Origin of the sequence: Rubripirellula tenax, assembly GCF_007860125.1 — a bacterium.
Classification (GTDB): Bacteria; Planctomycetota; Planctomycetia; order Pirellulales; family Pirellulaceae; genus Rubripirellula; species Rubripirellula tenax.
This window is the reverse complement of record NZ_SJPW01000009.1, coordinates 1-56,709: the sequence shown is the minus strand read 5'-3', so window position 1 is coordinate 56,709 and position 56,709 is coordinate 1. Positions and strand designations below refer to the sequence as shown.

Sequence of the window (56,709 nt, the reverse complement as noted above, 5' to 3'; positions counted from 1 at the left end):
CTATCGCTCAAGGCAGCAGCCTTGGCGCTGACCCTTGCTCTCGCACCTCTGCCCGCTTTGGTGGCCGCGCAGCCCAATGTCTTGTTCATCGCCGTCGATGACATGAATGATTGGGGAATCGGTGGCCACCGCCAAGCGATCACGCCCAATATCGATGCGCTGGCCGCTCGCGGACTTAAGTTCACCAACACCCATTCCGCCGGCGTCAAATGCGGTCCATCGCGAACCGCTATCTTCACCGGTCAATATCCTGCCACCACCGGTTTCTACGACGATCAGGTTTACTGGCAGTTGGACGAGAGTCTGATTGGCCTGCACACTGCATTCGACAACGCTGGATACAAGACACTCGGCACCGGCAAGCTCTTTCATCACGCGATCGGTTGGATCGACCAACGAGGTTGGGACCAGTACTGGCTTCGCACAGACGGAACAACCAACGCCCAGAGAAAGAATGGTTGGGACGCCGGCAGTTGGAAATATGGCGCCCCGAATCCGGGTGGTCCTGATGGAGCCTTCGTCAGCATCTACAACACGACTTACCCGGACATTCAAGCCGGTGTGATGGAGTGGGCGGCCCTCGACAATGCTGTTGAGAAAGACATGGCCGACACTCAGCGCGCCGACTGGGTCATCTCACAGCTCAAAGCCGATCACGGGGATACACCATTCTTTCTTGGCATGGGACTATTTACACCTCATTCGCCGCAATACGCGCCACAGAAATATTACGACGCGTATCTCAATGGGCCGCTGAAAGGGAACATCGACAACCTCGAACTGCCGAGCTACTGGAAAGACGGCAGCACGAATCCGCTGCCCGATCTTGATGATGTCGCGGACCGAGAACGAAAGAAGGAGATCAATGTCTACAAGCGATGGATGGCAAATCTCCAGGCGATCAGCCCCAACGATCGAACGTTGAAGGAGTGCATTCTTGGATACCTGGCAGCCATCACCTACGCCGATGCTCAGATCGGTCGCGTCCTGACGGCACTGAATAACAGCCCGTACGCCGACAACACGATTGTCGTCCTCTGGAGCGACCATGGTTACCACCTTGGTGAAAAGGGGCATTGGGCGAAACACGTCATGTGGGAACGAGGATCACAGGTCCCATTCGTCTGGGCAGGCCCTGGCATTGCCAAAGGCGCAACCACCGACACAACGGCAAGCCTGATTGACATGTATCCAACCTTTGTTGATTTGTGTGATCTAACCAAGGATGGCGCCAACGCGGATTTGCAACCGCTCGATGGCAAATCACTCGCTTCCACTCTGAAAGATCCTGACCAAGCGGAAGACCGCGAAGTGATCATTTCGTATCTGCAAGCTTATGAATATGCAATCACCAATCGCGACTGGCGGTACATCCGTTACGGCGATGGCCAGGAAGAACTCTATGACCACAACAACGATCCGAACGAGTGGGATAATCTTGCGAATGCCCCGGCGTACGAATCCATTCGTGCAAACATGCGGAGCAAAGCGCCATCGAAAATCGCCGATTTTGCTCTGCTGCACTTCCAGCATGCCAGGCGCGACAAAGGCGACGGGACGTGGTACTTCGACGACCACCAAGTGAAGGTTGACTTAACGCTCTCCAGCAATGCTCCCGATGTGGTGACTGGCGAATTTGACGTCACCGCCCAATTTACGACGGGAGTCACTGGATTTGACGTTGGCGACTTGGAAGCAACTAACGGATCTATTCTGAATTTCAAGCAAGTCTCGCCGGACAAGTACACGTTCACTGTTCATCCCAAGCCAATGGCCGTCGGCGAACTCATCGTCATTGAAGTGCCAAAGAAATCTGCGACTGGCATTCCCAACCCGCGAGCAACGAACTCTTACGACATCTTTGTCGCGCGTCGGTATCACCCGGACGCGAAGAGCTGGATTCCACCATCCGCCGGTCCTGCCGTCACTAGCGTCTCTGGCTTGACTGTGCGATTCAACTCGAACGGTTCATCCGATGACGGCACGGTTGATGCTTGCGTCTGGCAGTTTGGTGACGGTGGTGTTTCGACCGACCGGAGCCCCAGCCACACGTATGCTCAGGCTGGCACGTATGTCGTCACACTGGGCGTGACCGACAACGACGGCGTCGGCAGTGACCTAGTGCCGGTGACAGTGGTCGTCAGCGATGACTCCAAAAACCTCAAGTGAAACTTAGATGAGTGATGTCACGGGGCGCTGAGAAGGGACCAGTGATGGGCGCCTGAAAGTCCTCCACATAGTGAGGGGGGGTGGCCGAATTACTGTTGTTCGTTTTGCAAACGGCGAAACGGAGAACGGGAGACTGTGGCTAATCATTTAAGCGTGACCAAGTCCAATGCGATCAAGAAGTTACATCAGCAAGGCCAGTCCCAACGTCAGACCGCTTCTTTTGCGTCGGTGCAAACATAAACGCATTGAACGTCATCGACGAGAACACGATTGTCGGACGTTTAAACAACCAGAGTGCTGTCGGCGATGCCCACGTGCTCCAGCGTGTGCATCAACCCGCGAACTTGCCAGTCGATCTCTTGCACCACATCGCCATAGGTTCCTTGCTTAGAACTGTCTTTGAAGCGATCCAGCGGAACCCACTTGGTGTGCGGAAGCGACGAGGTTTAGTACAGGAAGAAGGGCTGGTCTTTGTTGGCGGTGATGAATGCGATTCCAGCGGCGAGCAACTTCGGCGAGTGCGTGCCGTCCGTTTTTCGGCCTACGTTTTCGATGGTCGTTTTGTTGCGATAGATCGCGGTCGAACGACTGTCATCGAATTCCATGAAGCCATAAAAGCTATCGAACCCATGATTCAAGGGGTTGAACTTTTCCCATTCGCCCCAGTGCCACTTGACGACGATTCCCGTCGCATAGCCCGCTTGCTTGAGCAACTCGGGAACCATGAACTTGTCTGAATTTAATCCGTTTTCGTCAAATCTTCAGAAGAGGCTGCCTGCACCCACGCGTTGATCATGGAAATGCCACGATGCCAAACCCACGTCGGTATAGGTTGCCAATCCCAGTTCGTCGATGCGGTTAACAACGCTGGCGGTTTCGTCCTCTGCTTTGATGGTGTTGGCATCAACGATTCGTCATCAGATCACTCGTTGCAATACTAAGAAGGATGTCTCTAAATTTGAAATCGTTTTCCCCTGCCTGATCAACAAGCAACTGCACCGTGACATAGTCAGCTGCATCTAACTTTCGACCTTTCGCATATTCCGCCAGTCTGATGATCAAGTTGCGGGTGAATGGGCGGATGTCGCTGGCAAGGATTCGCTTGAGCTCCGCTACGTCGGCAAAGTTTTTGCCCAGATAGTTTCCGTCTGTGCTGATTGTCTGTGTCTCTGAATACTGGGTGCGGAAGCGGCCAATCGGGTCGAAGGCTTCCAGCGCGAACCCGAGTGGATCCATGCGTCGATGACATTCCATACATGCTGGGTCGCTGCGATGTTTTTCCAGCATCTCGCGGACGGTGACAGCACCATTCAGGTCGGGAGTCAATGCGGGAACGGCCTTCGGAGGCGGCGGAAGCGGCGTGCCCAGCAGATCGGCCAGGACCCAAACACCGCGTTCGATCGGAGACGTTTCGACACCATTGGCGGAGAGGGTCAGGATACTGGCGTGACCGAGTAGCCCGCCGCGCTTTACACTGGCGGGGAAAATGACACGTTGAAATTCGCTCGCGTCGTTGCTTTGCATCGGCACGCGGTACAGTTCAGCAAGCCCTTTGTTGACGAACGAGTAGTCAGAATCAATGAAGTCGCGGACGCTTTGATTCTCGTATAGCACGTGCTGAAAAAAGCGACGTGTCTCTTCGATCATCGCTGGCTCAAGATTCTGACGGTAATAGACTCGAAATTCCCCTTTGCTGTCCGGAGGCATGCTTCCAAGTTTTTCGAGTGCAAGCCATTGATCGGCGAAACTGTTGCAGAATTGCTTTGATCGCCTATCGGTCAACATTTTCTCAACTTGTGTTGTCAAGACCGATAGATGTGTTAGTTGGCCCGATTTGGCAAGCGCAAACAATTCCAGATCCGGCATCGTGCTCCAGAAAAAGTACGAAAGTCGATTCGCCAGTGCGTGCGCATCGAGTACACCGGGGGTTTCTCGTAAGTACAGAAAATCGGGTGACGACATCATCGCGGCGAACGTCCTGATCACCGCTTCATGCCAGTCACCATTGGCCGCATGTTTTTTTTCTAGGAAGTCGAAATAAGGAGCCATGTCTTGACGACTGACCGGGCGGCGAAAGGCTCGCGTTGCAAAGCGACCGATCAGCCACTCACGCTCGGTTTTGTCTTCAAGTCTGGGGATCGTCGTGGAATCATAAGTCGTGACATAAGATTCGGGCGGCCACTGATCGTGAAACGGCCCTTCGATCTCAAACTTCGTGATCTTAATACCCGGACCGCGGTACAACTCTTTCATCGCCGACGGTTCAAGCTTTCGTCTTCGGATGTTCGAGCGGATCTGCGTGATCGGTTTGCCTGGTCCGTTAACGAAAGACAGATAGGGAAAGTGACCTTTGTCGATCCAAGTATCAAACTGAAACGTTTGCTCGGTGTCATCCTGCAACTCAAATGTCTTCAGCAGTACGTCTTTGCCTGAAACGCTTTCCGTCGCGTCCTGGGCGACGCCGAATCCCATGACCAGCGGGCCCTTCTCTGGCTGGAGTCGGATTGGATAGAAATTGCGATCCACGCCGGACGCTGTAACCGTAACCGTGTAACGGCCGGGATAGTTCATCGTGCGAGAAGGCTGGCCATCATAAAGCTTGGCTTTCCCGCCTGATCGACCGATGACATGTTCTTTGTGATGATTGATGTACCGTCCGGAAGTGCCTTTGACCTTGTCGAGATTGATCTTGCGACGGTGAGACGCCGGTTTCTGCGAGTCAGCCGAAAAGAGTGCCTGTCGAAGACTCTTTTCAGCCGCACCCATGTATTCGAGCAGCAACTCGTTCGAGATCACAAGAGATTCTGCGTCGGTGTCAAACCCCTCGTCGATTTCATCGGCATAGATGTATTCCCCCGGATCGAACGTGCCCCTTCGCAGGCCAAGCAGATCGCGAACTGTATTTCCGTATTCGCGCTTGTTCAGGCGTCGAAACCCGGTGGATGTTACGGCGGATTCCTGCTGAGCACGATTCAACGCCAACTTCATCAGGTGCGTTCTTTCGGTGCCGGTGGGCTGCGGCTTGTTATCCGGCGGCATCGTCTGACCAGCCAGCTGCTCATAGACGTTCTTCCAGATCGCCGGGGTCATCTTCGACCCATCGTCGAGCCGGACGTCACCTTTCATTTTTTGAATTCCATGGCACTGGACACAGTACTTTTGCAGAAGCTGCTGATGCGAGGGGATGTCGTCCGCGGCCACGGCAACCGTCGGTGTTGCGAGGCAGATGAATAGAGACAATGCCTTCAAACCGAGTCGCCTCGCTCGCGAGCTTGGAATCGTTTTTTTGGGCGGCGTATACTTCATGACTTGATGGGAGCCCGTTGTTTTCGTTCGTTCACGGCTTCGATTCGTCGGCAAGTGCAAGTGCAGTTCATGTTTCAACTTTCGATCTGGGTTTGGGATACGCTTGCACGCTGAACGAAAAAAACGTCAATCGTTCTTCATGGTGCCTACAAGCTCACGGTGCCTGTCGCATTGTTGAAGCGATCGATTTCAACCCCAAAGTTTTGCAGCATCGTCGTGAACAGGTTGTTTAGCGGTGTCTGCGTTCCGGTGTGCTGAATCGCGTTAACGTGCTTTCCGTGCTGGAAGCCACCTCCGGCGAGAACGATCGGCAAGTTGCGATTGGAGTGCCGAGATGCGTCACCGAGGCCGCTGCCGAAGAACACCATCGTCTCGTCCAATAGGTTTCCGCGTTCAGTCTTTGTTTCCTTCAACTTGGCCATGAAGCGTGCCATTTGTTGGATATAGAACGCATCAATGATTCGGAGTTGCTTCAGTCGATCGGGGAGATTGCCGTGGTGGGTCAGGCCGTGATAGCCGGTGTTTACGCCGTCAATTTCGATCACGTGGTTGTGCATCCCGAAGCCCGCCGTAAACACCCTACTGCTATCCGATTGAATGGCCAGGAACAGCAAGTCAAACATCAACGGCGAGAGCGTTGGGTAATCCATGTTGCCGTGCGTATTCACGGATTCATCGAAATCGACGTGCGGCTTGGGCACGTCTTGCCAACGCTGCATGCCTTGAATGCGTTCCTCTGCCTCTCGGATCGCGGTCAGGTATTCTTCTAGCTTTCGCCGATCCGGAGCATTGATATCGTGTGCTAAGCGTTTTGCTTGACTTCGTACCAGGTCCAGCACGCTGCCCTGTTGATCGAGTTCGAGCTTGCGGGCTTCCTTCGCTGCTTTGGGATCGTTCAGGAACAGTTTGCGGAACAGGTCAAGCGGATCGGTTTCTTCCCGCACCTTGATCCCGGATGCCGTCCAAGATGCGCCCTGGCTGCCGCCAAGAGAAACATGCACCGACGGAAAGCGAGTCTGATAACCGACATGTGCCGCGGCCACTTGGTCCATCGAAACATTCTCACCCGCTGTCGCCTTTTTTGCGTCCACTCCGCTTAACAGCGAGTTCATCGAACCATGTTTGGTGTAAATGCTGGGGTGGTCCATATGCGAAAACACGGTGAAGTCGTTTCGCAACGGCTCGAGCGATTTGAGCGTTGGCGAGAGCGAGAAATTCGCATCAAACGAAGTCGGAAAAAAGGCTTCTGGATTCATCCCCAAAGCGCTGGCGATGCAGACCATTCGCATTTCAGGTCGATTTGAATCGCGAGCGGGCTCGGCGAGCGATTCCATCCATGGAAGTGCGACCGACACGCCCGCGGCTTTCAGAAAAACCCTGCGATGTTGTCGCGGTTGACTGTGTTTCGACATGCCTTTTTCTCCGAAGACTTGGTCCAGATCGCCAGTTTAATCAATTTCCGCGATCGGCTGCTCGCTCAGTGTAGCCTGCCGGATCGAAAATTTATCCATTCCGCCAATGAAGATTTGCACTGCGCGCGTTTCGGTCGGTGAGTTTGCGCATCGTATCCAACGTGTCAGCTGTTCCCCTCCTGATTAAGCCACCTCGACCAATGCTGATGCGAAAGTTTCATTTGCTGACGAACGCGGAATAGCGGGACAAAGGAGCTTGCGACATCCGGAAGCACGTCGGTCGGATGGAACGAAACGGAAGGGGTTCGCCGAGTTTGTTGTCTAATTTCTAAGGCAACGGGAGAGACCTGTAAGGCGATTGCTTTCCACTCAATCGCACCCCCGCGCGGCCGGCATCATCGTTCAACACAGGCTTGGATATCTTGATTCCCAGTCTCCCCATCTTTGACGCCAAAGACGCGAGCGGAACGGTGGTCGGATTATTCTGCGCGATTTTGATCGGCGATATCCATGTGGCCGGTTTCCGCATGCATCAACATGGACGCGTCTTTTCGACGAGCATGGAATTGGAAAGTTGCGTGGCGGCGGTCGTCTCGAGTTACGATAGCTTGACTGATACGCCACTGAATACGTACGACCAAAATGAGATTGAAAAGCATGAATATTATGAAGCTAGCACTTCTCTCACTTTCTATGCTGCTGGTTAGCGCCGACACGTCTCTGGCGGTAGAGGAGCGACCGAACGTCATCATCATTATGAGCGACGATCAGGGCGTGGGAGACTACGGCTTCATGGGAAATCAGGTCATTCGGACGCCCGCACTCGATGCGATGCATGCGAGAAGCGGCTTCCTGTCGAAGTTTTATGTCAGTCCTGTTTGCGCACCGACTCGCGCGAGTCTGATGACGGGGCGATACAACTATCGTACGCGCTGCGTCGACACCTACTTGGGACGAGCAATGATGGATCCCGACGAAGTGACGTTGGCCGAATGCCTTCGTGACGCTGGGTACCAAACCGGTATCTATGGGAAGTGGCACATGGGTGACAACTACCCGATGCGAGCAATGGATCAAGGGTTTCAAGACAGTTTGGTCCATCGTGGCGGTGGAATTGGACAACCGTCCGACCCGATCGGTGCCGAAGGGAAGTACACGGATCCAGTCTTGTTTAAGAACGGCCGGGAAGTACCGATGAAGGGATATTGCACCGATATCTACTTTGACGCCGCAATGGAATTCATTTCCAGCAGCACGGAAGCGGGCGATCCGTTTTTCGCCTACATCGCTACCAACGCGCCGCACGGTCCCTTCGACGATGTGCCGCACAAGCTGTACGAAGAATACAGGAACACCGATCTATCATCACTGCTGGTCAGTCCGCTACCCGAAAAGCGTCGTGAGGAAGAGTTCGACAAACTCGCTCGTATCGCGGCGATGATCACGAACATTGACGAGAATGTCGCTCGCCTGTTTTCCAGGCTGGATGAACTCGATATTACCAAGAATACGATCGTCATCTACCTGAACGACAACGGCCCCAACTCGATGCGATACGTCGGTGACATGCGAGGCATGAAGACGCATGTCGACGACGGTGGCATTCGATCCCCGCTACTATTTCACTGGCCGTTGAAGGTAGAGCCGGGCGCAACCTCAAGCAAGCTATGCGCGCACATTGATGTGTTTCCGACAATTCTTGATGCGTGTAACGTCCCCATCCCGACTTCAGGCAAAATCGACGGACGGAGTTTTCTATCGCTACTGACTGATGAAGACGCCAATTGGCCGACACGGCAAGTTGTCTTCCAGGCTCACCGGGGCAACGTGCCGCAACCGCTGAATCACTTCGCCATCCACGAAGATCCTTGGAAGTTGGTTCATCCGAGCGGTTTCGGAAACGAGCGAATCAAGGGCGATGCAAAACTTGAGCTTTACAATCTCGAGAAAGACCCTCGGCAGCTGCACGACGTCGCCGCCGTACATCCCGAGATAACCAATCGACTCACGAAGGCCTACGAAGCTTGGTTCGCTGATGTCAGCTCCACTCGCGAAGACAACTTTGCGCCGCCTCGAATTGTGATTGGCACGGAACACGAGACTGCGACAGTGCTCACGCGGCAAGACTGGCGGCACGCAAGTGGCGAAGCATGGGCAAAAGAGTCCAACGGTGACTGGCTCTTGAACGCTTCCGATTCGGGCAAATACGAGTTCGAGATCATTCTTGATAGCGACCAACATCCAGCCGGAACCGCGACCGTGGCGGCTGGCAACTTGGTTGACCATTTTGAAATCATCGCTGGTCAGCAACGCGGACATCGGACAACGCTTTCACTGCCAAAAGGAGACGTGAATCTGTCGATTGAATTGACTCTTGGAGAGAAATCGATGGGGCCGCATCAAGTTGTTGTGACGCGGCTATGAGTAGGGGAGCCGCCTGACACGCAACTTGTCTCGAAGAGAGTTCAGTCAAACTGCCGTTTCGCTAGTTTGCACTTCCGCTGCCGGACAATCACAGTCAACCAACCAGCGTAGATCGAAGGATAAAAGATGCTAAGACAAATATTCACAACGCAGTTTTTTGGGGCGTTCAGCATGAAACAGACGCTCGCATGGCCAATGGTTGTGATAGCAGTAATGGTGCTGTTCTTAAGCAGTTCCGTATGTTCAGCACAAAAATGCGAGATCGATTGGACTGCTCAGTACGATCCCAGGAATCCCAATCAAGACCGAGACGAAACGAATGGGCCGGTTCCAATCGTCGATGCGGATGACGTGATCGGATACTCCGCCGACGGCAACCGAGTCGATGAAGATGACATCGCGGCAACTCCCTTGGCATTGGCCATCTTTGCCAAACGAGGTTGGAAGAACCAGCTGGTCCACTTCAGCTACAACAATTGCCCCATGATGGGACGTGAGGCGAAACCCACCGAACACAAGGCGAGCGTTGAGGGGGCTGCCACCGAATTCGGGTACGACACCAACGTTACCAAGTTCTTTGATTGTCAAGTTGACAGCCAATGGAACGCCGCGGTGGCCCACGCGGTTGAGGTGATCAAGAGCACCGGGAACGGTAAGAAGTTCTACTGGATCCAGGCGGGACCGCATGAGCTCGCATACCGCGCTCTCGAACAAGTAAAGAAGGAAGTTCCCGAGAAGTTGCAGAACGTCGTTTTGGTATCGCATTCGGGAGTCAACAACGTATCGACTCACACGATTCGCAGTTCGCTCGGCGAAGGATGCGGACATACTCTCCGAGACTGCTTGGCTCTCGACGATAGCATTGGCTACTTCTACACCTCGCTTCAGGGTGGTAGTGAAAACTTCGGATCGAAGAAAGCGAACCAATGGGCCGCCGTCGCATGGATGAAGACCGTCGATTGCGATGCCTGGAATTTCGTTGACAAGCGATTCAGGAAGGCGCAGGAGATGTACGGTCAGCCAGGGCTTGACGCATCCGATGCTGGCATGGCCTACACCTTGGCCACAGGCGACCCGGACGGCAATTTTGTCACACTAACGAAATGGATCGATGGTTGGTGCCCTGACTCCACGCCGGTCCCTGCGAAGTGATGCACAGCATGGCTCGCGTGCGATTCACTCTGGGGCAATTGAAAAAGAAAGTCAACCAGCGACTTTCAAAAGCATGAATCATGCGGCCGGAACAATCCGGATGGAATGTTGAATGAGGAAGAAAAATGTTGGTACGAGGATCAGTACCACTGCTGTTGCAAACATCAGACCGAACGCGAGGCTGGTTGCCATGGGTATCAGGACGAGGGCCTGACGTTGTGTTTCCAACAAAATGGGCAGCACTCCGGCGATCGTTGTGATTGAAGTCAGGATAACGGGACGAAATCGACGTCGACCAGCGTCGAGGACGGCGTTTTGAATTGACAGTCCATCTCTCAATCGCATGTTGATGAAATCGATTAGCACGATGGAATCATTGACGACGATGCCTGAGAGTGCGATCAGGCCGTAGATGCTGAAAAGCGTCAGGGGCAGTTGCATCCAAAGGTGACCGGCGATTGCTCCGATGAATCCAAAAGGGATGATGGACAGTACAAGGATGGGTTGAATGTAGGATTTGAATTCGATCGTTAGCAGTAGATACATCGCTCCAATGACCAAAACGAAGCCGAGGATAATGCTCCACTTCGATTCATCTGCCTGCTCTTGCTGTCCTCGCCAACGCACGTTGACGTTGGGGAACTGCTGGGCCAACTGAGGGACGAATGATTCCTTGAGATCGTTGACGATGTTCATCGCATTGGCTTGTTCTTCGTCGATGTCGGCGGAGACGGTGATGGCACGCATCTGATCGGTGCGATAGATCAGCGAATCAGTTCTGGCGACTTCGATGTCGGCGAGTTCCGTGATCGGAAAAACGTGGCCGTCGACAGTTCGATGTCGAATCTGGCGAAAGTCCGCCAATGAGTCTCGCTGGTCGCTGGGATAGCGGACGCGAAGTTCAACTTCGTGTCGATCACGCTGCAATCGCATGACTTCGTCGCCGTAGTAAGCGGCTCGCACGGTTTGCGAAAGACCTGCCAATGAAACGCCCATTGAACGAGCTTGGTCTTTGATCTTGAGTCGGTACTCGTACTTGCCGGGCTTTGATCCTGCTGTGACGTCGAAGACGCCGGGGTATTCGCCCAACTGGCTCGACGTCAATGCGACCGCATTTTGTAGTTCAGCAATGTCATCGCTGCCGGCAAGCAAGGTGACTTCGATGGGGGCTGCTGCCGGGCCTTGAGGGCCAGTGCCAAAGACCAAGACGTCGGTGCCTGGGAATTCACCCGCTCGCTTCCGCCACAGATTGATGATGTCCTTGGAAGAAACCTTTCTCATCCCCGAATCAATCAGCGAGACGGTGACGCTGCCAACATGACTGCCGGACGAAACGTCTCCCGTCGCACTCGCTCCAAAGCCAACGGCGCGGTGCATCGCATAGATGACACCGTCTTCGCGATCGCTCATTCCTTGCTCGGCGAGTTCCTGATTGACCGCTGCAAGTGCGGACTCAATTCGCTTGGTGGCTTTATCGGTGACCGAAGCCGGAGTGCCATTGGGATACGCAATCAGAACGGAAAGTACGTTGGAGTCGACTCGTGGTAGTACGACGAAGGGAACTCGCCCACTGCGAACAATCGCCGAGGACACCACGAGCAGTCCCACCGCCGAAGCGATCACCAACGCGGGATTGGATAATGATCGTGACAACATAGGTAAATAGACACGTTCAATGAACGCATCCAGCACGGCGGAAACTCGTTTATTGAGAGACTCGAACACAACGGCCAAGAAGTGGAGCGGTGTCAGCAGCCAGTCGATGATTTTCAAGAACAGATTGTTCTCGTGAGCCAAATGCGATGGCAGCACAGTGACGCTTTCCACCAGGGAAACAATCAGCATCGCGATCACTGCAATTGGCAGCACGGTCGTGAATCGCCCGAGTTGTCCGGTCACGAACATCAGCGGCAAAAACGCAATCACGGTCGTGCTCACGGAAACGACCACCGATGGCATGACTTCCAGCGTGCCGTCGATCGCTGCCTGACGATATTCTTTGCCAAGCGAACGATGCACGTAAATGTTCTCTCCAACAACGATTGCATCATCAACAACGATTCCCAAAGCGATTAAGAATGCGAACAGCGAAGTCAGATTCAATGTCTGGCCCGTGAAGTACATCACGAAACCCGCTCCGCAGACGGCGATCGGAATTCCCATTGCTACCCAAAACGCGAGTCGCATTTCGAGGAACAATGCGAGCAAAATAAACACCAGCACCAATCCCTGCCAACCGTTCTTGATCATCAAGGACAATCGATCACGAACGTCGTCGCTACGGTCGCGATACGCCACCATGGAATATCCGTCGGGAAGCTTCGCACTGTCCAGATACGCGTAGACGTCTCGCCCCACTTCCAGCAGGTCTTCGCTTTGCGTGGTGTTGACTGAGATCGCGATTCCGGGATGTCCGTTGATGCGGCTGATGGCCGTCGCATCCGAAAAGGCGTCCCGCACAGTGCCAAGTTCGTTCAGCCGCAACGTCAAACCGCCGGGGGTGTTAATGATCGGCAATCGTGCAATCTCGGAACCAATATTGCTGCGATTTGAACCGCGTAACAGAATCTCCTGCGACGCACTTCGCAGCGTTCCACCGGGAATTTCGACGTTCTCTTCGCGAATGATCTGGGCAACATCTGACAACGTCAGTCCATATTGCCGAAGTGTTTCTTCACGTAATTCGACGTCGATTTGAAACTCTGGTACTCCGAGTAGCTCGACTTGCGAAATACTGGCGAGCCGCAGCAATTCGTCTCGAACTCGCTCGGCAGTTCGACGCAGTTCAATCGCCGACTCGATCGAATCGGAGTCTGGCCCGATGAGCCCTATTTGAATCGCGGTGGAGCTTGGGATTCGCTGGCTAATGACGGGAGCTTCTGCCAGCAACGGAAAACTGGGAATCTGATCCACGGCCGCTCGCACATCGCCCAGAATCTGTTGCACGTCGCTCTGGCTGACACCTGAATTAAGAACCAGTCGAACGCTGCCGGAACCTTCCGAAGCGGTCGCATTGATTTCATCGATGCCGTAGATGGAAGCGACTGCCGCTTCGATCTTTTCGCAAATGGCTTCTTCGATGTCTTCGGGGCTGGCACCGGGATAAGCCACGCGGATTTCGATTTCATCGAGCACAAAGTACGGCCAGAACTCACGTTGCATCGAAGCCATGCACCACGTTCCAGCGGCGAGCAGTGCAATCAACGCAACATTGATAGCGGGCGTGTTATCGACCGCCCATCGGACGATCGATTTCATGGGAAATCGCCTCCGACTGTGCCGGCATGACCGACAGTCGTCGGCTGGCTTGCATCGACCGGGATTTTCTTCGCTTTAACATTCCTGTCTCCTTGCTCTCGTACCGCCAGTCCATCTTTCGCATTGGCGACGGGCGAAACGATTACCTTGTCCTGTGGTTGAATGTTGTTTGATTCAACCTCCACAATCGCCATGCCGTCGCGAGACTGAATGGTCGTGACAGGAACCATACATAGCTTTCCGTCACGCATCAACCAAACGCAGCCGTCCGTGCGAATTCCTTGCTCGGGCAATTGAAGCAACGGACGATTGGGGAAACACATGACTTGTACATTGACAAACATGCCCGTCATCAAGGGAATCTGACACTCCGCCGCCGATTCGATTTCATTGCCATCGATAAGCACACGGCACGCGATGGTTCTTGTCGCTGGGTCGAGACCCGCCCCGTGTTGACGAACGAGGCGACCGTGCAGCGTATGACTGGTTCCCGCCGCGTTGTACGTTACATCCGCAACGACCGGGGTGATGCGTTTGACATCGTCGAGAGATTTCTTTGCTGAATCAGCCGGAGCTGTTGCCCGACTACCCCATACCCACGCCATTTCGTCGAGTTTCAAGTGACAGTGGACTTCGAGGCATCCCGATTCTTCGATCGACAGAAGAGGATCGCCCGCCTGCACCATTGCATACTCTTCCTGTGGAGCTGCTACGACGATCCCCGATACCGGCACCTTCACTTCCGCGGCCACTTGATCGATTTTCGCTTCTTCCAATTGAACCATTGCCAGCTTCCTAGCCAGTTCCTGCTCAGCGATTTGAATTTCCAAGCTGCGCCCGCGACCAACGAGTTCCTCGATAACCAGCCTCGCGTCAAGTTCCAACTTCTCAGTCGCACTACGCTCAGAAGTTGATGTCGCCTGCGATCGAACGAGTTTCAGGATTCGCTCAAGGTCATCAACCAAAATTTGATGTGACTTACGAGCGAGCGTTACCTGCTCCGCTAGGTTCGCCCTATCTTGCTGAAGCTGTTTGAGTGTTGTTGCGGCTTGATTCACCGTGATGTCAAGTCGCTGCACAGTCAACGCGAATCGCTGCGGATCGATCTTTATCAGCGTTTCACCAGCGTCAACCTGTTCGCCGATCCGAAGATTTGGGTGCTTGAATACGATTCGCCCTTGGACTTCCGATGCGATCGACAACACGCGATGAGGGACCACTTCGCCTGTCGTTTCGATGGTTAGCGGTCCATCGAGTGCATGGATTTCGGCGACTTCAACAACCGTTGCCTTGATGGCAGTCTTCGGCTTGCGAGGCACTTCCGGCGTCGAACCCATGGCGTAAAACGCGACGGCACTGCCGACAAGGATGATTGTCGGCAGCACGTAGTGTGTGAGCCATCGTGTTTTGGAAAGGAATCGATTCATGTTGGAACTGGAACGCTCAATGCAATCGTGTCGAAGTGATTGGCGGCTCGTTTATTCTCGCCGTGAGGCTTCCATTTCTTCGGGCGAGATAATGCCGTCACCGTTGGTATCCATCTTGGCGAACATGCGTTCGGCGTTGCCGACGGCTTCCGCGCGAGTCAGGATGCCGTCGCCGTCTCGATCGATTTCTTTGGAGTGCCCTTTCAAGAAGCCGCCCATGGCGCTGCGTGATCCGCCGCGACTGTTCAATTCGGCATCGGTCAGCGTGTCGTCTTTGTTGGCGTCGTAACCATCGAAAGCCTTGGTCGCTTCACCGACGATTTCGTCGCGACTGATGATCTTGTTCTTGTCGAGGTCTATCTCATCGGCGTGGACGAGAATCCAAGGTTGACGTGGACCGTCACCGGGTTGTGGTCCGCGCTGACCACCTGCGTTTGGGCCGCCCGCTTGATCAGGACGATCGCCTCCACGCGGACCTCCTTGTGGCCGATCGCCTTGCTGGCGGTTTTCTTGCGGTCGATCACCTTCTGCGCGATCGGCTTGTCCACCACCGGGGCCACGGAGTTCTTCGCCGGAGATTTGTCCGTCTTTGTTTTTATCGAGAGTGAGAAGTGCGGATGTTGCGTTCTGTATCTCGGCTTTGTCGAGGATTCCGTCGCGGTTGGCGTCAAGAGCCTGAAGAAACGGATTGCCTCCTCCGCCCTGTCGCTGACCGCCGCCTTGCTGTTGCCCGCCGCCGCCTTGGCGCCCGCCGCCACCTTCTCGCTGACCACCTTGGCCACCGTCGCCCCCACGCGGACCGTTGGGCTGGTTGGCAGGTCGGTCGCCTTGCGGCGGACGTTTCTCATCAGGAGACGGTGCTCCGTTGCGGGCGCCTCCACCGGCACCACCGCCTTCACGCGGTGTATACGTTTCGGTTTTCGTACCTTGCGGCGACACAAACTGGAATGTTGCTGATCCATTATCGGCGACGGTGTAGTTGATAGACCTTTTTTCGCCATCGACGTCGTAGAGCAACACATAGCTGCCCTGCTTTGGATTTTCAAAGCCGTTGATCTTGGCACCCCTGAGTCCCGACAGTGACGGTCGCAACGGTCGAGCTCGTGGCTGCGGATCAACTTGCCCGTCTCTTTCGACAACCTCGCCATAAAATCCCCCGTTCAAATAAGGGAATGTTTTTGTTGCGTGGTAGTGATACTTGCCATCGGGACCCTTGTGGCCGTTCAACCAATCGAGGTCCGTGGGAGGCTGTCCGTTCGGGTCGTTGTAGCCGTAGATTGGATAGCCATCCAGAGCAATTGCCACGGCGCTACCCGCACCAACGATCTTCTCCAAATGAACCGGAGCGATGTGATAGTGGTAGTCGTCGGCTCGACCACAGTGCCCACCCCATTGGTCAAGTTCACCCGCTGCCAACGTATCCGTTTTGCCATCGTTCTTGATCGGATTGAAGATCGGTATGCCGTTGACCGCGACAGCAATCGCCCCACGAAAGAAATGCTCCTTCGTTGACATCGGATTCTTCGCTGGAACCGGATGCAACGGAATTCGATAAGCATTGTCGCCGAAATACACCTGCGGCAACGGTACTTGTTGTTGCCAAGCGGTAATGCCGATCATCATCGGATGCTCTGGCATGCCATTGGATTCAACAAACAGGAAATCCTTGTCGAACCGAACGTTTACGGTTTTCTCGAATGGTTGAAACAGCTTGGCCAGCTCAGGTGCGGTTGCTTCCGGCGCGTTTTGGAACACGACGAAATGATGCTTCGGCGGCTCTGTGTTGAGCTGAACGATTTTCTGTTTTGCTTTAGGCGAAGGTGCGTGAGAATGGCCTTCGTGAGCAAACGCAACATTCGCAAATGCCAAGCTGACCGTAATCGCGATCGTAAATTTCATCGATTGATTTCCTAGATGGATTAGTTACCGAGTTGTCTGACGCAAATTCGCGATGGCGCAAAGTGCGTGTTGAGTTGTCTGTCTTTGCGACTTTGCGTGTGCTGCGTCAGCGGCCTTTATCTGGACCACGTTGGCCTTGCCGGTTTCCTTGACCGCCACCAGCGCCTCTTGGACCACGGTTGAAACCGAACGTACTCGAACCCATATCCGCTGGCTTGAATTGGACCGTGTACTCTTGAGTCAGTGCCTTGCACATCGTGTCGGTGCAGCCGAAGTAGTGCATCGAAAGCTCGATGGAAGATCCCGGCGAATCACCTTCGATATCGACCCAGAACTGACGAGGTTCTACGTCCTTGTCGCCCGAACCTTTCTTGGCACTCGCTTCGGTGGGCGTTGCCTTCACGCCCGATGGCAAGATCAATGAGTACTTCATGGGTTCGGTCAGATTGTTCCAATGAACGCCATGAATCGGATCGGGGTAGAACCCCAGGAAAAGTCGTCCGGTGCCCGTCTTTAGCAAATCTGCGTCCGCTTCTGCTCGTAGTTTGACGTAGTAGGTTTCGTCCGGACTCTTCGGGGCAATCGCAAGAATGACTAACCCTTCAGGCCTCGCAACTCGTGTGTCCGTATCGACATTTTCAGGTTGCCGCTGCCGCGCGAGTTGCGGCAAGTCGAGATCGCTGGCAAGTGTTGGATTGTCGATCTTGCCAACGAACTTACCAAGTGCGTCGCGAAGGCTGGGTCCGTTCAAATGGTCCGAGGCGTAAACGATATTGCCTTCGGGAGAAATCAGAAACATCGAATTGTTTGCCGAATTCAACCCGTCGCGAATATCATTGTTGATCGTGTCAGCAATCCACGGCACTTCGGTGCCTAACTTCTTCTTCGCTTCGGCGAGTTGCAACAGTCGTTCAGAATCGTTTTGTGCTTCGACATAGCCGTTCAGTTCGGGATGCCTCAGCGATTTGTAGAAGTAGAAGAATTGGACACCTTTCGGCGAATAGTCTTGACTAGCGGCTTCGATCTCGGGGTAACCTCGATGAAATTGGGGACATGTCAGACAGCCAGCAACCAACACGGTGTACTTCTTGCCACAGAGTTCACGGAGCTTTAATTTCTTGCCGTTGGCAGAATACGCATTCAGGTCAGGCAAAGGCACATCGCGCAAAACGCCACCACTTGGTTTACTGCCGTATCGCGGAGCGGTCGCGCTGCTTGCGTCACGATCCTGAGCAGTTAGACAGTTGCCTGTCAAAACCGCAATCAGAACGATTGGCAATAAGAACGGTGAAAGTTTCATGGTTGGTTTCTATTGTGAACGAGTCGAACTAGAACGCCGCAAACTTTGTCGACTGGCTATTGCGAGCTTGAACGTGTCATCTATCGAGGTGGCTTCTGTGAACCGTTTCCACCGCCCCCTTGTCGACCACCACCACCGCCTTGTCGTCCGCCACCGCCACCTTGTGGCACGACGTCCGTTAATCCACGAAAGTCGGGGCGTTCTTTTCCATCGGGCGGTGATTTCACGAAGGTTCGGAACAAGACCAAGTTGTCCAGCTTCACATCATCGGACCAAATGAACTTCGCTCCCGTGAAGTCATGCTCAAAGAACGGCTCCTTTGGTCCAACTTCTTCCTCGGTGTATTCTTTGGCGTTGGGCCACTTGCTGTCGTCAAACTCGACGGCGAACCAATCGTCAGGAACTGGAATACTCTCGACGCGAGGGTTCTTCATGTCGCCATCAATCGGCCCCCACGAGAACTTCTTCGCTTTCCATGACGCGTTGGTCACGGTGCCGTCGCTGAATTTCAGAATAAAGCCGCCGTCGCCAATGTTGGTATTGGCATACTCCATTCCAGTTTTAGGATCGGCGTTATCGATACCCATCACCGCAATGGTCATCGGATACGCAGGCAATACATCGACTGACACTACGTTGTGAGGCACAAACGCGATCGAATCGACGGCAACCAGTTCGCCATTGATGTACAGCTTGAACGAGTTGTCCGCGTAGACGTTCGCCTTGATTGTGTCTTCGATGCGGGGTTTGCGGGGTGATTGACCGGTTGCGGGACAACACAACATTGACACTGCAACGAGGAGGCTCACGCCAAGACGCCAAGACGCAAAGGAAGAAAGACTGCGTGCAAGACACTTTGCGCCTTGGCGTCTTTGCGTGAGAATATAATCCCTATACGAAATGGTTCGGTTCTCGAATGACAAGAAAGTATGCAGGAGTGAAAGATGACTGAGAATGAAGTGGCGAAAGTGATTGTAGACGTGGCGTATCATGTTCATGTTGGTCTCGGGCCGGGGTTGTTGGAGTCGGTTTATCAAGAAGTCATGGTCTACGAATTGAGGAAACGCGGATTGGTCGTGTTACCCAAAGTGGGCGTGCCAATCGTTTGGGATGAGTTGGAGTTTGAGAAAGGTTTTGAAGCCGATCTAATCGTGGAGGGTTTAGTCATTGTCGAATTGAAATCAGTGGAAGCCATCCATCCCGTCCATAAGAAACAGCTACTGACATACCTTCGACTGGGTGCGATCCGCGTAGTGCGCCTTTGATCGGACCGGATTGATATTCATGAAAAGAGGCTTCCTCCTGCAAAATGTTGGTTACCACACTAACACCGCAGGAAAGGAAGCCTCATGGATGTCAAAGGTCTGCTCAGCGGAGTCTGGGAGGCCGTTTATGAGAAATGGCTACTATCAAAACCGGCTGTCGACGACCTTATCAATCTGGAAACCGCGTGATGTGCGATTCGATCAGCGCATCAGGCGGATCGCACCCTCTCCTTCTGTATCTGCAGCCCACGACACCTCAAACTTCGCCGCAGACATGAGGCTTGCCTTGATGTCTTTTTGACTGTAGACCGTTTGCAGTTCACCAAGCATCCCACCGCTGTAACATTGCTCCATCATCACTATGGCGCTTCCGCAATTGATCAATTCGATCTTTTCGGCGAATACCTCGTCGCTGATCTGCGTTCCCCAAAGATAGAGTGTCGCGTCAGCTGAACCATCGGTTCCACCGCCATGGTTTGTGGTGAAGACAACGAGCTTTCCGTCTGCCTTCAGCTTCGCTCGTATGCACGCCGCGAGTATTCGTCATGGTCGCATCGCCTTCGGCCGCGCCGGTTTGCGTTGCTCGGAGGGGACGGCAAGCCGCGACGCTATCGCACTCGCGTTGGCACGAATGCACACCCATAGTGCTTTCAGAAATCGACCAACTTAGGATTGAGTTCAGGGTCGTGCCAATCGGGCGTTTTGACGGCGCACTTGGCGTTATCGAATATGACTCTTTGAGGCACGCCGCCGATCGCCCAAAAGCAATTCTCCAAAGCCCGAATGAAACTCTCAGTGTCCTGCCGAACGACGGCTTCGCTGTAGCCCTTTCGCGAGCGGCTCAGGACGGCACGGAAGACGTGCGTCCGCCTGTGAGTTCCATCGGGGTTTCGGATCTTCGCACCGGTGCCGAAGTCGACTTGCAACTCTTCGCCGGGAAGTACTTCCATCCGCCGAAACGGAAGTTCGGTGGTTCAACCGAGTGCTCTAACGAACCGGTTGACCAACCAGTAACTGACATCCGATCCGTGATCTGCGCCGAGGTCTTGATGGATGCGGCGAGCGGACAAACCGGCTTGGCATTTCTCGACGATGATGTCGCGAAACGGCTCACGCTGGCTGTTGCCACCGGCCGACAACTCAGTCGCATCAGGCGGGCCGGACCCGGTTGGCGCTGTGGTACCGTTTGAATCACCAGACCCGGTTGGCGCCAAATCGCTCGGATCCGTTGGCGCCTTGGTATTGTTTGAATTTCTGCGGGCCAAATGCCGTCGCACAGTCCCGCGAGAGACACGGAGAGTCTTCGCGATCCGCCTCTGGGAGTAACCGGCATCGCGTAAGTTGTTGATCGCAAGGGACTTGTCCATCGCCAGTTGATTCGCCATGAGGCCCTCGTCGGTAGGTTTTCGAATGCGAAAACCCACCATCGGACGCGGGACCGGGGTGCGGGATCAACTGTTACCGTTTGAGGCGTTAATCACCGGTACTTTGAGCGCAAACTGACAACCTGACGATTGATGAAACGCAGCAGGACGTTAAGGCAAGCTAAAACAGCGGCACTTCAAAACCAGCCCTTGATTGGGCGAATGAGATTGGTGGAGACACGCTGCAACAGAGGCCATTGGTTGACCCCTTCTGCTGTCACGAGATCATTGTCCGGATCAGAAGCAAGGCCCTGGAAGATAGCTCGTACGACAGCCAGAATCGCTGGGTCCTCCGTCGTGAGCATCGCTTCTGCCCAGCGACTGTCGGCCGCATCTTCAAAGTTGTAACTTCCAAATGCCGTCCATTCGTCGTCGATCAAAATGATTTTGGAGTGTTCACCGTGTTGATTCTCGTAGATGTTGGCACCCTGTCGGACAAGAGATGCATAGCCGGTCGCAGCAGCCAACCAGGGCAGTGGCGTATTGAGCGACGAAGCATTGGAGTGAAAAATGTCTACCGTCACACCGCGCGAGGTGGCCTCTTTGAGCGCTTCGACGATCACGCGGGCCGGCTTATAGTAAAAACTGGTAAGCCGGATGGTGTGTTGAGCGTGGCGGATCTTGTCGGCGAACATCGCGGTGAGTGGGTTGGTCTGGCGGCGATGGAAAGCACCCCAGCGACCCGGGTCTTCAGTTGGGTTATAGGACCAATAGTCCATCGGGATGTTTTGTGAGGGCAAGGATTGCTTGCTTGGCAAAAGGGGGGGTGCTGGAATCGATGATCCAAGCAACGCATTGAAGTTTCGCGCCAACACGTCCACGATGGGGCCACGCAGCGCTACGGAGAATTCATTCCATTCTTTGAACGAGCTTCGCGAGAGGTTGCTGCTTCCGAAGATCGCTTCACCCTCATCGGAAAGCTGAATCTTGATGTGATGTCCGCACCCCACATACCGATCGATCACATGCTTGGGTGAATACATCACCACTTGGCCACCCGCTTTTCTGAGTTCATTCAGCTTTTCGCGCAGCCGAGCTCGATCGGTCCTGGTCATGAGGTAGCCGCCAAGTCGCTGGCCGAAGCGATCGATCAGGAGGATGGTCGCGACGCCGCGTTGCTGCGCTTTAAGCAATTCGGACAAAGCCTCACGCCCAATTTCGTCCCATTCCACGTAGAGCGTCGATAGGTGCAAGAAAGAACGCGAAGCTGCGATCATCTCGATCCGCCGATTCCATTCTGCGTCACGATCCCACAGCGCAGTGAAATCCGTCGCCGAGGAAGCTTCAATGATTGCCCCCACGGACCGAGCGGGTTTGAGCAAAGATGGTCTCCGTTTGTAGCTTATCTAGGGTTCGTAAGATATCGACACTGCCCTTGTGTCATAGGTGGGGCAAAATTGGCGGCAACTTCGAGGCCCTAAGCCGCATGCTCTCGTTCGATTTCAACCTGCCAAGATTGAACACTTCGATTTCGCTCCACCGGTCGACGAAATCGTAGCTGGTTTGCAAGGCATCCTACATTTGCGTCTCGGTAACGCTATCGATCTTGTCCTGCATCGACTGCTCGCGATCCGTGCGAGTTCCAACTTTGATACTCGTGGAGATTCGCGGCGCGCCCATCGTGTGTAGGCAGACAAGCTGGGGATTCCGGGAACACTGATCAACGCTAATCAGTTGCTAATCGTTTTTCGGTACTGGCTCATAGATTAGTGTTCGATCAGTGTTCCTCGTGCGTAATGGATGATGCTCAATGGGATTTTAGCCATCGACGTGTTCGGGAAGTTTCCCAACCTGTCGAACTCGCCTCTTGTGCTTGAGGCCTCCTTCGTCAGCAATCTCGCTGAAAGCGAAATCCCTGCTTAACATCTCCACTCGCAGAGCGGACAGGTAGTGCGATCGAGCGGCAACCCAGGCATTGATGTCAACCTGGGAATTGAAAGCGGAGATTAGTTCGCCTTCGTTTGACCCTCGGAATTGAGCAATAAATCCGTAGCGATCTTCTTCTACACTGCTCATCATTTTCTCCACGCGTGCTTACACGAAGGATGAGGTTAGACTTGCTACGTTCCGCTCGGTTCGCATTGTCGTCAATGATCTGCAGAGCCTCAGCCGACTTCACAAGTCTCTTTCGTACAGCGGCCGGTGAGGCGGAGACGGTTTTTGGCGAAGATTTGGTAGCCGAAGTTGAGGGCGTGTGAGACGCCGGGGAGGCGGGTTGGCCAGACGAGCAGGCCGAGGCCAACGGCGGCGTAGAGCTGGCGGAAGACTTCGACGCCGATGATCCATTGGCCGTCAGGAAGTCGACCGTGGATTTCGTCCATGAATTGGGTGGGCGTCTTTTCGTACTCGGCAGCGCTGAATTCGGGCGCCGCGATGTTGGTGAATTGAATGCGGGTTTTGCGATCGAGAAAACGCAGCAGCTTGATTTCCCGTAGGCAAAGTGGGCACTCGCCGTCGTAGAAGACCTCGACGCGGTATTATGATTGTGAAACCCTCCCCTCGCTTCGCTCGACCCTGCCGAGAGGAGAGTGAATCGATGGAGCTACGCTGTTCATCCTTCAGCCTTTCTCCTTCAATCTTATCAACACTTCGTTTCGACGCAGTGGGCCGGGTGTGAAGGGTGGATCGTAGGATGCGGATTCGACGCCGCTGGACTCAGTTGAGTTGTCGGCGACGAGGCTCTTCGATTCCATCCAGGCTCGGAGCTTGGATTCGGATTCCTTAGCGAGCTTGGCGTTGAGTCGGCCGGAGAATCGGAGGACCGCGAAACGGCCGCCGGCTCGTTTGCGGACGTCGACGTCTGGACCGGTGGGCGATGGTACGCCTTCGACGGCGACCTCCTTCGGCATCACGAATCCCATCTGGACTGCAGAGTCGGCTTTGCCGTTCTCCATGAATACTGGCGTCGTCATAGAAATCTTTTGCTCAGCCTCGTTCGCACCCGAGATGTAGCGGAACAGTTTCATGAAACTGCCGTCACGACCTTGGGCGTCGATTTTGGTGGTCGTTGCGACCAGCATCAGGTCGGGGTATTCACGGACTTCAAAGTTTCCATCGGATTCGACGACTTTGTATTCGGCTGATTCATAGCCGGCTCGCGTCGTCTTGTTGAGCACAAACACTCCGATCGCGACCAAAACGGCGACGCTCGCGAAGTACAACATTTTTTTACGCATCACACGATCACCCTCTGAGAATTTCTTAACTCGTGATTGTAGTGAAGCGGCTAGGTGTCCGCTTTGTCTCGGACGAAGGCTCCTGAAATGGCTTCCTGTTGACGGCCGTCCACAATCTAACCATTAACACAAGTTCACAGCCACGGAGAAAGCCGAGATGTTTGGATCGGGAAATAGCAAAGAGAAATTGCAGGAAAGATACAACCAGTTGATGCAGGAATCGTTTGATCTGTCGACGGTCAATCGCAAGAAGAGTGATTTCAAACGGGCCGAGGCGGAAGAGATCGGCAAACAACTCGACGAGTTAGAAAAGAAGTCGTAGCTGTGCATACCAGCTAGCGGCGTCGGCCCTCGACGGGTCTTAGCGTTTCGTTACGGTTCCTAGCGTTTGATTGGAGTGGCAGCAATGACTTACGCACGTTCTCGTTTGTGGCTTGGCATTTCCGGTGTCGGGTCAATCGTGGTCATCAGCACTTACTTGCTCACGTCGGGGTTGCCGCTGGAGTTGCTGCCCCGCAATCAGTCGTGGAGCGGGGAAGATATTCGAGGACTGTTGGCGGCCATCGTTTTTTTGATTTCGGTGATGGCGCCGCTGGACTTTCTGGGCGGATTCCTGCTACCCAATCGTTCGAGGCCAAATACGATCACTTTCGGAGCATTTTTGAGTGGTTGGTTCCGCGGTGTGATTGTCCAGGCGTCGTTATTCGTACTGGCGAGTTTTCTCATCCTGGCGATGGGACGATGGCTTGGACTGGCCGGCGCGGCTTTGGCGGTTCTTGGAATTGGTGTTTTTCACGTCGCGTTTCAATTGCAAATCGCTCAGCTTACTGCATCGTTACCGGAAAGTTTCGGCGTTCAAGCGGATGGGGAGCCTGCGGTTGCGGCGGCACTCGGACAGACTTTGCGATGGGGATGGAAGTCCCGACCGATTTTGGTAGTTGGTCATGAGGACAGCGGTTTCACCGGTGGCGTCGTGGGTTTGCCGGGGATCGAATCGATCGTCGTGCCGGCAGCCTCACTCGCGAAACTGACGCCTGAGCAGTTGTCGGTCATGATCGCGCGTCGTTTAGAAGCGATCCGGAGTGGAAGTCGTAATCGCGGATTGTTGCTCGCCTTCACGTGGGTGGTTATCGGATTCGTCCTGGCGGCAAAGTTGCCGGGTGCTGGCGTGACCAGTGTGGGCGAGCTTGCGATGACATGTCTGGGATTTACGCTCTGGACATTCCTAGGGCTACTGACGCTGCCAACGCTTAGCCGCCAGGCTGCTTATGCGATTGACCGCAAGGTGATCGACCAGGGAGCTTCACAGGAGTCGCTTTTTAAAGCAGTGCAGACGCTTGATCGTCTTCAGGATGATGAACCGAAACGGCCAACTCTGATTGAAGCTATTTTCCATCCGGTACCGAGTGTGGATAACCGACGCATCGAATCAGCCAATACGTTTCCGATCGCCTGGCATGCCGCTCGCATGACATTGTTCGTGTCGTGGGCCTGCATGGGAATGTTGGTTCGAGCGGTGCATTGCAACGTAGGTCGCCCCGAATTGTGGGTAATGCTGCCGACAGATTGAGGCTGCCGAAATCTTTGACGAGTTCCGCTAGAGGATCTGCCAGATCAGGCGGATCGTCGACGGTTCGGGAGTCCAAGCCGGTTTATCGAGGGCGTCGTACCAGTCTCGCCAAGCCATGGAAGTCTGCTTCGAAAGTGAGAATCAAACGTTTCGGTCAATGGTCGTTGTGATCGTGTTAGATTTTGATTAGTCGTCGTAGTGGATTGGATAGCCGTGATACAAATACATGGCCCCGTAAGTCCAATTGGGCTTGGGCATGCCAGGGAAGTTGGCTCGATCCATCATCAGTGCAATGAAAGGAGCCGAATAGCCCTCGGGCATTGGAATCACGTTGGGCCAAATCCGCGTACCGTGGTCATTTTTCCATGGTGGCAAGTCCATCTTTAGCTCCCCGATGGGTTGCAGGTCGGGATACGATCGCACATAAACCTTTCGGTCGGCACTACCAAACAGTGCATATCGGGTGTCTCCGAACTTTTGGATTAGCGTTCCCGTGCTATCCACGTCGACTGGACCTGCAATTCGCTCGAATCCGTGGTCCCAGTGATCACTTTCCCACATCGCTGCTTGATATTTCTTTCCATGCTCACACAAGAGCAAACGCCATTTCTTGACTTCGGAATCGTAGATGCAATGAGGGTCTTCGTGAGCACCTTCGATTCCGACAGGTTTTGCTTTCATGACGCTGAAGCCACGTCGCGGATCCGTCGATGACCAGACCGCAAGAATCGACTTTGCTTCCTTGTCGGCGTCGTTTCCGAAGGCGCTAAAGCCAGTTGTCCATCCACGCCATTGACCTGACTCACTATCGCGGAACAAGTGTGACGCCAATTCGTTTCTCAAGCGACCGTCTCCCATGTCGAACACTATCATGCCCTCGAATCGCAGATCGAACACCGAAGGGTTCAACGAGAAAACACCTTGTGTCGGATGCGGCAACGCTCGACCTCGGAGGGTGATGGTCAGCCAGATACGTCCGTCCTCTAACAGAGGAACACCGTTCTCGTCCGTGATCGCTCGAAGATCCGCCTGTCCCGAACCGGGAGACAGAACTCCAGCGGCACCTAGAATTTCCACATAGGATTTCGGTTGAAGTTGGCTCGAGATTCCGGATTGAAAGCGAGTGAAACGCGACTGTTTTCGCAAATCGAAATGCTGAGCAAAATCAGCGTAACCAACGAGGAGTGAGCGTCCCTCGGATTCAACGAACACGTTCACACCCACGGCTGAGAACTGCGCGCGAAGTACGAACGGCGCGCTCAAGTCATCAAGTTCCGCTGGCCATTGCCAACGTACACGATCCACTTCGAGTGAGTCGCGGACGACATGCCATGTTATTGCGACTGGCTTACCGTCGGCAAACATTACATCCGCGCTAAGCGAATTCGGTTTTTCGGAATCCTGGAACGAGAGGCCGGTAGAGCCCGTTCCGGTGAATGAGCCAATCGTGACCTCGTAGGTAGCAAAGGGATTGAAACCGCCGAACCAGCGGAATGACTCGGCCGCTTTGTCCGTCGAGGCAATCGTTAACGCTCCGCCATCGATGCTGCAATTGACCTTTTCTTTGGCCTGGCTCAATTCCGGGTGCATCAAGTCGAATGAAACGACTTTCGATGGATCGAGAGTCGAAAGCGGAATCGCTTGACTTGGGTCAAAGACCATCCGCCTGACGGCTTGGCGATGAAATTGTATCTCGCTTGGGTGCATCTTCGGCCGCGCGTCTTGTTGCGCTGTCACAAGTGAGGCGTCGAAAATCGCTATTGCCGCAAACATCAGCAAAGCGCGGTAGGAAACATAAAACTTTAGCTCGATGGGCATTGGTTGATTTTTCTCAGATTGACAGTTGCGGAACAATCACGATTTCTGCTTAGACGAACTGGTGAGAGGCTTTTACGCAACCGCAAAGAAAAGTTGAACGCCAGCGGCGTGATCACGTTCAGCGTATCATGATCACCAGACGGTTTGGCGAAACAGCAATCCAACTTCTATTGAACATGACTTATTCCTCTCGTGCATTTGAACATTGACCAAACACTGGTGCGTCGCTTGAACCTAGTGTTGACGAGTGGTGGACACGCAAACTTCCGGCTGCAAACTTTGATCGACTCCCCCATTGGGCTGTCGCCGTGGGAAGGGTGGCTTCTTTTGTGTTTGATTCGGCACCGCGGACGCCAGCAATTTGTTTTGGAGAATATGCAGGCAAGACTCGATGGCGATCCGGAAACGATGGCCAAAGCGGGTGCTTTAGGGCATCCGGACAGGCCACGCGTCGGGCTGGTTCCTGGCGACACCAACTGGCGGTATCGATTCCATGGCCGTGGCTGTTGCATGACCCATCGCGTTACCGGCGAAGAGATCGATGTTGACTTTCACGATGAGACGGCAGACTGGATCGGCCGCTTTTTCTTCGTCAAGTATCTGGACTCGTTGCGACGCCCCACGTTCGTTGAGAAACGAATCAACGAATTGTATCCCTCCCCCAGTACGGTCAACATCGGGATTGATGAGCTGCTCGAGCGAGGCATTCTTGAAGCGGGAAAGTACGGTGCATCGTTTCGCCTAGCCATTCCTTGGGAAGATCTATGTAATCTGCTCGACCAAATTGAGTTCCACTGGAGCGATCCAGGCACTCGACATTTAGCCGCGGCGGCAATGTCCGATTGGCCAGGGCTGTCTGCGATTGAACTAGACTACGCGGACCGATCCGATGCGTGTTTTACGGAAAAGAACGACGACCTACAGCGACGATTTCTCACTGACCGACGGTCGGCTGATGCTCTGATGTTGCTTGCTGATCTGAATGCACCCAATCTTGATATTTGCCTCGGAAGTGCATTAGAAATGCCGTCGTCGGGAGTCTTGTCGTCGGCGCTCAAGATCGTCGGACGAAAGTCACTTGCGGATCGGTGGAGTACACAGTTAAAGAATATCATCCATCGGGTTGATCCAAATGGTGAACTTCCTTCACCGCACATTTGGATCACTGCGTTAAAGATGCTTGTCCAGCTAAACCAAGAAAAGACTGGAAATAAGAATTCGGGCGGCTCAATCGAATCGAACTGAGCGAAGCGGCGATGTTTGCGATGGAGATGAATTTACCGTTCGCGATGGACTTGATTCGTCGATCCCTGCGATCAGACATTCCGAACAACCGGATCGAGATGGCTGCAGTTTTAGCCATCATTGACCTTCCGTGGTGGGACGTGGGCCTGGCTGCTCTTTTATCCCGCGTTTTCGTTTGGGGTGGTTGCTGCCGCGTATCTGTTCTCGGCACCGGGCGTCTTTGGCAAGCGTTTTGGTGGGCGTCGTTCGCGGCTTGGGACGTTGTTAGTGCTGCCCTATGTTCTGTACGTTTCGGTGGTGTGGCACGTCGTTCGGTTGCTGTCGCGTGAACCGAAGGCCAACGCGTTGAACGACGAGCTAGTGTTGTCGCGCCGTTTGCTTGAGCATGAATTGCCGGAGGGCATTGCGTCGGTAGTCGACTTGACCTGCGAGTTCACGGAACCCAAAGACCGATGGAGCCTTCAATCCTACCTTTGCCATCCGATGCTTGACGGAACGGGATCGACATCGAATGAGATCCGTGAATTGGCAGACGAAATCATCAAAATGCCGAAGCCGGTCCTGATTCACTGCGCCCAAGGACACGGAAGAACGGGCCTGGTTGCTGCGGCCGTGTTGATTGTGTCCGGTGAGGCAAAAACGGCGGCGGATGCGATCGCGATGATTCAAGCCGTCCGTCCCGGTGTGGAATTGAACAAAGCACAACGATTGATCTTGGAGCAAATCTAATGAATCCCGACCGCGATCAAATCGAAGCGAACCTTCGCCTGCATGTTGATCGACTTGCGGGATTGATCGGCGTTCGCACTTTGCAGAAACCCAAAACGATCACGGCAACGATCGGCTACATCGAAGGCCAATGGTCCGAGATGGGGTACTCGATCGAACGCGAGTGCTACGACGCGATCGGTGACGAAGCGACGAACCTGATCGTCGAGCAACCCGGAAGCAAACGAGCCGACAAGATTGTGTTGCTCGGTGCTCACTACGACACCGTCTTTTCAACGCCTGGCGCGGACGACAACGCGTCGGCGGTCGCCGTGATGTTGGAAGTCAGCCGGTTGCTTCGCGACCACACCGGTAAACGAACCGCCCGCTACGTAGCGTTCGCCTGCGAAGAACCGCCGTACTTCAACGTCGACGCGATGGGCAGCCAGCACCACGCCCGGCAATCACGTAGGCGGAGCGACAAGATCGTCGGTATGCTGTGTCTTGAAATGGTCGGCTACTACTCACTGCACAAAGGCTCGCAAGCCATCCCGCCGGCGATCCCCAAATGGCTGCACCGGTTCTTTCCCCAACGCGGCAACTTCCTTGCCGCCGTCGGCAACATGCCGTCATGGAAACTCAACTGGCAATTCCGCCGCGGCTTCAAACGCGGCACCCGCCGGATGCCGTTGTTCTCGATCTGCCTGCCCGAAAAGATCAACGAGATCCGGCTCAGTGACAACAGTTCGTTCTGGGATCAGGGCTATCCCGCCCTGATGCTGACCGACACCAGCTACCTCCGCAATCCAAACTACCACCAAGCCACCGACACCCCCGAGACGCTCGACTACCCCCGCATGACCGAGGTCACCCTCGGTGTCGCGTCGGCCATGCGGCGACTGCTTGGTTAGCCACCAGATCATCATGGGTGTACCGACGAAGCGACTCAATTCGAGTCTGTTCTTCATCTTGCTTGCGAGGCGGCTGTGATCGATGTCGACGTGGGTTTAGGTTTTCTAGAGTTTCTGTGTAACACGTGAAAGATGTGAAGGTTTGCAGGCTATTTGACGGTAGAAACCTCCCGTCGCTCTCTCTCGTTTTGCAGGAATCCAAGCTATGAAGTACCCTCGTTTCGCAGTCGTTGTTATCGCAGTTGGAATGCTGGCGTCCCCGACGGTGGAATGCCCAGCGGCCGATCCCGATTTTGTTCAGAACGTCGAGCTGCCGCCGCGGCCAGATAACCACAACTACCAGCTTCACGTTGCGGCCATCGAATACTACTACATCGTCCGAACCTGCTGTTTGGATGGCGAAGTGATCGCGGAGTACCTTTACGAAAGTCAACGTGCGGCGGAGGAAAGTGCCTTCAACAGCAATCGTCGGCAAGTCGATCGACATGCCAGGGTCATCGAAGTGCAACTGCCGCTCCATTGGGCATTGTGGGACACTTATGACCTGCGAGAACAAGCACGGGACGTTGCCGATGACTTTCGTCGCTGGGGCTTTGAAACGGACATTGTGGAGGTCGCAGAACCGACCTCCCGCAATTCGATGGGATTCACCGCCAACGACGACATGTGGTTGAAGATTCCGGAATCGAGAATTGGTTTTTCGTCCACGACCAAACGGTAAGAATCCTGGAGCTCATTCTGATGGTCCAAGTCGTCGATCAACCGCCCTTTGCTTCTTCCCAACCGCAAAGGGCGGCTCGCTCGGATTCTAGATCATGGTTGCTTCCTTCTTTGGCGATCGTAACGTTGGGTTTTAGCATGCTTCCGCCGCTGCTGCTTGTGGGCGGCTTGCTTGTTCTAGGACCCGAAGCCGGCGTGATGTTTCCCGGAATCTATTTGGTGGTCCTGATCGTGATTCTTGTTTCCGGAGTGCTGCAAACGATCGCTTTTGTAAGCTGGGTGACTGTTATAAGACGCCTTTTCTCGAATACCGTCGTCGCCATCGTTTCCGTTGGGATTGCTTTCCTTGTCATCGACTGGGTCGTTTTCTGCGTGGTGGCAGAGGTATTGCTGCGAGTTGTTTCCTAGAATGAGGCGGATTCATTTCGGCTCGTGAAAGGTTTTCGGTGAATCGGTCTACCTGCTTACCGACCCGTCCGCGGCGTGTTGCCGGTGTAACGGACGACGGTTCATTCGCTCTCAGATTTCCAATGAAGGTTGATCGCTATGAAATCGAAGACTCCCAAATGGCGTTTCTCGCTGAGTTGCCTACTGGCAGCGGGCTTGTTGATGGGCTGTGACGATCAAGTCGATTCACAGGCCGACGCGCAGACGCAGTCACCAATACAACCACAGACACAAACGCCGCCAGAGGCAACAAACACAAACTACATTCTGGATGAGAACCTGCCGGACGCATCTGAGATGGGGGCCATGGACGCCTTGCAGTCAATTCCGATTGCCAACGAAGGTCTCATCTTTGACGGTTCAGAAAGGGACACTCGTTTGATGTCGGTTGCGACGAACGACTGCATGTTCTTTGCCATGTGGCCCGCGTGGGAGGTGAATCATCAGTCCACGCATCCCGTCGATCGACTGATCGCCAACGAATTGGTCCGCGATCCGTTCGAGAAACTGATTGCTCGCGCGGGTTTAACGACTGCCGCCATGAATGCTGGTTTCGCAGATGCCCAGACACCTTCGAGTTTGCTTTCATCGTTGATTGAAACCTCGCCTGAATTCGCCAAGGTGGTCCTCGGAAGTGCGGGGAGTGCTTACGCGGACGCCAATTTCAATCTGACAGAACGATCGGTCCAGTTCGAGGCTGCGATTGTCTTGAAGACCGGCGAAAAGACTCGCTTGGTGCTGGACCAGCTTCGGAGAAGCTTCCAGGCACAGGCGGCCGAGTCGGTGTCGATGTCGCTCGGCGGTGAAGACTTCGTCAAGATCGAACTCAGCAAGCGGAAGGCCTTTCCGCCGTTGTTGTTGGGGAGCATCGAAGACGAATTCTTGGTCGTCGCGGTGGGCGAAGGTTCTGCTGAGGGCGTGCTGCAACGGATCAGCGGCAAACAAACCGCACCGTGGTTGCAAGAAGAAATTCAATCCGGAAACGCTGATGGCATGACCCACTTCGCTCGAGCCAACTTGGAAAGGGTCGTTCCCCTGGCGGTAGCGGTTTCCAAAGAGGCTCAGCTAATCGTTTCGGCTGGACGATTTGACGAAGCGAAGACGTTGACGCTGAAGGCTTTCAAGACGGTCAGTGGAACGCAGCAGCAGATTGAACTAGTTGGAAAAGACAGCCTGTTTGAAGGTGCTTCGTCAGCGTCAATGAACAAGAACGAACTGGCTCATGTGCCAGCCGACGCGGCCTTGGCGGTTGGGACCGTGGTCAACATGAATCAGTGGTATCAATCCGCGATCGAGTCCATGTCGCGGGTGAGTCAAGACAATGGCCAGGAATTTCAACGTGATGTAGAACGAACGACATTGGAACTTGTTGGCTTGCCGATTGACAAAGCTTTGGGGGCATTTGGCAATCAGTTGACGGTTTCGGCATCTTCGGACGCTGATCTTGTCCATGGAGTGGTCTACAGGTTGTCGATCAAGAACCGCAAAGTCGTTGAAGAGATGAATCGCAAGCTTTTGGAAAAGTTTACAAGCGTAAGCAGTCGTCGCGTTCCCACGGTGCGAGAGATTCCATTTGGGAAAAACACGATTTTTACTTGGATGCCAACCCGATACGAATACTGGTTTGAGCCCGCTTGGTGCATCACCGATACGCATTTGATGGTCGCTCATTCGCCCGAAGCCTTGAAACATGTCCTGACATCGCCGGAAGACGATCGGTCGTTGGCCAACGACGGAGAATTCGCAACGCTGTCGAACGAGGGACGATTGATGAATGCGGGCGTGCTGGACGCGCACCTGTTGACGAAGTTAGCCTATCCATTTGCTCGCGTCGGTTTGAATCAGCTGAAGGTTGAATCTCTCCGTTCACTCGATTCTGGTCCGCCCGAACAGCAATTCGCATTGGCGACGATCGAAACTGATTTGCCGCCCCTGAAAGCGTTGCTCGACAACATGAGTCGTGTTCAATTTGAAACTCGGATCGACGATGACAGAATCACCTTCGACGTGCTTCATTCACTGCCAGTATTCGATCCCGTCGGCTTGGCCGCCAAAGGCGTTGTCGCGGCGATGCCCATGGTTCGTATCGACCAAGCACCGCGTGACGACGATACCGAAAGGGTAGAATCCGACTCTCGCGATCAGGTGCTCGAGACCTACGACCGGGTCAGTGAACAGATCAGTGCCGGCCAAGCGATCGTGGTGCTAACGCCGAACGACAGTGACGATGACATGCCTTTCATGCCCGCTGACTTAAGAGACTCGTCTGAACCTCCGCGACAGTACAAACCAGAGGTCGCGCCAAAGCAGTTCTTCGATCAAGAGGACCGCAGTACGGAGGGCCCCAGTCAGATTCCCAGCCGGATTCCCAGGGAAGACTAAGGCGATCCATGGAATTCGTAACTCACGTTGGCAGAACATTCCTGATGGTGGCGGCGCTGGCCGTCGCCATCGGGGTGATTCCGTGGCTGATCCCCGGTTGGATCGGCATGGTGTTGATCGTGGCGATCCTGGGCGGCTTCATTTACTTCTCGGCACGCTGGCACGCTCATTGGGCACCGGTGGCCGACGTGTTGGAAAGGTTTTCGTGGCAATCGGAATCCGGTGACTCAATGGATACTATTGTCGAGAAAGCAAAGGTTCACACTCCGGCCCTTGGTGGCGGTGCTCCGGTTCGCCAAGAGTGCTTGCGGATCTCGATCCACAACCGAACGACCGGCAAACGCACGCGGCGTCACGTTGTCGGCGACGACGCCATCTTTTTGGGTAAACACGGTGGCTTCCTTTGGTTCTATGTCCAAGATCGGTTCCACGCGAAGACGGACGGCCTTGTCGCGCACTCGATCCAGACCGGGGCGATCGTTTTCAATCGACCGAAAGCGGAAGTGGCCTACCGAGGCCGAACCAGCCACGCAGGCGTGATCAAGGTCCAGGTCAACGGCGAGAACCAGAAGCTGGATTTGGCGATGCTGGCGACGGCGGAAAAAGATTTTGCAGATTCGGTGAAAGAACCGGAAGGGCCGTGACTATCTACCTGTGAAAGCGATGGTCACCTCGATCGTCGCGACAAATTCACTGATTTCAAGGCCATTCGGATGAACAATCAACGCACCCTGTCGATTCAATCGCTTCAACATCGTCAATTGATGGCGGCTGACGTCGTTCTGGGAAACGCGAACCTGGAACCACTGGCGGCAGAAGTTTCGACCGCGTCTTTTCAAACGAGCGGATCAGGCGAAAGTCTTGTCAAAGCAACCCATTTCGCGGGACAGACTTCCGGTTCGGGGCGGGTCATATCATCGTTCGCGGGACAGACCACAGGCTCTGGTAGGATTACCCGGTTTCAGGCTGCCAAGATCGACGCTGCCATGACCGATTTGCCGAATGATAAATTTGGTTTTTTAACGACCGGTTTGGCCGGAGACGATATCGGGGCTGTTTAGAATGACAATCGACCGAGAACGGTACGAATCAAAAAGAGCACCCGATGACCGATGATCAATCCGAAACGCTTGATGGTGGCACGATTGGATTCACCAGTCTGCCTGAGGGCGTCCGGCAAATCGGTCCCTACCGATTGATCAGCGAGATCGGCCGCGGCGCGATGGGAACCGTTTACCGTGCCGAGCATCAGCATCTGTCGCGGACCGTGGCGCTGAAGGTTTTGCCGCAAGAACTCGCAGCATCCCCCGATCGCTACGCACGGTTTCAGCGCGAGATGCAAGCGATCGGTCGGTTGGAACATCCCAACATTGTCTTGGCGACCGACGCCGGACAGATCGACGAGGTCTGCTACATCGCGATGCAATTGGTCGAAGGCGTCGACCTGGCTCAACTGATCGGCGATCGTGAGATATTGGCTTCCGGCGAGGCTTGCGAAATTGCCAGGCAAGTTGCGTTGGGGCTGGGCGAGATTGATCAGCACGAAATGATTCATCGTGACATCAAGCCGTCGAACTTATTGTTGGCCAGCAATGGCGAAGTCAAGATTCTAGACTTGGGAATCGCCTCTTTGCGTCACACGCCCACCAACGCCGACTCGTTGACCATGACCGGCAGCTTTCTGGGCACTCCCGATTACGTTGCACCGGAACAAATCTCCAGCGGCGCATCGGTCGACATTCGCGCCGACATCTACAGTCTCGGCTGCACGCTCTATCACTTGCTCAGCGGTCACGCTCCGTTTTCGGGACCGGAATACAAATCACTGCCCGCCAAGCTACTCGGTCATGCGGAAAAGGACGCCGAACTTCTTAACCACGTTAATGAACACATTCCTGCCGAATTGGCCGCGATCGTCGCTCGCATGATGGCGAAGAATCCCAACGACCGATATCGTTCACCCGCGGAAGTGGTCGAAGCGTTGAGCCCGTTTTGCGACGGTCAAATGCTGGACGAGACCGCACGATGTTTCGGCGAACAGATTCGCGCGAGAGCCAAAGCAGCGTTGGTCAGCGGTGGGTCACCAATCGGTGAAGACGAATCAACGATGATTCAACAGAATGTCTCTATCAAAAAAATGCCAACTTGGAAGAAAGTGGCATGGGGACTCGCGGCGACACTTGTTGTCTTGGCGTGCGTTGGTGGCTACCAAGGGTTGACTGACGCCAAACAAGGAAACGTAAAGCAGGTCGCCGCCGCGGAGAAGATCGCTTCGCACGTCGGCGAAATCGAATCTGACACCGGTCGAATCGCGACCAGCACCGAGCAAATCGCGATGACGCTTGACCAGATGCAGAATCAATTTCGCGAGATCGCCAGCAAGATCAACGAGGATCCTCAAACGCCTGCCCAGTGGTATGCCAACGCAATCATTCACGCCAAAAGCGGCAACGCCACCGAAGCCCGACGCGCCTACTTGCAGTTCTTTGAATCGAACTTGAATGTGGTCGATCCGTTTCAATCTTTCGCATCGCTGCTGCGTTTGCAAGAAGGAACGGCGGGGGCGCGAGAAACGTTCGCTGCGATTCCCGGCGACGCGGCGCTGCCCGCTCGGCAATTGGCGAGCATTGGTTTGCAGCCGCAAGCCGAACAACGCGAACGGCTGCAACTTCTTGCCAATCAACATCCCGAGTTCGGTCCGGCCTACTTTGCGCTGTCCGAAACGATTCAGAGCAAGCCGCCCTATGACATGACCCTGACCGAAAAAATTGCCAAGAAGAAGCTTTTGGACGAGTACTTGCGTTTGCATGACATTGGTCAGGTGCTGAAATACTACCTAGATCAATCGCAGCTCGAACAACCGATCGCATCCGCCCAAGCGTTGATCGAAAAGTTGCAGGACGTTGACGAAGAACAACTCAACCACCCAATCAAAATGTCGACCGATGTCTCACCAGTCAACGTGCATGAAATCATGCTCTGGCAAGGTCAACTGCGGTTTCAATTTGCCGAGGACGCTCGTTCGCCGGAGTACCGTTTCAGTGCGGAAGACGAGTTCGCTTCGTTGTCCCCCGAGCGGCCCAAGCAAACCACTCAATTTCTCCAAGGAATCGCGTTCGACCCAGGTTTGACAACCGCCGAGACGCTCACCCTGCCTCGCGCGAACGATCACGGCGAGATCGAAATTCGCTACCAGGACCGCAACGGTGTTGCTCGCGGGCCATTTTTATTGCCATTCGACATTCGACAGACTCGGCAGCAAAAGGCCATTGAATGGCTGACGGTGTTTGACAAGGAAAACCTGATCGCCGTGTCAAAGAAGTCGATCGGGTTCAGCGGGATCCTGAGCAGTGGTTACGATGCGATCGAGCAAATTCGCTACGGCTTGAACAAGGATCAACCCGATCAGACATTCCCGATTCCGACAGAGATTCTTCAACGGAAGCTGACGAGCGACGAAACACGGGTCAAACCCGGCTCAGCGATCCAGTTCGTGGTCGTGCAGTTCGCATACAAGGATGGCACGTCGTCCGAACTGTATCGCTGCGAGCCGTGAGTAGGTGATCTAAAATATTCAGGATTCGGAGTCACTTGGCTTGTCGGTGGACGAACGGTTTTCGATTTTAAATTGAATCCCATGATTGGTGAACGACACTCCGTAGGTCGTGTTACCGGATTTGAAGAACCAGAATGTCCAAAACGTGCGTGTGAAAGGGTCGTGAGGGTTCATCATTCGTTTCCCAAGAGAGTTTGACGGAGCGAAGCGGTGACAGATCAAGCGAGACGTTTGCTTTCCAGGAAATAGACCAGCGCGCGATGAATCTTTCAGACATTTTGAAAAACGCCCTTTCCATGGTGGGCCTCCGATGGGGAATCAGAAAATCGAGCCCTAGAAAGCTGATCGAGCCAGACTTTGACGACAAGTTGCAGTTTGTCTTCTTGCCCCACTCGCATCCAAGCGGACGTCAGTTGCAGCGGACGCAAGACCTCGCCAGCGCGGATCTCTATCAAGTCCATTCGGCGGACCCGAATGTGGTCATTTTTCGAGGCGCCACCTACACCGATCACGACGATCGTTGCACCCGTTCGCGTGTGGGACAGTTAAAACAATGGCTGCAAACAGCAAAAACAGCCGACCAAGCTTCTGACGACGAATGGACCGTCCAATTGCGACGACAGGACTTTCAAAAATACTCTCAGCAATTCTTGCTCCCAGGCGATGCATCGGCCTCCCGACCCAGTGAATCACTGACAGCCGACCAACGCGAAAGTCTGCTTCGACATAAAAATGAGCGTCACACTTACCGGCTCGCATCTTTCCAAATTCCCGCACATGCACTGGGCGTGACCCATCACTTTCCTTGGCCCGATTGCCCCTACAACGCATCGCTCATCGCGCAGCGGCATCTGTCCAACCTTGGCGTCTTTTTTCGTCCTTGTCGCCAGGATGCGATCGAGCACCGATTTCCGCCGGGATCGGTCATCACTCCACGATACGGCTTCGAGGCGCTCGGCGAGAACTCGGCCTGGGACACACCCGCCAGCCTCGTCATTCTTGCCGATCGCAATCCCCGGTTGATGACCGACCAGAGGATCCAATTCCAGCCACGAAATGCCTTTTTCGTTTTGGAAGTGTTGATGGTTGCGGGACGCCGGCATCTGATCCTGCTTCAAGTCGACCTGGCGACTGCCGACTTCTACCGTTCGATGCGGATGGCCAAGCTTGACGAATTGATCGCTGAGACTCGCCTCTGGCTGAAAGAGAAAGTCGGATTGCGTCGACAGCGGAGTGCCGAGTCATTCCATCAAGCGAGACTCGATTCCCTTCACGCCGACATCTACGACCCCGCTCGCGATCCGCCGCTCACACCACTCAACAAGCCGCCGGTCACGAAAGAATTTGTCTTTGGCGGAACCTATGCGGAGCTTTACGAAAAGCCATCTGTCTAACGACAAATAGAATTCCCCCGTCAGACGATCCGCCCGCACCGGATCCATGCCCTTGCGAACAAGCAGTTGCGGATACCGATTACTTAACCGAAACTCTTGAACAGATCGCCGGTGCTCTGGAGTTATATTCGCAAACGGACTACGGGTCAGCACGGAAAGGCGAAGAGTGGACGGTCCATCCAATCGGCTCACCTGCCTGGAACGAAAACCTCAACTCGTGGTTAGATGCTTACAATGAATTTTCTGAACGATTGAAGGAGGCTGTTCAGCGCATGAACAAAGTGTGCGGCAACGACGGAGGGAAGTAATCGCCGAGAAAGCACCTTGCGCTCTGGTGTCGAAAGCAGTGAACGAAGGATGGTTCACTGCTTTTTTTGGGTGCCCAGCGAAGCAATACTCGTTCACTACGCATGACGTACGAGACGGTAGGTTTCGGCAATTTCATCGGCTTGATCTTCGCATTCAAACGGAATCGGAATTTCTAACGTTCTGGTGACGACCGATCGGAACCCATTTCCGTCGTTGTAGGTCGACGTGAACTTCAACGTCATGAGAAAGAAATCGTCAATCGCTGTTACCGTGAACTCGCGTGACCGTTTCCAAAGACTCAGGTGTAGCACCTCGTCACCGACCCGAATGCTGTCACTGAGAAACAGCACTGGCAAGTCGTGATGATTGAGAGTCCGCAAGCCTGGCAAGGTCCAGATCCAGAACGCGGCTGCGATGATGCCGGTCGCCACGAACGTCACGGCAGCCAACACGCCGGCCATCTTGATCGAGTGACCTACGGACACACCTTGCAAAAGGTTGTAGAATCCCACGAGTGCAGCAAGCAAACAACCAGCGATCATCGGCAACACCGCCCAGAACAACAGTTTCCGCCGACATCGGTTTCGGCGAGATTGACGAAACCAGTCGGCTTGTTTGCCAGTCAAATCCCATCGGAATACGACACTGCCGGTTCTAGCTGCATCGAGGACTTGCTGCTCTTTGAATGCCTGGCGGCGGGAAGCCCAAGCGAGCAGCAACAACACCGCCGCAGGCCCCGTCGTCACCACCAGAATCATCGGCCACTGAATGCCAAGCCATGCGACACCGGTGATGAGCCACATGATGGCAAGGACGAACAGTACCCAAGACTGATGCCAACCGCGAGATATGAAAATGGGCGACATATTTCCGCTATGATGCAGCATCGTTCTGCTTCCGCATTTAGATAATGGAATCAAGCACGAAGCATATTGTTCCGTCCGCCGAGATTTCCATGACTTTAGAAGATCCAATCTTAACACGAGGCAGCCTGCTACTGCGGATTCGTTCGCATGAAGACCAGGCTGCGTGGAGCGAGTTCGTCGAGATTTATTTGCCGCTGATTTATGCGTATGCTCGCAAGCAGGGTTTGCAAGACGCCGACGCCTCGGACGTCGCCCAAGATGTTCTAACAAGCATCAACGGTGCCATTTCCCGATTCGACTATGATCCAAAGCAGGGAAAGTTTCGCGGATACTTGTTCACCGTTACCCGCAACCAGATTGGGAAATCCTGGAAGAAGAAGGTCGGAAGCGCTGGCAGCGGGAACACCGCCGTTCATCAGATGTTGGAACAGGTTGCTGATCCCGCGGGCGACCCTGCCGACGATGAGGAACACTGGAACCAACAGCACCAACAACGGCTGATGCAATGGGCATCGGAAAAAGTGCAAGCCGAAGTCACTCCGGCGACCTGGCAGGCCTTTGAACTCACTTCGATTGCAAATCAAAAAGCACAAACGGTCGCCGAAACGCTTGGTCTGTCGGTCGGCGCGGTCTACATTGCCAAAAGCCGCGTGATCAAACGCATCCGTGAACTGATTCAAAGCATCGAACCGGATGAGTAGCATGCGTCCGAAGAATTGCTTGAAAGGTTTCGCGCCGTCGCGACTAGTCTTACAAGATTCACGACACGAAACAACCTTGTAACCGACGTTGCTGATCCCATGTCCCATTGCCTGACTCAATCGCAACTCGCTGGATCGGTGACGGGCGACTTGACGGATTCGCAGCAGTCGCTCGTTGAACATCACCTGTCGGTTTGCACCCATTGCCAGGATCGCTTGATGCAATGGGTGGGAGGATCGGAATTTGAGCACGACGCGACGATCCTAAGGAATCGCGATCCGTTGATTGAGTCTTCTCAGCGGCTCAGCCAGGTGAAGTCTGATTTGCTGCAATCGCGATTTCTTGTCATCGGCACTTCGCACTCCGTACAGGACCCATCCGATTCATCTGGCACGCCGGGGCTGTCGAAGAAGTTGAAACCGAGTGAGAGGTCGGGGACGCTCGGACGTTTCGGATCGTTCGAGGTATTGAGACTTCTAGGAAGTGGCGGCATGGGCGCGGTGTACGAAGCGACATCATCAGAATATCCGCAGCCCATCGCCATCAAGGTTTTGTTACCCCATGCCTCGCGTGACAAACAATCGCGGGCGCGTTTCCTGCGCGAAGCGAAGCACCTATCGGTGATTGATCACGAAAATGTGGTTCGCATCTTGGCGGCCCACGAGATCGAAAAAACGCCTTGCATTGTGATGGAGCGGGTGTTGGGACGGTCGCTTCAACTAACGATCGACCAAGACGGTTCGCCGTTGAACGGCGAGTCACTCCAACGAATCGCGTTGCAAACCGCCAAAGCATTGTTGGCGGCCCACGAACGCGGAATCCTGCATCGCGACGTCAAACCCGCCAACATCATGCTCGAGGACGGTACGGGCCGTATTCGTCTGACCGATTTCGGATTGGCCAAGGCCATGCACGATGTGGGACTGACAGCATCCAATGCGGTGCCGGGTACGCCTGAGTACATGTCGCCAGAGCAACTGATCGGCAACCAAGTTGACTTCCGATCCGATCTGTTTTCACTTGGCACCTCACTTTACTTCGCTGCGACATCGCGAAATCCATTCTCGGATAACAACTTGCTTCAAGTATTTCGCAACGTGGCGTCGTTGGAACCAGCTTCGCTACACGAAGTCGCCCCCAAGCTGAATCCCAGTCTATCGGCACTCGTGATGAAACTGATGCAAAAGGAAATCGACAAACGACCGGCGAGCGCCGCTGAACTACTAAATGATCTGATGTCGATTTAGTTTTTTATGGGCACGAGTTTTCCACGGTATGCCGGGGTACGAACCTGAACTACGGCGACTTCCTCGTCAGATCCACCAATTTCCCTTTCACCCATGATGCGCCGCCCTTGGAATCCACCGGCTGAGCAACAACGCCGCCGAAACGTGCTTCCACGACGATCGCCTGACGCCCCGAAATCAGGCACTTCACCGGGTCGCTATTTTCGTGCGTTGTTTCTGATTTTCCATCCAAGGCACCGTCCAAGGACCAATAGAACCCGCCCATCGGCCCCATGTTTCCGAACTGCAAACGACGTCCGTCGGCGTCTTCTGCAAGCGAAAGGCAATCCGTGCAGAAGAAATCCGGATAGCGCTGCGAGTATTTCAGTGCGCAATCGCAACCGGGACAGCGATGATCGGAGGCATCTATAGCCGGTTCATCTTCTTGACCATCTGCCACATTCTTTACACTGGAGTGTTGGTCGATCGAGTACAAACGTTCCAGGCTGTCGTGCTGGTCCGCGGTGTGTTGGGGAAGCGGAATGGAGACAAGCTTACGGGAACGAAGCGTGCCATGCTGGATCGACCACGACGCGCGTCGCAGTTCAAATCGCAAAATCGTTTCCGAGGAGCCTGGCAACCACGTCACCACCGGACGTTGGTTCCAAAACTTAAAGTCGATAAAATAGTCTTCGATTTCGATTCTCTTCTCACTCATTCGCAAAGTGAGTTCGCTCGAACCGAGAAGCCGGCGTACACGCCAACCCCGTAGCCAGCAAAACGCAAGGGCAACCAACGAAAGAAAGCCAACGACGAGCAGAATCCGAAATCCAAACGACGAGGCGGCTGACCATTCCACACCGATCCATCGCTGATAGAAAGCTGCGAGGAAAGCGAATCCACAACCGGACAAAGAAAGCACCAGCCACCATCTCATCGCTGTCCATCGACTCTGTCGCACCAGTGACTCACGGACTGCTCTGCTTTCCTCGCGATTGCATTGCAGAAAAACGCTATGCGTTGGTTTAGCGTTGTTTGTCGCCATGATTCGGCCTCGTGTCGTGCTCTTGCTCGATGAATCGCCAACCTTCGGTGCCCAATGGATGTCTGCAGCTTGGATCAGCAATCACATCAATTGGTCTATCCGTCAACTCGGCGATAGCATATCGCATTCTCGCTCGTTGAGCACAACCCACCGGGACAGCTGCACCTCTGGCGAGAATAACGCTGCTATTCGACAAGTGCGACTCAAATTCCTTAGCGGAGACAGTGTCAGTCTGCGACATAGTTTGCAATGTGCTTCAATCGTGTGCTGACGGACTTTCCGCCGACTTGGCTGCGTTCAGTTCGATGAAGCTTTTCCATTGGTCCGGGACATTGTCTTCGTAGAAGATTGCTTCGGTTGGACATTCAGGAACGCAGGCTCCGCAGTCGATGCATTCATCGGGGTCGATGTAAACCATTGCGTCGTCTTCGTGAAAACATTCGACCGGGCAAACCGGCAAGCACGCTTTGTCTTTGCACCCAATGCAGGGCTGAGTAACCACCATCGCCATTTTCGTGTCTCCTAAAGTAGAACGGTGGTCTCCACCGTGTGAAATTGAATCACGGTGGAGGACCACCGTGCCACTAAGGAAGTGAGAAAGCGAGTTTGGAACCGGACAGTAGCCCCGAGGAAAATCCAAATATCCCCGAATCGTTCACCGATCGGCCGGATGGCTGGTTGTTGCGCGAGTGGAAAGCAGGTGACGAGCGAGCCGCCGAAGTCCTGTTTGATCGCTACGCCATCCGCTTGGTGGCCTTGGTCGCCAGCCGCCTGAATCGCAGCTACCAGGGCTCGATTGATCCAAACGACGTCGTTCAATCGGCGATGGGCAGCTTCTTCGACGCCGCCAGACACAGTCGCATCGAAGTCAGTCGCAGTGTTTCGCTGTGGCGTCTGCTCGCGACCTTTGCTCGTCGAAAAATGGCTCGTTCGATTGAACGTCAATCAGCGGTTAAGCGTGGCGGCGATCAGGCTCGACATTCACTCGACAGCGTCCAGCCTCAGTTCACCAGCGAGCACGACCAAGACCAGAACGACGAGGCAAATGAGTTCATAGCGACGTTGAAGGCCGAATTAACGGACGATTTATTTGTGATCATCAAGGGAATACTGGCCGGCCAAACGCATCGAGAGCTTGCCGAGTCGCTCGGGATCGACGAGCGAACCGTCCGTCGCCGGCTGTCGCGTGTTCGCGAACAACTGGCCCCGAACGTCGCCAGCACGAACGAAACCGCACACACGGCAAACAGTCCGCCGACGATGCCGCGAGTGAATTACAACGAGTTCGTGCTCGGCAAATTGATTGGCAGCGGTGGTTTCGGCAAGGTCTATCGTGCGAGCATGCAAGCCGATGGCGGAACGGTCGCCGCTGTAAAGTTCCTTCGCAAGGCGTTCTGGCAGAACCACGCTGCTCGCCGGTCATTCCTAAACGAAATTAACCTCGCCTCGCAAATCAACCATCCAGGCGTCATCCGCTACCTCAGTTACGGCGAATCACCGCACGGTGGCCCGTATGTCATCAGCGAGTGGATTGACGGGCATTCATTGCAGGACGCTGCCGACGTGACGCCGAATCAGATCGTTCATTGGCTCCAGCAAATCTGCGATGCCATCGGGGCCGTACATCAAGCCGGCCTGGTCCACGGTGACCTCACGCCGAGCAACGTCCTGGTCAATGCAAACGATCGAATCACGATCGCCGACTTTGGTTTTTCACAAGCATCCATCGAAACAACAGCGTCCGCGATCGACAAGCCTCGATTACTGGGTGGAACACCGGGCTTCGCGGCTCCCGAGCAAATCGACCCGGCGTTCGGTTCGATCGGACCCAAGACCGACATCTACGCCATCGGCGGTCTCCTTCACTGGCTCCTTTACCAGGAGCCACCCAACCTCGGTGTAACTCCCGAAGAATCACTCTCGTCAACGCTCTCGGGGCTCGATCCAGAAGTCATGCCAAGCGAAGCAATTCACAGCGAGCTTCGCAATATTCTAGCAGCCACGCTCCGCAAATCGCCCTCAGACCGAACCGCAACCATCGAAGACATCCTGGCGATGGTTGGTCGATCAAGATGAACTCGGGACGAGGATCCTTCCCTGGTAATGGATCGAAAACGACGAAGCGAAATCGCCGACTGGAGAAGCGACGATCCGGGCAGCGATCTCTCGCACACGCTGGTCCGAAAAAGCTTGGTGATGCCGGAACTCAATCACACCAGGCTTGACCATCGCCGCCAGCGCATTGCCCGCCGAATCGTCTTCGTAGTTCAGTCCTGAAATTCGGATGTCACGATGTTCGGTCGTATACGGAAAGAAATGGGCCGCCGTTTCATTGGCGATCAACTTCATCAGGTAGCCTTCCTGATCAATGGACTCTTCGACACATTCCAACCCGGTGACATTCATTCGGCACGACCATTCTGAAAGAGCCGGTCGCACAACTGTTCCGCAAATTTGGCCGTGAACTGACCACGTCCGATCAGTCGTTCGATCGCGTCGCGAAGATTTGATATGAGCTGTCGGCTCAGCGTCTGAGCGACTGCCGCATGCTCTTCCAAAGATTGGCAGAGTTTCACAATCCGCTTCGCAAACGCGAACGTCCGTTCGGGCAAGTCAGTCTTCATATCAAACAGAATACCGAATCTGCATCACTACCGTACGCTTCTCGATTTCATCTCCATTTCACACTTCACACTTCACCCCTCACTATTCAAACTTCATCGTGGTTAACAAGTCTCTATTCCAAAGCATCACCAGCGTCCTTCCACGAGGAACCGTCGTTAGCGAAGCAGGCGGCCCAGCGTACACGCTGTCTGCGAAGCACGCGCTCGCCCAAATGGCGGCGACCGGTACGTTCGATAACGTCTATTACGCAACCGCGAAAAACCAACTCGATGCGATGCGAAAGCTGATCGACGAGATCGACGACAACGAATTCCTGGCAAAGCTGGCCGTCTACTCACGTGAGCGTGCTTATATGAAGGACATGCCGGCGGCGCTATTGGTTGTACTGTCGACGCGAGACACCAAGCTCATGCACCAAGTCTTCGACCGAGTCGCCGACAACGGCCGCGTTCTGCGCACCGTTTTCCGAATGACTCGTTCGGGACAGTTCGGTCGCAAAGGCCTGCTTAACGCGATCCACCCCTGAATTCGGAAACGCCGCCGCAGATCCGGTTGTCGCCGAATCGATCCACACAACGGTGTGAACGTCACCATAGCCGCAGCTGTTTTCAAGACAGTGTCCTCATCCGGCCGGGTGACTTCCGTATTGCGTCAGAGACGCAGTGACGTGAGCGGGAATCGAACCCGCGGACTCCTGGATGAAAACCAGACGATTCTGCCATCAGAATCTACCACGCCGTTTTGTTGCTTCGATCGAAGCGAGTACCGCATAGGAGTTTCGATCTCCTTCCTGCTGCCTGAGAAGCAGCCGACCTAGCCAGTAGTCGAATGCGGCGTTTGCAAAGCGATGGCAACGGGAGTCGAACCCGCAGCGACTTGATAGACAATCAAGCTTCCTTCCCAGAGGAAATTGCCACCGAATATGTTCGCGAGGGTGACCAACCGGAATTGAACCGGCGACAAACTCATTCACAGTGAGTCTCTGGAAACCAACACCAGATCTGGCCACAGTCGGGTATCAGTGAGTCGCACACTGTCCATGCGTGGTCCCAAACCACACCGCTTACTCCAAGCTATACCCGAAAACATCAACAGCACCGGAGACTGGAATCGAACCAATGAACTCCTGATTCAGAGTCAGGTGCAGCGACCAACAACTGCTACTCCGGCGTAACTAAAACTTGCAAAGCACTCCGTTCGGGAATTGAACCCGACCTGCGAGCTTCAAAGGCTCACGTCGCGACTACGCGCCGGAGAGAGTATTTCAAACAATTAAAAAGAGTGTCCTGCGGGAGTCGAACCCACCTAGCCGGATTGGAAGTCCGGAACCTTTGCCGCTCGGCCAAGGACACGAAATATGCGGAAGTTTGAAGGGCGAGGTGTGAAACGAAGCGAGCTATCTCACACTTCTCGCTTCACCCTTCAGACTTCGCGAAGCTCCGGCGGATGGACTCGAACCATCACTCGTCTCCTTAACAGGGAGCCGCCTTACCATTGGGCCACACCGGATTCTGCAAAGCGCCCAGTGGGAGTCGAACCCACACTTCCGCCATGGCAAGGCAGCAGGCTACCGCTACATCATGGGCGCAAAAATGCATCACTACCAAATTGTCAAAGATCAATGACGCCGGAGCGTCTCAAGAGCACCGAGCCGGAATCGAACCCGCATCACCTCGTTACGACGGAGGAGTCTTGCCGTTAGACCATCAGTGCTTGTTTCAAAATGTCTCAAGTGGGATCGGTGAGAATCGAACTCACATCGCTCGGATTAAGAGTCCGATGCATTACCTTGTCTGCCACAATCCCATGTGTTGTTGTTCTCAGCGTCGTCGTTGTTTTGTTTCAGTCGGCGTGGCGGGAATTGAACCCGCGACCGTCGCCTTATAAGGACGCCGCTCTCACCCCTGAGCTACACGCCGATGCGTAGCGATGGGGCCGAAGGGAGTTGAACCCTCACCGAACGGATTAAAAGTCCGTCATGCTGCCAGTTACACCACAGCCCCGCTTATTCGATCGCGGCTATGCGTTTCAATCGCAGTGCAGACAGCATGTTGGTTTTTCTTTCGTGTCGTTGTCGTAAGTGGTAGCCCCGAGGATCGAACTCAGCGCGACCCGCGTATCAGGCGGATTTGGGCGACCAGCCCTCGACTACCATGTTGTCGTTTCAAAAAAGTCGGACACCTCGGAGTCGAACCGAGAGCCTCCTGGTCCCAAACCAGGCGTGCTTCCATCTGCACCTGTATCCGATGTTGTGTTGCTTCAATCGCCGCGGATGATTCCGTCGGCGCATATCTTCCTTGTCAGTGGGCCGGGAGGCGCTCGAATCCTCGTCTGCGGTTCTTCAGACCGCCGCTAGACCGTCTCAGCTACCAGCCCAAATTGGGTTCGTTGTTGGGGTTGCCCGTTCGATGCGGACACGAAAAAAGGCTCGATGTCTGTGTGACACCGAGCCTTCATAAAGAAGTCGTTCGCTACTGAAAGCGAGTGTCACATCAGACGCGGATACGCCGGGGCATTATCTGTATTCAACGGTTGCCCGCCGAAGAGACTGCCTTCGTGTATCTGTTCGAGTCGACTGGATTGCATATTCGTTAACATCAGAAAGCTCGTTACTCGCTCGTCTGTGAATGTGACTTGTGTGTTCGGAGAGATAGACTCTCTCGCCGCCAGATGGTTCGCCAAAAATGTCAGCTTCCGCAAAAAACATTCTTGGCCGATGCTGCCTCACACGAACATGAAACACCGCTCAGGCTCGAAAGTACTCATTGGACGCGAAAATATATCAGTCGCGGGGTACAAGGAAACGCAAGTGATGAGCGGCATGTGCAGAATGAATTTGCTCAATCCGCTCACGTGGCAGTCGCCCAAACGCTGGATGCGGAGCATAGTCACCAACGTGAGCGTAGAACCGATCCACGCTCGCAGCAAAAGCCTCAACCTCACCAGCGTCATCCAGATCGGCCGGCGGAACGAACATCGACGCTGTACGAATTCCACGAGGTGAATCGACACTGAGGACTTTCGGCAAGAGGGTCCGTCGCATCACAGGACGCAAGAACGCGAAGAACGACATCCACTTCGGATAGCCATCAACACTCGGATCTTGCACGAGCGTTAGGTGACGGCAGATTTGCCCCAGCGACCAATTGCCATTTTGGTTGTAGCCGCTCTGCAGTAGCGATCGTGCTTCTTGAACCGCCGCGTTCAGATCGTCGAAGTGTAGTTCCCGCAGTTGTTTCATGTGGTTAGTATAACGGGATAGGACATTGGAATATACGGGGATCAACCGAGCCCGTCGGACTGCTCCTTTGTTATGTGTTGGAGCAAGATGAGAGCTTTGAGTAATGAAAGAGTCAAAATGAAGCGATATCAGATTTTGAAACATGAGTGGGTATTCGACATTTCTTTTGTGCTGCCATATTTGCGCCAGCAGTGCCTTGAGCACGGATACGCGCCTACCCACAAATGGCGAAGTGCTGCCATAGACAGCAAGATGAGGTTGGCGGCATTGCATCATCTTGAAATCGGTGTCGTTGATGATCTGCCGGAGCAAGCACAAACAGGCGTTGATCTTGTTGTCGATTACTTTTGCGGCGACTGGTGGACGAAAGCTGGATTGGCTCGCCTGACAGAAGAACAGAAAACGAAGTACAAGCTTCTCGATCCGCAGAGTCTCAAAAATTGCTATCTCGACAATAAGCCTGCGGTCGACAGATCCAAACCTTCTCACAGCCTACGTTGGTACACGGAGCTTCGGTGCGGCCTCTTACTGGGCGGCCTGACCGGACGTTGGGACGATGTGGCAAAGATCTGCGCTGGGTTCGATGCCACGATTCCACCGGAGTACTGTGCTGGTGAGATCGAAGATCAGATGTTCCAACTGATGATTTGCATCGCCGGCAGCTTGAGTCCCGAACCGATGGACGGTGCCGATCAACTGTTTGAAGAGGCCAAGAAATCCCGCCTCAAACGGCCACGACTATTGTGTGCGGCATGGGAGGCTGTGATCGCTGGAGATCAGGCCGCTTTTGACAAGGCGTTCGTTGACTCCGTCAAGCACTTCGTGGCAAAACCTGTCAACAGCAATATTTCGTATGATATCGTGGCCCTGGCTCAGTCCATCATCTGGTTGATTGCTGAACACCGAGGTTTGACGCTTCCAAAGATGTCCGAGAAATGTTTGGCTGCGGTGGTGACTCGGCAGTCGGTTGGTTTGGCCTGATGATGAACGATCTTTCTATACTCAGTGCTCGCTGGCCAATCGGAACGGAAATGATGACAGGATTGTTATGAAGAAGTATGAAATTTTGAAGCACAAGTGGGTCTACGAGTTTTCCCATGTCCTAAAGCGACGTCGTGAGAAAAGCCACGAGAACGCATACGCGCCAACCGTGAATCACCGTAGTTCGGCTATCCAAGACAAGATCGTCCTTGTGACATTGCATCATTTGCAAATCGGTGTCGTTGATGATCTGCCAAAGCAAGCACAAACAGGCGTTGATCTCGTTGTCGATTACTTCTGCGGGGACTGGTGGACAAAAGCTGCGTTGGCTCGCCTGACGGAAGAGCAGAAAACGAAGTACAAGCTTCTCGATCCACAGAGCCTCGAAAATTGCCATCTGAATAATAAGACTGCGGTCGACAGATCCAAACCTTCTCACAGCCTACGTTGGTACACGGAGCTTCGGTGCGGACTCTTACTGGGCGGCCTAACCGGACGTTGGGACGATGTGGCAAAGATCTGCGCGGGGTTCGATGCCACGATTCCACCAGAGTACTGTGCTGGAGAGATCGAAGATCAGATGTTCCAAATAATGATTTGCATCGCCGGAAGTCTGAGTCCCGAACCGATGGACGGTGCCGATCAACTGTTTGAAGAGGCCAAGAAATCCCGCCTCAAACGGCCACGACTTTTGTGTGCGGCATGGGAGGCTGTGATCGCCAAAGATCAGGCCGCCTTTGACAAGGCGTTTGTTGACTCCGTCAAGCACTTCGTGGCAAAACCTGTCAACAGCAATATTTCGTATGATATCGTGGCCCTGGCTCAGTCCATCATATGGTTGATTGCTGAACACCGAGGTTTGACGCTTCCAGAGATGTCCGAGAAATGTTTGGCTGCGGTGCTGACTCGGCAGTCGGTTGGTTTGGCGTAAGTCATCAAACCACATAAAACACTCCAATAACAAAGCCAAATGAGATACTCCATTTACTTCTTTGCCATGAATGCCTCGCAAGTCGCAGAGCAGTTCTCGAATCCCAGCACGTTACTGGACCAAATGGCAGACCGACTTCGTGAAGCAAACGAATTCACCGAGGATGAAGTGAAAGACTCGCTTAAGTTCGCAAGTCAGATCTGTGCTTGCCGTCTGCCGGACGACTGCGGCACGGATTACTTCAACGCACTGTGCTGGTTGTGCGAAGTCGCCAGCGAAAAGGTGGAGATACCTGGATTCACGCTGTTGCGGAGCCACGGCCATATCGACGACATTGGCATCTGGCATTGGTTTCAATCGCAGTCCCCACCGTTTGCGGTCCCCACCTGTAGCGACCGACCACCGGAGGTGGGCTATCTCGCAAATTCCGATATCGAATCCATCGTTCTGCCTGCGTTAGAAGAAGCCGATGAATGCACCGATGAAGAAGCCGAATCCGCTCGGACAAATTTTCACGAAGTCGTTGAATCTGTACACGAGGACGGACTGGACTTGTTGGCTGTGATGCTTTGTAGTTGATCGAATGCGTCGAATCCGCAGTTCACAATAGTCGATCCGTCATAGGACGCTTGAATTGACTGAATTCTGCGACGCTCTGTGATACTTTCGCTCCCGATAAGAAACTCCCTATGAACTCAATCGAAAAGTTTCTCGCCGCAAAAACTTATGCAGTCGCCGGCGCATCCAATCGTCAGCACAAGTACGGCAACAAAGTCTTCCGCGCCCTGCTCGCCGCCAGCCGAGAGACCTACCCGCTCAATCCCGCCCAAGACGCAATCGAAGGCCACCAAGCCTACCCGACGATCGCCGACCTACCGCTCGTCCCCGAAGCTCTCTCGATCATTACGCCACCCGAGGTCACTCGCAAAGTCGTCTCCGACGCAATCGCGGCCGGAGTGAAGCACATCTGGATGCAACCCGGAGCCGAAGACGATCAGGCCAGCGAATCCGCACGCGAAGCCGGCATCACCGTCATCGACGACGGAAGTTGCATTCTCGTACTTCTTGCGCTCAGCTAGTGATGGTTTCCGCACAGCAATGCGTCATGAGGTGTCAGAAACCCCAACCTCTTCTTAGAATACGGGAATGGAATTCAAGATCGACGCGAACGCCTTACGGCGCTGCGTTGTCGTCTTGAATAGCTCCAATTTCGAATCGGAAATCTATGAAAACGCTACAGCAAGCTGGAATTCACGTACCACTCTTGGTTTCCCATGACCTCGAGCTGGCGAAAGAGTGGCATCCAACGCTGAATGAGGCCCACAGCCTAGATCAAATTCCTTCCAACAGTAGCTATCGAGTCTGGTGGCGTTGCAGTAAAGACTCTCGTCACGAATGGCAATCTCAGGTTCGAGCAAGAGTCTATGAGGGACACGGTTGCCCCTATTGCTCTGGCCGTCGAGTTATCGCCGAAGATTCGATTGAGATGCTCTATCCCGATGTTGCAAGCGAGTTTCATCCAGACAAAAACGGAGATTTGAAGCCAACCGAACTTGCCCCTCAATCGAACAAAAAGGTCTGGTGGCAATGTAGCGTCGACAGTCATCATGAGTGGCAGGCAACAGTTGCAGGTCGAGCCATTGGGTCGAGTGGTTGTCCTGGATGCAGGCGACTGCAAATGTCTGTTGCATCAAAATCTCCGGACGTCGCCGCCGAGTGGCATCCGACGAAGAACGGCGATTTAGTACCGGAGGCGGTTCCCAACCGAAGTGAGAAGTGCGTTTGGTGGCAGTGCCAAAAGGATGCAGCTCATGAATGGACCGCAATGGTCAAGACGCGTACAGATGGACGAAAGAACTGCCCGCATTGCCAGGGACACCAAAGAAAAAAACGAAAACGCAGTGCGACAAAGCCCGCTACTTCGAGGTTGCGTCGTGGAACAACTGCCGTCAGCGAATCCCATCCCGACCTGCTCAAGTTTTGGCATGCGACGAAGAACGCCAATTTTGATCCCGAGCAAGTTTCTCAGGGTTCAGAATTGGTCGTCTGGTGGCAATGTCCCGATGAACCGACGCACGAGTGGCAATCGTCTGTCAAGAACCAGGTTCATCGAAAGCATGCTTGCCCAGAATGTGCTCCTCAGACATCGGGAAGACCCAGCAGAGTTGCTCTGGAGGATTCAATCGCAACGAAGCGCCCCGAACTATCGGCGGAGTGGCATCCAACAAAAAACGGGACGATTGTCCCAGAGCATTTGGGGTCCGGCAGTGGAAAGAAGGTTTGGTGGCAATGCAGAAACGACGAAGAACACGTTTGGTCGGCTTACGTCTGGCAGCGGACGAAAGGATCGGGCTGCCCCTATTGCAGTGGACTGTTGGCGGATTCCAAGACATGCCTTGCAAATGTTGAGCCTGAAATTGCGAAGTCGTGGCACGCGACAAAGAACGCGCCGGAAACTCCTTTCGACGTACGACGACAGAGTGCGAAGAAGTTTTGGTGGCAATGTGACGTCAACCCAGATCATGTTTGGTCAGAGTCGGTACAGAACCGCGTTAATCGTCGCACTTGCCCCCAGTGCAACCGAATCGCGAGAGACACACTGATCCAGGAAGCCTTGAGCGATTCCGTTGCTGGCAATGTTTCCTATCTTGAAACGTTTGAAGAGTCGGTCGCAAGTTTGTCAAAGCTGGTCTTCATCGAAATTTCTGATGAAGATTCTCAGCAAGCACTGTACCGACTGATTCACGCGGGTTTGATCGCTTCAATGGAAACGTACCTATCAGATTCCTTCATCAACACCGTCGTTCCCTCAAAAGAACTGCGAAACTCGGTTATGCTGACGACGCCAGCTTTCAAGGAGAAGAAGTACAGTATTGCGGAAATCGTCGACTGGGACATCAATGCCGCAAACAACGTCAAGAAGTATCTCTTGGACGTTATCTATCACAATCTATTCGTCGTGCAAAAGATGTTTGAGACCGTATTGCGAGTGCAGTTCCCGAGCGAGGACGATCTTCGCGTTTTGCAAAAATCAATTGACAAGCGACACCATATTGTGCATCGAAACGGACGAAACAAGAAAGGCGTAACGCTGTCTCTCGAAGTCGCTGATCTCAATTCGACGGTGAAATGCGTCAGACAGTTTGTTCTGGGAATCGACAAGCAAATGCGACAGCCCCCTTGGCTGAACTGACCGCTGTAACATCAACAAGCAAGGATTCTGGCTTGCAATATCGCGTCACTCAGATGAAAATGCAGGAATGGAAAATCTAAGTCAAATCGAAGCAGCGGCGGCCTCTTTGCCTCCCGACCAACAGCGAGAACTGTTGGTTTGGCTGGCACAGCGTGTCGGTGAACACCGACCATCGGGAAAGTCACAGAGCGTGCTTGACATTCCTGCGGCGAATGTTGGTCAAGTCCTCTCGTATGATGAGGCTAACAGCGACCTGCTTGATGAAATGCTGGAGCAGCAAAATTGAACCATGGACTGGATACTGGGTTCCTCGTTGCGGCCGCTATCACCCAACATCCGCTTCATCAAAATGCAAAAGCGACACTCGCACGGTTGCTCAATAACGGCGATCGGTTCTCGCTGACTCCGCAAGTTCTGGCAGAACTCATCCACATCGTGACTGATCCAAAACGCTTTTCGCAACCATTGTCGGTCGACGATGCTCGCGACCTTGCCGAGCAGTGGTGGAACGCCAACGAAGTGGATCACGTATTTCCTGATAGCGACGCGACAATGCAATTCATTGATTGGCATCGGCAGCATCAACTCGGTCGCAAGCGGTTGCTCGACACCTTGCTCGCGACGACGTACTTCTCTGCTGGAGTTCATTCAATCCTGACGACGAACCCGAAGGATTTTGTGTTGTTCGCTGGCCTCAATTGCATCACGCCCTAGTGAGCCGGCCATCAACGTCATCGACGACGGAAGCTGCGTGCTCGTGCTGTTGGCTCTGAGCTAGAAGAGCGAACGAATTACTTTCGCCGGATTGCCCGCGACGACGACATTGGCCGGCACATCCTTCGTGACTACGCTGCCGGCACCAATGACGCTGCGATCTCCGATGGTCACGCCAGGGCAGATGATCGCTTTGCCGCCGATCCACACATCGTCTCCGATCGTGACGGGCTTACCGAACTCTTGAGTTCGGCGCAGTTCAGCGTCCAGCGGATGCGTGGCGGTGTAGATGTGAACGCCGGGTGCAACAAACACATGGCTGCCGATCCGAACTTCGCAAACGTCCAAGATCACGCAGTCGAAGTTGAAGTAAACCTTCTCGCCGAGATAGATGTTGGTTCCGTAATCGCATCGAAAAGGCGGTTCAAGCCAAACCGTGTCTCCGCCGCTGCCGAACAGTTCGCGGCAAACGTTTCTCATGCGTTCGGTGTCTCCCGGTTCGGCATGGTTCAGCGTATGGAGTAGCTTCCGCGTGTGCAGGCGATCGGCCGTCAGTTCTGGATCAGCCGGGTCGTAAGGTTCGCCGGCGAGCATCTTTTGCTTCTCACTCATTTCACTGAACCATGATCGAGTCGATCAAGATCTCGAACGGTCCCGGTTTCTTGTCGCCGAGCAAAATACCGATGGATTGCACTTGGCTGGGCCTCAGCTTCATGCCGGGTATGCGGCGGCCGAAGGAGTGAGCGACGAACTGGTCGATCGGCAGTTTGACTTCCGTCCACTGGCCGGCGGTCGTGGCGAATTCCATCTGGTAGGAGAATGCCGTCCGGCGATCGGGCGTGTAGAGATTGAACGTGTAGCGACGTCCGTCGCCTTTGACTCGCAACACGATCGTCTCGCCGGGATCGAGACCGAGTGAACCGCTGGGCCCCGAGCGTACTGACGCGAACCCGCCGTTGTTTTCAAGCGACAGGTTGCCGGCGAACCGCATCGCGTCTTCACCCGTGTCCAATTTGACAATCGACGCTTGGCTGCTTGATCGCCCGCCCATGACGCCGTCGTTGACGATCTGCCACTTGGCCGCGTCACTGGACTGTGTGTCAGCAGATTGGGCAAAGTCGAACAGGCTGGTCATCGTTTGTGCTTCCGCGGCCGGTACCGTGAGGACAGCGAACAAGAGTACGGCGGCAAATCGAAAGAGCGGTTTCATGCTTGGTGATCACGGCAAGAGGATTGGGGCGGGCAGTGAACTATACCGACGAAGCAAACCAAACCTTCCGTTCATCTCACAGCTTGATGGCGGCTTTGCAAAATCGCTTCACGATCTTTGCATCGACATCATCGAGGCTTTTGTACGTCAGGTGCCGCCGGAACTTGCCGCCACCTTCGAGCAAACCATCGGGATCGTCGAGCGACGAACCTTGAGCGAACGACAACTGAACGTGCGCTTTGTAGGGAAACACGCCGCAAAACTGCCCTTCCTTCTCCTCTGGTTTCAGCGTGTAAAGCGTCCCACCGTATTTGGCGACCTTCGACGCCTTCGGAACCGCCGCCATCACGAGCGAATCGAGCAACTCAATCAGGTTGGTTTTCTTTGCGTCAGTCATGATGATCCATTTCTCTGTCGAATCGCGAAGGAACGATCGGTAGACTACCATCTGTGGCGATTGACCGAGTGCAGTTTGTGGAGATTACGTTCAGTGGCGACAATCACGTTGCGAATGCCTGACGACCTGAAAGCGAAAGCACAGCAACTTGCCAGCGAGCAAGGCGTTTCGCTCAATAGCTAGTGTCTGTCCAGAAATCGCATGGCCGCAGGAATTACGACTAATTTCGAAGAAAAGCTCCCCGAAGATCGAACCCGCAAGCGGGTTCGCGCGTTGGAATTGTTGACTAAAAGCAATTTCAAACGC

Annotated in this window: 53 protein-coding genes, 13 tRNA genes and 3 pseudogenes (1 of these 69 only partly in view); 29 read left to right on the top strand and 40 right to left on the bottom strand. The window is 54.2% G+C overall.

Annotation, left to right across the window (positions count from 1 at the left end; genetic code table 11):
* On the top strand, positions 1-2,169 hold the 3' portion of the coding sequence (locus Poly51_RS27975; protein ID WP_146462271.1) for a sulfatase-like hydrolase/transferase. It extends 24 nt beyond the left edge of the window; the window shows 2,169 of its 2,193 coding nt (coding positions 25-2,193); its start codon lies off the left edge, out of view; the stop codon is at positions 2,167-2,169.
* Positions 2,170-2,615: 446 nt separating this feature from the next.
* On the opposite strand, the pseudogene Poly51_RS31110 reads toward Poly51_RS27975, so the two are convergent.
* The 3 genes and pseudogenes from Poly51_RS31110 to Poly51_RS27960 all read right to left on the bottom strand — a co-directional run.
* Positions 2,616-2,897: pseudogene (locus tag Poly51_RS31110) on the bottom strand (sulfatase-like hydrolase/transferase); the annotation flags it as partial.
* Between the two features lie 175 nt (positions 2,898-3,072).
* Positions 3,073-5,475, bottom strand: a complete 2,403-nt coding sequence (locus tag Poly51_RS27965) for a DUF1592 domain-containing protein (protein WP_146462296.1) — start codon at positions 5,473-5,475, stop codon at positions 3,073-3,075.
* Positions 5,476-5,621: 146 nt separating this feature from the next.
* Positions 5,622-6,887 (bottom strand): DUF1552 domain-containing protein, encoded by a 1,266-nt coding sequence (locus Poly51_RS27960; RefSeq protein ID WP_146462270.1) that lies wholly within the window; start codon positions 6,885-6,887, stop codon positions 5,622-5,624.
* Between the two features lie 413 nt (positions 6,888-7,300).
* Between Poly51_RS27960 and Poly51_RS30775 the strand changes: the two genes are divergently transcribed.
* The 3 genes from Poly51_RS30775 (at position 7,301) to Poly51_RS27950 (ending at position 10,463) form a co-directional block, all read left to right on the top strand.
* Positions 7,301-7,594, top strand: a complete 294-nt coding sequence (locus Poly51_RS30775; RefSeq protein ID WP_186775864.1) for a hypothetical protein — start codon at positions 7,301-7,303, stop codon at positions 7,592-7,594.
* Entirely contained in the window at positions 7,554-9,311 is a 1,758-nt protein-coding gene (locus Poly51_RS27955; RefSeq protein WP_246114834.1) for an arylsulfatase, read from the top strand. Before Poly51_RS30775 ends, Poly51_RS27955 begins: the two co-directional genes overlap by 41 nt.
* Before the next feature lie 171 nt (positions 9,312-9,482).
* Positions 9,483-10,463 (top strand): hypothetical protein, encoded by a 981-nt coding sequence (locus tag Poly51_RS27950; protein ID WP_222435938.1) that lies wholly within the window; start codon positions 9,483-9,485, stop codon positions 10,461-10,463.
* Between the two features lie 78 nt (positions 10,464-10,541).
* On the opposite strand, the gene Poly51_RS27945 is transcribed toward Poly51_RS27950, so the two are convergent.
* The 5 genes from Poly51_RS27945 to Poly51_RS27925 form a co-directional block, all read right to left on the bottom strand.
* On the bottom strand, positions 10,542-13,721 hold the full coding sequence (locus tag Poly51_RS27945; protein WP_146462267.1) for an efflux RND transporter permease subunit: 3,180 nt from the start codon (positions 13,719-13,721) through the stop codon (positions 10,542-10,544).
* Positions 13,718-15,148, bottom strand: coding sequence for an efflux RND transporter periplasmic adaptor subunit (locus Poly51_RS27940; RefSeq protein WP_146462266.1), 1,431 nt, complete (start codon positions 15,146-15,148; stop codon positions 13,718-13,720). The genes Poly51_RS27945 and Poly51_RS27940 overlap by 4 nt, the downstream gene beginning before the upstream one ends.
* A 51-nt stretch (positions 15,149-15,199) precedes the next feature.
* A complete protein-coding gene (locus tag Poly51_RS27935; protein WP_146462265.1) occupies positions 15,200-17,047 on the bottom strand; it encodes a YHYH protein in 1,848 nt (615 codons plus the stop codon).
* Positions 17,048-17,153: 106 nt separating this feature from the next.
* A complete protein-coding gene (locus Poly51_RS27930) occupies positions 17,154-18,347 on the bottom strand; it encodes a peroxiredoxin family protein (RefSeq protein ID WP_246114833.1) in 1,194 nt (397 codons plus the stop codon).
* Between the two features lie 80 nt (positions 18,348-18,427).
* Complete coding sequence (locus Poly51_RS27925; protein WP_146462264.1) at positions 18,428-19,132, bottom strand: hypothetical protein; 705 nt, start codon at positions 19,130-19,132, stop codon at positions 18,428-18,430.
* A gap of 159 nt (positions 19,133-19,291) precedes the next feature.
* Here Poly51_RS27925 and Poly51_RS27920 point away from each other — a divergent pair, with 159 nt between their 5' ends.
* Entirely contained in the window at positions 19,292-19,612 is a 321-nt protein-coding gene (locus Poly51_RS27920; protein WP_146462263.1) for a GxxExxY protein, read from the top strand.
* Positions 19,613-19,813: 201 nt separating this feature from the next.
* Here the strand turns inward: Poly51_RS27920 and Poly51_RS30770 are convergent, their stop codons facing one another.
* The 7 genes and pseudogenes from Poly51_RS30770 to Poly51_RS27890 all read right to left on the bottom strand — a co-directional run bounded on the left by Poly51_RS30770 (position 19,814) and on the right by Poly51_RS27890 (position 24,212).
* The gene (locus tag Poly51_RS30770; protein WP_186775863.1) at positions 19,814-19,996 is read right to left on the bottom strand and encodes a hypothetical protein; all 183 of its coding nucleotides are present in this window, start codon (positions 19,994-19,996) and stop codon (positions 19,814-19,816) included.
* Positions 19,997-20,262: 266 nt separating this feature from the next.
* Positions 20,263-20,562, bottom strand: a complete 300-nt coding sequence (locus Poly51_RS27915) for a DDE-type integrase/transposase/recombinase (RefSeq protein ID WP_146462262.1) — start codon at positions 20,560-20,562, stop codon at positions 20,263-20,265.
* A 24-nt stretch (positions 20,563-20,586) separates the two neighbouring features.
* A complete protein-coding gene (locus Poly51_RS27910; protein WP_186775862.1) occupies positions 20,587-20,997 on the bottom strand; it encodes a helix-turn-helix domain-containing protein in 411 nt (136 codons plus the stop codon).
* 176 nt (positions 20,998-21,173) lie between these two features.
* Positions 21,174-22,358, bottom strand: a complete 1,185-nt coding sequence (locus tag Poly51_RS27905) for a phospholipase D-like domain-containing protein (RefSeq protein ID WP_146462260.1) — start codon at positions 22,356-22,358, stop codon at positions 21,174-21,176.
* Between the two features lie 193 nt (positions 22,359-22,551).
* A complete protein-coding gene (locus Poly51_RS27900; protein ID WP_246114832.1) occupies positions 22,552-22,656 on the bottom strand; it encodes a thiamine-binding protein in 105 nt (34 codons plus the stop codon).
* A gap of 485 nt (positions 22,657-23,141) precedes the next feature.
* Positions 23,142-23,489: pseudogene (locus tag Poly51_RS27895) on the bottom strand (thiol-disulfide oxidoreductase DCC family protein); the annotation flags it as partial.
* Between the two features lie 105 nt (positions 23,490-23,594).
* Positions 23,595-24,212: an SOUL family heme-binding protein gene (locus Poly51_RS27890; RefSeq protein ID WP_246114831.1), complete on the bottom strand. Its 618-nt coding sequence runs from the start codon at positions 24,210-24,212 to the stop codon at positions 23,595-23,597.
* Between the two features lie 157 nt (positions 24,213-24,369).
* Here Poly51_RS27890 and Poly51_RS27885 point away from each other — a divergent pair, with 157 nt between their 5' ends.
* Both Poly51_RS27885 and Poly51_RS27880 read left to right on the top strand, forming a co-directional pair.
* Positions 24,370-24,534, top strand: a complete 165-nt coding sequence (locus Poly51_RS27885; RefSeq protein ID WP_146462258.1) for a Lacal_2735 family protein — start codon at positions 24,370-24,372, stop codon at positions 24,532-24,534.
* A gap of 84 nt (positions 24,535-24,618) precedes the next feature.
* The gene (locus Poly51_RS27880; protein WP_146462257.1) at positions 24,619-25,782 is read left to right on the top strand and encodes a hypothetical protein; all 1,164 of its coding nucleotides are present in this window, start codon (positions 24,619-24,621) and stop codon (positions 25,780-25,782) included.
* 27 nt (positions 25,783-25,809) lie between these two features.
* On the opposite strand, the gene Poly51_RS27875 is transcribed toward Poly51_RS27880, so the two are convergent.
* Positions 25,810-25,899 carry a hypothetical protein gene (locus Poly51_RS27875; RefSeq protein ID WP_246114830.1) on the bottom strand — a complete coding sequence of 30 codons (90 nt, stop codon included), beginning with the start codon at positions 25,897-25,899 and terminating at the stop codon, positions 25,810-25,812.
* Positions 25,900-25,968: 69 nt separating this feature from the next.
* Positions 25,969-27,600 carry a hypothetical protein gene (locus Poly51_RS27870; protein WP_146462256.1) on the bottom strand — a complete coding sequence of 544 codons (1,632 nt, stop codon included), beginning with the start codon at positions 27,598-27,600 and terminating at the stop codon, positions 25,969-25,971.
* 192 nt (positions 27,601-27,792) lie between these two features.
* Between Poly51_RS27870 and Poly51_RS27865 the strand changes: the two genes are divergently transcribed.
* The 10 genes from Poly51_RS27865 to Poly51_RS27820 all read left to right on the top strand — a co-directional run bounded on the left by Poly51_RS27865 (position 27,793) and on the right by Poly51_RS27820 (position 38,963).
* Entirely contained in the window at positions 27,793-28,845 is a 1,053-nt protein-coding gene (locus Poly51_RS27865) for a DUF6896 domain-containing protein (protein ID WP_146462255.1), read from the top strand.
* A 180-nt stretch (positions 28,846-29,025) separates the two neighbouring features.
* The gene (locus Poly51_RS27860) at positions 29,026-29,574 is read left to right on the top strand and encodes a phosphatase domain-containing putative toxin (RefSeq protein ID WP_246114829.1); all 549 of its coding nucleotides are present in this window, start codon (positions 29,026-29,028) and stop codon (positions 29,572-29,574) included.
* Positions 29,574-30,464 carry a M28 family peptidase gene (locus tag Poly51_RS27855; protein ID WP_146462253.1) on the top strand — a complete coding sequence of 297 codons (891 nt, stop codon included), beginning with the start codon at positions 29,574-29,576 and terminating at the stop codon, positions 30,462-30,464. Before Poly51_RS27860 ends, Poly51_RS27855 begins: the two co-directional genes overlap by 1 nt.
* 205 nt (positions 30,465-30,669) lie before the next feature.
* On the top strand, positions 30,670-31,185 hold the full coding sequence (locus Poly51_RS27850) for a hypothetical protein (RefSeq protein ID WP_146462252.1): 516 nt from the start codon (positions 30,670-30,672) through the stop codon (positions 31,183-31,185).
* A 137-nt stretch (positions 31,186-31,322) separates the two neighbouring features.
* Entirely contained in the window at positions 31,323-31,592 is a 270-nt protein-coding gene (locus Poly51_RS27845) for a hypothetical protein (protein WP_146462251.1), read from the top strand.
* A gap of 138 nt (positions 31,593-31,730) precedes the next feature.
* The gene (locus tag Poly51_RS27840; RefSeq protein ID WP_146462250.1) at positions 31,731-34,013 is read left to right on the top strand and encodes a hypothetical protein; all 2,283 of its coding nucleotides are present in this window, start codon (positions 31,731-31,733) and stop codon (positions 34,011-34,013) included.
* Between the two features lie 8 nt (positions 34,014-34,021).
* On the top strand, positions 34,022-34,657 hold the full coding sequence (locus Poly51_RS27835) for a hypothetical protein (RefSeq protein ID WP_146462249.1): 636 nt from the start codon (positions 34,022-34,024) through the stop codon (positions 34,655-34,657).
* A 69-nt stretch (positions 34,658-34,726) separates the two neighbouring features.
* Positions 34,727-35,074: a hypothetical protein gene (locus Poly51_RS27830; protein WP_146462248.1), complete on the top strand. Its 348-nt coding sequence runs from the start codon at positions 34,727-34,729 to the stop codon at positions 35,072-35,074.
* Positions 35,075-35,118: 44 nt separating this feature from the next.
* Positions 35,119-37,569 carry a serine/threonine-protein kinase gene (locus Poly51_RS27825; RefSeq protein WP_146462247.1) on the top strand — a complete coding sequence of 817 codons (2,451 nt, stop codon included), beginning with the start codon at positions 35,119-35,121 and terminating at the stop codon, positions 37,567-37,569.
* Between the two features lie 260 nt (positions 37,570-37,829).
* Positions 37,830-38,963, top strand: coding sequence for a hypothetical protein (locus Poly51_RS27820; protein WP_146462246.1), 1,134 nt, complete (start codon positions 37,830-37,832; stop codon positions 38,961-38,963).
* 404 nt (positions 38,964-39,367) lie between these two features.
* Here the strand turns inward: Poly51_RS27820 and Poly51_RS27815 are convergent, their stop codons facing one another.
* Positions 39,368-40,159, bottom strand: a complete 792-nt coding sequence (locus Poly51_RS27815; RefSeq protein ID WP_146462245.1) for a hypothetical protein — start codon at positions 40,157-40,159, stop codon at positions 39,368-39,370.
* A 68-nt stretch (positions 40,160-40,227) separates the two neighbouring features.
* Between Poly51_RS27815 and Poly51_RS27810 the strand changes: the two genes are divergently transcribed.
* The gene (locus tag Poly51_RS27810) at positions 40,228-40,839 is read left to right on the top strand and encodes a sigma-70 family RNA polymerase sigma factor (protein WP_186775861.1); all 612 of its coding nucleotides are present in this window, start codon (positions 40,228-40,230) and stop codon (positions 40,837-40,839) included.
* A gap of 99 nt (positions 40,840-40,938) precedes the next feature.
* Complete coding sequence (locus tag Poly51_RS27805) at positions 40,939-42,087, top strand: serine/threonine-protein kinase (protein ID WP_146462243.1); 1,149 nt, start codon at positions 40,939-40,941, stop codon at positions 42,085-42,087.
* A gap of 49 nt (positions 42,088-42,136) precedes the next feature.
* Here Poly51_RS27805 and Poly51_RS27800 read toward each other — a convergent pair whose 3' ends face one another.
* Complete coding sequence (locus Poly51_RS27800; protein WP_146462242.1) at positions 42,137-42,784, bottom strand: hypothetical protein; 648 nt, start codon at positions 42,782-42,784, stop codon at positions 42,137-42,139.
* Positions 42,785-43,367: 583 nt separating this feature from the next.
* Positions 43,368-43,622: an indolepyruvate ferredoxin oxidoreductase subunit alpha gene (locus Poly51_RS27795; protein WP_146462241.1), complete on the bottom strand. Its 255-nt coding sequence runs from the start codon at positions 43,620-43,622 to the stop codon at positions 43,368-43,370.
* Between the two features lie 95 nt (positions 43,623-43,717).
* Between Poly51_RS27795 and Poly51_RS27790 the strand changes: the two genes are divergently transcribed.
* On the top strand, positions 43,718-45,187 hold the full coding sequence (locus Poly51_RS27790) for a sigma-70 family RNA polymerase sigma factor (protein WP_146462240.1): 1,470 nt from the start codon (positions 43,718-43,720) through the stop codon (positions 45,185-45,187).
* Here Poly51_RS27790 and Poly51_RS27785 read toward each other — a convergent pair.
* Both Poly51_RS27785 and Poly51_RS27780 read right to left on the bottom strand, forming a co-directional pair.
* Positions 45,179-45,517 (bottom strand): hypothetical protein, encoded by a 339-nt coding sequence (locus Poly51_RS27785; RefSeq protein WP_146462239.1) that lies wholly within the window; start codon positions 45,515-45,517, stop codon positions 45,179-45,181. The two genes, Poly51_RS27790 and Poly51_RS27785, sit on opposite strands and share 9 nt — an antisense overlap.
* Positions 45,514-45,735 (bottom strand): hypothetical protein, encoded by a 222-nt coding sequence (locus Poly51_RS27780; protein WP_146462238.1) that lies wholly within the window; start codon positions 45,733-45,735, stop codon positions 45,514-45,516. The genes Poly51_RS27785 and Poly51_RS27780 overlap by 4 nt, the downstream gene beginning before the upstream one ends.
* Positions 45,736-45,833: 98 nt before the next feature.
* Between Poly51_RS27780 and Poly51_RS27775 the strand changes: the two genes are divergently transcribed.
* The gene (locus Poly51_RS27775) at positions 45,834-46,262 is read left to right on the top strand and encodes a hypothetical protein (protein ID WP_246114828.1); all 429 of its coding nucleotides are present in this window, start codon (positions 45,834-45,836) and stop codon (positions 46,260-46,262) included.
* Positions 46,263-46,399: 137 nt separating this feature from the next.
* On the opposite strand, the gene Poly51_RS27770 is transcribed toward Poly51_RS27775, so the two are convergent.
* From Poly51_RS27770 to Poly51_RS27715, 14 genes are all read right to left on the bottom strand, one after another.
* Positions 46,400-46,474, bottom strand: a tRNA-Glu gene (locus Poly51_RS27770).
* A gap of 107 nt (positions 46,475-46,581) precedes the next feature.
* Positions 46,582-46,654, bottom strand: a tRNA-Asp gene (locus tag Poly51_RS30765).
* Between the two features lie 15 nt (positions 46,655-46,669).
* Positions 46,670-46,745 (bottom strand) — tRNA-His (locus tag Poly51_RS30760).
* Between the two features lie 86 nt (positions 46,746-46,831).
* Positions 46,832-46,906: transfer RNA gene (locus tag Poly51_RS27765), tRNA-Gln, on the bottom strand.
* Positions 46,907-47,016: 110 nt separating this feature from the next.
* Positions 47,017-47,088 (bottom strand) — tRNA-Gly (locus Poly51_RS27760).
* Between the two features lie 85 nt (positions 47,089-47,173).
* A tRNA-Asn gene (locus Poly51_RS27755) sits at positions 47,174-47,245 on the bottom strand.
* A gap of 8 nt (positions 47,246-47,253) precedes the next feature.
* Positions 47,254-47,324, bottom strand: a tRNA-Gly gene (locus Poly51_RS27750).
* A 54-nt stretch (positions 47,325-47,378) separates the two neighbouring features.
* A tRNA-Thr gene (locus Poly51_RS27745) sits at positions 47,379-47,449 on the bottom strand.
* A 20-nt stretch (positions 47,450-47,469) separates the two neighbouring features.
* Positions 47,470-47,542 (bottom strand) — tRNA-Lys (locus Poly51_RS27740).
* A gap of 40 nt (positions 47,543-47,582) precedes the next feature.
* Positions 47,583-47,655, bottom strand: a tRNA-Ile gene (locus tag Poly51_RS27735).
* Between the two features lie 11 nt (positions 47,656-47,666).
* A tRNA-Lys gene (locus tag Poly51_RS27730) sits at positions 47,667-47,739 on the bottom strand.
* 170 nt (positions 47,740-47,909) lie between these two features.
* A tRNA-Pro gene (locus Poly51_RS27725) sits at positions 47,910-47,982 on the bottom strand.
* 58 nt (positions 47,983-48,040) lie between these two features.
* Positions 48,041-48,112 (bottom strand) — tRNA-Phe (locus tag Poly51_RS27720).
* Between the two features lie 406 nt (positions 48,113-48,518).
* On the bottom strand, positions 48,519-48,977 hold the full coding sequence (locus Poly51_RS27715) for a DUF1569 domain-containing protein (protein ID WP_146462237.1): 459 nt from the start codon (positions 48,975-48,977) through the stop codon (positions 48,519-48,521).
* Between the two features lie 117 nt (positions 48,978-49,094).
* On the opposite strand from Poly51_RS27715, the gene Poly51_RS27710 reads away from it, so the two are divergent.
* The 8 genes and pseudogenes from Poly51_RS27710 (at position 49,095) to Poly51_RS27680 (ending at position 54,796) form a co-directional block, all read left to right on the top strand.
* Entirely contained in the window at positions 49,095-49,958 is an 864-nt protein-coding gene (locus Poly51_RS27710; RefSeq protein ID WP_146462236.1) for a hypothetical protein, read from the top strand.
* A 67-nt stretch (positions 49,959-50,025) separates the two neighbouring features.
* Positions 50,026-50,889 carry a hypothetical protein gene (locus tag Poly51_RS27705; RefSeq protein WP_146462235.1) on the top strand — a complete coding sequence of 288 codons (864 nt, stop codon included), beginning with the start codon at positions 50,026-50,028 and terminating at the stop codon, positions 50,887-50,889.
* Positions 50,890-50,928: 39 nt separating this feature from the next.
* Positions 50,929-51,468, top strand: coding sequence for a DUF7691 family protein (locus Poly51_RS27700; protein ID WP_146462234.1), 540 nt, complete (start codon positions 50,929-50,931; stop codon positions 51,466-51,468).
* 110 nt (positions 51,469-51,578) lie between these two features.
* Positions 51,579-51,968: a CoA-binding protein gene (locus Poly51_RS27695; RefSeq protein WP_146462233.1), complete on the top strand. Its 390-nt coding sequence runs from the start codon at positions 51,579-51,581 to the stop codon at positions 51,966-51,968.
* 146 nt (positions 51,969-52,114) lie between these two features.
* A pseudogene (locus Poly51_RS31930) lies at positions 52,115-53,461 on the top strand (zinc-ribbon domain-containing protein); the annotation flags it as partial.
* A 42-nt stretch (positions 53,462-53,503) separates the two neighbouring features.
* Entirely contained in the window at positions 53,504-54,082 is a 579-nt protein-coding gene (locus Poly51_RS31495) for a hypothetical protein (RefSeq protein ID WP_246114827.1), read from the top strand.
* Positions 54,083-54,149: 67 nt separating this feature from the next.
* Complete coding sequence (locus Poly51_RS27685; protein ID WP_146462231.1) at positions 54,150-54,368, top strand: hypothetical protein; 219 nt, start codon at positions 54,150-54,152, stop codon at positions 54,366-54,368.
* On the top strand, positions 54,365-54,796 hold the full coding sequence (locus Poly51_RS27680) for a type II toxin-antitoxin system VapC family toxin (protein ID WP_146462230.1): 432 nt from the start codon (positions 54,365-54,367) through the stop codon (positions 54,794-54,796). Before Poly51_RS27685 ends, Poly51_RS27680 begins: the two co-directional genes overlap by 4 nt.
* Before the next feature lie 60 nt (positions 54,797-54,856).
* On the opposite strand, the gene Poly51_RS27675 is transcribed toward Poly51_RS27680, so the two are convergent.
* From Poly51_RS27675 to Poly51_RS31105, 4 genes are all read right to left on the bottom strand, one after another.
* Positions 54,857-55,408, bottom strand: a complete 552-nt coding sequence (locus Poly51_RS27675; protein ID WP_146462229.1) for a sugar O-acetyltransferase — start codon at positions 55,406-55,408, stop codon at positions 54,857-54,859.
* Position 55,409: 1 nt separating this feature from the next.
* Positions 55,410-56,006, bottom strand: coding sequence for a CIA30 family protein (locus Poly51_RS27670; RefSeq protein ID WP_146462228.1), 597 nt, complete (start codon positions 56,004-56,006; stop codon positions 55,410-55,412).
* 76 nt (positions 56,007-56,082) lie between these two features.
* The gene (locus Poly51_RS27665; protein WP_186775860.1) at positions 56,083-56,403 is read right to left on the bottom strand and encodes a DUF1801 domain-containing protein; all 321 of its coding nucleotides are present in this window, start codon (positions 56,401-56,403) and stop codon (positions 56,083-56,085) included.
* Positions 56,404-56,493: 90 nt separating this feature from the next.
* Positions 56,494-56,709: hypothetical protein (locus Poly51_RS31105; protein WP_222435937.1), on the bottom strand; the 216-nt coding region annotated here is incomplete at its 5' end.

Excerpts from the sequence above, each read along its gene's own strand:
- Poly51_RS27675 (WP_146462229.1), bottom strand. The coding sequence starts at position 55,408 with ATGAGTGAGAAGCAAAAGATGCTCGCCGGCGAACCTTACGACCCGGCT.
- Poly51_RS27850 (WP_146462252.1), top strand. The coding sequence starts at position 30,670 with ATGAAGTACCCTCGTTTCGCAGTCGTTGTTATCGCAGTTGGAATGCTG.
- Poly51_RS27800 (WP_146462242.1), bottom strand. The coding sequence starts at position 42,784 with ATGAGTGAGAAGAGAATCGAAATCGAAGACTATTTTATCGACTTTAAG.
- Poly51_RS27955 (WP_246114834.1), top strand. The coding sequence starts at position 7,554 with ATGAAGCTAGCACTTCTCTCACTTTCTATGCTGCTGGTTAGCGCCGAC.
- Poly51_RS27950 (WP_222435938.1), top strand. The coding sequence starts at position 9,483 with ATGAAACAGACGCTCGCATGGCCAATGGTTGTGATAGCAGTAATGGTG.
- Poly51_RS27870 (WP_146462256.1), bottom strand. The coding sequence starts at position 27,600 with ATGCCCATCGAGCTAAAGTTTTATGTTTCCTACCGCGCTTTGCTGATG.
- Poly51_RS27845 (WP_146462251.1), top strand. The coding sequence starts at position 31,323 with ATGCTTCCGCCGCTGCTGCTTGTGGGCGGCTTGCTTGTTCTAGGACCC.
- Poly51_RS27920 (WP_146462263.1), top strand. The coding sequence starts at position 19,292 with ATGACTGAGAATGAAGTGGCGAAAGTGATTGTAGACGTGGCGTATCAT.
- Poly51_RS27900 (WP_246114832.1), bottom strand. The coding sequence starts at position 22,656 with ATGGGCGCGCCGCGAATCTCCACGAGTATCAAAGTTGGAACTCGCACG.
- Poly51_RS27965 (WP_146462296.1), bottom strand. The coding sequence starts at position 5,475 with ATGAAGTATACGCCGCCCAAAAAAACGATTCCAAGCTCGCGAGCGAGG.
- Poly51_RS27700 (WP_146462234.1), top strand. The coding sequence starts at position 50,929 with ATGAGATACTCCATTTACTTCTTTGCCATGAATGCCTCGCAAGTCGCA.
- Poly51_RS27940 (WP_146462266.1), bottom strand. The coding sequence starts at position 15,148 with ATGAATCGATTCCTTTCCAAAACACGATGGCTCACACACTACGTGCTG.
- Poly51_RS27685 (WP_146462231.1), top strand. The coding sequence starts at position 54,150 with ATGGAAAATCTAAGTCAAATCGAAGCAGCGGCGGCCTCTTTGCCTCCC.
- Poly51_RS27840 (WP_146462250.1), top strand. The coding sequence starts at position 31,731 with ATGAAATCGAAGACTCCCAAATGGCGTTTCTCGCTGAGTTGCCTACTG.
- Poly51_RS27960 (WP_146462270.1), bottom strand. The coding sequence starts at position 6,887 with ATGTCGAAACACAGTCAACCGCGACAACATCGCAGGGTTTTTCTGAAA.
- Poly51_RS27925 (WP_146462264.1), bottom strand. The coding sequence starts at position 19,132 with ATGTTGTGTTGTCCCGCAACCGGTCAATCACCCCGCAAACCCCGCATC.
- Poly51_RS27930 (WP_246114833.1), bottom strand. The coding sequence starts at position 18,347 with ATGAAACTTTCACCGTTCTTATTGCCAATCGTTCTGATTGCGGTTTTG.
- Poly51_RS27815 (WP_146462245.1), bottom strand. The coding sequence starts at position 40,159 with ATGCTGCATCATAGCGGAAATATGTCGCCCATTTTCATATCTCGCGGT.
- Poly51_RS27915 (WP_146462262.1), bottom strand. The coding sequence starts at position 20,562 with ATGGAAGTACTTCCCGGCGAAGAGTTGCAAGTCGACTTCGGCACCGGT.
- Poly51_RS27880 (WP_146462257.1), top strand. The coding sequence starts at position 24,619 with ATGACTTACGCACGTTCTCGTTTGTGGCTTGGCATTTCCGGTGTCGGG.
- Poly51_RS27805 (WP_146462243.1), top strand. The coding sequence starts at position 40,939 with ATGTCCCATTGCCTGACTCAATCGCAACTCGCTGGATCGGTGACGGGC.
- Poly51_RS27780 (WP_146462238.1), bottom strand. The coding sequence starts at position 45,735 with ATGAAGACTGACTTGCCCGAACGGACGTTCGCGTTTGCGAAGCGGATT.
- Poly51_RS27795 (WP_146462241.1), bottom strand. The coding sequence starts at position 43,622 with ATGGCGATGGTGGTTACTCAGCCCTGCATTGGGTGCAAAGACAAAGCG.
- Poly51_RS27890 (WP_246114831.1), bottom strand. The coding sequence starts at position 24,212 with ATGCGTAAAAAAATGTTGTACTTCGCGAGCGTCGCCGTTTTGGTCGCG.
- Poly51_RS27830 (WP_146462248.1), top strand. The coding sequence starts at position 34,727 with ATGAACAATCAACGCACCCTGTCGATTCAATCGCTTCAACATCGTCAA.
- Poly51_RS27825 (WP_146462247.1), top strand. The coding sequence starts at position 35,119 with ATGACCGATGATCAATCCGAAACGCTTGATGGTGGCACGATTGGATTC.
- Poly51_RS27715 (WP_146462237.1), bottom strand. The coding sequence starts at position 48,977 with ATGAAACAACTGCGGGAACTACACTTCGACGATCTGAACGCGGCGGTT.
- Poly51_RS27710 (WP_146462236.1), top strand. The coding sequence starts at position 49,095 with ATGAAGCGATATCAGATTTTGAAACATGAGTGGGTATTCGACATTTCT.
- Poly51_RS27885 (WP_146462258.1), top strand. The coding sequence starts at position 24,370 with ATGTTTGGATCGGGAAATAGCAAAGAGAAATTGCAGGAAAGATACAAC.
- Poly51_RS27820 (WP_146462246.1), top strand. The coding sequence starts at position 37,830 with ATGAATCTTTCAGACATTTTGAAAAACGCCCTTTCCATGGTGGGCCTC.
- Poly51_RS27835 (WP_146462249.1), top strand. The coding sequence starts at position 34,022 with ATGGAATTCGTAACTCACGTTGGCAGAACATTCCTGATGGTGGCGGCG.
- Poly51_RS27810 (WP_186775861.1), top strand. The coding sequence starts at position 40,228 with ATGACTTTAGAAGATCCAATCTTAACACGAGGCAGCCTGCTACTGCGG.
- Poly51_RS27935 (WP_146462265.1), bottom strand. The coding sequence starts at position 17,047 with ATGAAATTTACGATCGCGATTACGGTCAGCTTGGCATTTGCGAATGTT.
- Poly51_RS27705 (WP_146462235.1), top strand. The coding sequence starts at position 50,026 with ATGAAGAAGTATGAAATTTTGAAGCACAAGTGGGTCTACGAGTTTTCC.
- Poly51_RS27670 (WP_146462228.1), bottom strand. The coding sequence starts at position 56,006 with ATGAAACCGCTCTTTCGATTTGCCGCCGTACTCTTGTTCGCTGTCCTC.
- Poly51_RS27665 (WP_186775860.1), bottom strand. The coding sequence starts at position 56,403 with ATGACTGACGCAAAGAAAACCAACCTGATTGAGTTGCTCGATTCGCTC.
- Poly51_RS27910 (WP_186775862.1), bottom strand. The coding sequence starts at position 20,997 with ATGGCGAATCAACTGGCGATGGACAAGTCCCTTGCGATCAACAACTTA.
- Poly51_RS27785 (WP_146462239.1), bottom strand. The coding sequence starts at position 45,517 with ATGAATGTCACCGGGTTGGAATGTGTCGAAGAGTCCATTGATCAGGAA.
- Poly51_RS27875 (WP_246114830.1), bottom strand. The coding sequence starts at position 25,899 with ATGGCTTGGCGAGACTGGTACGACGCCCTCGATAAACCGGCTTGGACT.
- Poly51_RS27695 (WP_146462233.1), top strand. The coding sequence starts at position 51,579 with ATGAACTCAATCGAAAAGTTTCTCGCCGCAAAAACTTATGCAGTCGCC.
- Poly51_RS27945 (WP_146462267.1), bottom strand. The coding sequence starts at position 13,721 with ATGAAATCGATCGTCCGATGGGCGGTCGATAACACGCCCGCTATCAAT.
- Poly51_RS27855 (WP_146462253.1), top strand. The coding sequence starts at position 29,574 with ATGAATCCCGACCGCGATCAAATCGAAGCGAACCTTCGCCTGCATGTT.